We start from the raw sequence: 47,875 nt of genomic DNA, 5'->3' as shown, positions 1-47,875 counted from the left end.
CCCGCCGCCCCCCCCCACCCCACCCCCCCCCCCCCCCCCCCCCCCCCCCCCCCCCCCCCCCCCCCCCCCCCCCCCCCCCCCCCCCTCTCTTCCGCCGGAAGAGGGAGAGACCGCGTTTCTCTCATTCATTCGAGGCCTGCCCGCCCATGACAGCGCCAACCGCCATCCTGCAGGCCGAGGGGCTCACGAAGGAGTTCCTCGGCTTCGTCGCAGTCAAGAACGTCAATCTCTCGGTGAAGCCGGGCTCGATCCACGCGCTGATCGGACCCAACGGCGCCGGCAAGACCACCGTCTTCAACCTGCTGACCAAGTTCCTCACCCCGACCAGCGGGCGCATCGTCTTCGAGGGGACCGACGTCACCGGCGAGCAGCCCGCCGCGGTCGCCCGGCGCGGGCTGGTGCGCTCCTTCCAGATCTCGGCGACCTTCCCGCATCTGACCGTGCTGGAGAACATCCGGGTCGCGCTGCAGCGCCGGGCCGGGCTGGCGACGCAGTTCTGGCGCTCGGACAAGACGCTGCGCCAGCTCGACGGCCGGGCGCGCGAGCTGATCGCCGACTTCAACCTCGACGTCTATGCGGACGCCCCGGCGGTGGACCTCAGCTACGGGCGCAAGCGCGCCCTGGAGATCGCCACCACGCTGGCGCTGGAGCCCAAGATGCTGCTGCTCGACGAGCCGATGGCCGGCATGGGCCACGAGGACATCGACCGGGTGGTGGCGCTGATCCGCAAGGCCGCGGTCGGCCGCACCATCCTGATGGTGGAGCACAATCTCTCGGTCGTGTCGAACCTGTGCGACACCATCACGGTGCTGCAGCGGGGCGAGATCATCGCGGAGGGCGACTACGCCAAGGTTTCGCAGGACCCCAAGGTCCGCGAAGCCTATATGGGCATGGAGGAGGCCTGAGATGCTGGCCCCCAACCCCATCCTGGAGATCCGCGACCTCGAAGCCTGGTACGGCGAGAGCCACGTGCTCCACGGCGTGTCGCTCGACGTGCGCGAAGGCGAGACGGTGACGATCATCGGCCGCAACGGCGCGGGCAAGACGACGACGCTGCGCTCCATCGTCGGCATCGTGCGCAAGCGCAAGGGCGTGGTCCGGCTGCGCGGGCAGGACCTGCTGGCCCTGGCGCCCCACAAGGTCGCGCGCTGCGGCATCGGCTACGTGCCGGAGGAGCGCGGCATCTTCGCCAGCCTGTCGGTGGACGAGAACCTCGCGCTGCCGCCCCGCATCGCGGAAGGCGGCATGCCGACCTCCGAAATCTACCGGCTGTTTCCCAATCTGGAGGAGCGGCGCAGCAGCCCGGGCACCAAGCTGTCGGGCGGCGAGCAGCAGATGCTGGCCATCGCCCGCATCCTGCGCACCGGCGCGCGGGTGCTGCTGCTCGACGAGCCGACCGAGGGGCTCGCGCCCGTGATCGTGCAGCGCATCGGCGAGCTCATCCGCACGCTGAAGACGCAGGGCTTCACCATCATCCTGGTCGAGCAGAACTTCCGCTTCGCCGCCAAGCTGGCCGACCGCTTCTTCGTCATGGAGGACGGCAAGGTGGTCGACCGCTTCGCCACGACCGAACTGAGCGCCCGCATGGGCTCGCTGCACGAATATCTGGGGGTCTGAGGCGATGTCGACCATCTTCGGGGTGCCGACCGTCGCGCTCTACGGGCAGCTGCTGATCGGGCTGATCAACGGCTCGTTCTACGCCCTCCTGTCGCTCGGGCTGGCCGTGATCTTCGGCATGCTGCACGTCATCAACTTCGCCCATGGGGCGCTCTACATGCTGGGCGCGTTCACGGCGTGGCTGGCCCTGACCAAGTTCGGCGTCAACTACTGGGCCGCTTTGGCGCTGGTGCCGATCGCGGTCGGGCTCTTCGGGGTGATCATCGAGCGCACGACGCTGCGGCGGCTGGCGGGGCTCGACCCGCTCTACGGCCTGTTGCTGACCTTCGGGCTTTCGCTGGTGATCGAGGGCCTGTTCCGCCACTGGTACGGCTCCTCGGGCCAGCCCTACGCGCCGCCGCCGGAGCTGCAGGGCGGCGTCAATCTGGGCTTCATGTTCCTGCCGATCTATCGCGGCTGGGTGGTGGTGGCCTCGGTGGTGATCTGCTTCGCCACCTGGTTCATCATCGAACGGACCCGCCTCGGCGCCTATCTGCGCGCCGCGACCGAGAACCCGGCGCTGGTGCAGGCCTTCGGCATCAACGTGCCGCTGCTGGTGACGCTGACCTATGCGGGCGGCGTGGCGCTGGCGGGCTTCGCCGGCGTGCTGGCGGCGCCGATCTACCAAGTGAGCCCGCTGATGGGCTCGAACCTCATCATCGTGGTGTTCGCCGTCGTGGTGGTCGGCGGGATGGGGTCCATCATGGGCGCGATCGTGACCGGCTACATGCTGGGCGTGCTCGAAGGACTGACCAAGGTGTTCTATCCTCAGGCCTCCGCCATCGTGATCTTCGTCGTGATGGCGATCGTGCTGCTGGTGCGCCCGGCGGGCCTCTTCGGACGAGGAGAGTGACATGACTGCGACGACAGCCCCGGCCGGCGCGCCCGGCCTTCGCTCCTCCTCCGAGACCTGGGGCCGCATGGCGGCGATCGGGCTGGTCGTGCTGCTGCTGGCGGCGCCGTTCGGGATCTACCCCGTCTTCCTGATGAAGCTGATGTGCTTCGCGCTGTTCGCGGCCGCCTTCAACCTGCTGATCGGCTATGTGGGCCTGCTGTCCTTCGGGCATGCGGCCTTCTTCGGCACGGGCGCCTATATCTCGGCCCACGCCGCGAAGGTCTGGCAGCTCGACCCGCTGCTGTGCGTCGTCCTGGGCGGCCTGGCGGGCGGCGCCCTGGGGGTCGTGGTCGGCTACCTGGCGATCAAGCGCAAGGGCATCTATTTCTCCATGATCACCCTGGCGCTGAGCCAGATGGTGTTCTTCATCGCCCTGCAGGCCCCGTTCACGGGCGGCGAGGACGGCATCCAGGGCATCCCGCGCGGGCGCCTGTTCGGCCTGATCGACTTGAACCAGCCGATGAACATGTACGGCTTCGTGCTGGTGATCTTCCTGTTCGGGATGTTCGCGCTGTGGCGCATCGTGCACTCGCCCTTCGGGCAGATCCTGAAGGCCATCCGCGAGCACGAGCCGCGCGCCATCTCGCTGGGCTACGACGTGAACCGCTACAAGCTGATCGCCTTCGTGATCTCGGCGGCGCTCGCGGGCGTGGCCGGCGGAGCCAAGACGCTGGTGTTCCAGCTCGCGTCGCTCACCGACATCACCTGGCAGATGTCGGGCGAGGTCGTGCTCATCACGCTGCTCGGCGGCATCGGAACGATGCTGGGCCCGGTCGTGGGCGCGCTGATCGTGGTGTCGCTCGAGAACTACCTGGCGGCCCTGGACTTCCCGGTCACGGTGCTGATAGGCGCGATCTTCGTCGCCTGCGTGCTGCTGTTCCGCCGCGGCGTGGTCGGCGAGATCGAGCACGCGCTCGGCCGGCGCGGCTGAGCGATTCGCCCGCGGGCCGGACCGCCCGGCCCGGCCTGTCGACGCTCCTGGCCGCCTCTGCCCGCGCGGCGCCGTCGCGCGCGGCCCTGATTTCAGCCTGCCATGCAACCTCCATCGCGGACCCGGTCGCGCTCGAACCGGGTTGGACGCGTATTTACAACTTTCAGTTGCTGCATTGATGTAAAATCCACCGGAAGGTGCATAATAAAGTTTTGTTAAGTTCCGGACAGTAATTGTTGAGAACGACCCAGGAGGGCGACTTGGTTGATCTCGCGATTGGCGGTTCGGTGAGCCGCGACGAAATTTTCGACCTTTGCAACAAGGTCAAGGACGCGTTCGGAGCGGGAAAGCCGGTCAGGCTCGACGGCTCCCAGGCTGATGGGCTCACCCCCATCCTGGCCCAGGTCATCCTGGCGGCCGGCAAGGCGGCGAGCGAGGGCGGCCAGTCCTTTACACTCGTTTCACCGAGTGCGGCCATGATCGACGCTTTCCAAGGTTTCGGCCTCTTCGCCGACCTGATGACCATTCCGATGGAGTAGACGGTGCGCATCCTGGCCATTGACGATACGAGAACACTTCGCGAGCTCCTCTGCCGGACGCTGCGCGGCGCATCCTACGACGTCGTGGAGGCGGAGAACGGCGAGGAGGGCCTGGTGCGGTTCGCCGACCACCGTCCCGACATCGTGATCACCGACCTCAACATGCCCGTCCTGGACGGCATCGAGTTCACCCGCGCGGTGCGCTCGCGCGCCGACGGCGGCGTCGTGCCGATCATCATCCTGACGACGGAGAGCGGCGCCGAGATCAAGGCCGAGGGCCGCAAGGCCGGCGCGACGGCCTGGATGGTCAAGCCGTTCGACCCGCAGCGCCTCCTCGACATGCTCACTCGTTTCAAGAAGTAGAACGCGCCATGGATGCTCTTGCCGAGATCCGCAGCATTTATTTCGACGAGTGCGATGAATTCATCGGGCTTCTCGAAGGGCATCTGGCCGCCATTTCGGAAGGGCGCGCGACCCCCGACGACATCCACGGCGCCTTCCGGGCCGTTCATTCGATCAAGGGCGGGGCCGGCGCCTTCGCGCTGACCGAACTGGTCGAGTTCGCGCACATGTTCGAGGCCTGCCTCGACGCGCTGCGCTCCGGCAAGGTCGCGGTCGAAGACGCCCCGATCGACATGCTCCTGCAGGCCGGCGACGTCCTCAACGAGCAGATCGGCGCGGCCCGCGACGGCCGCTCGAGCCCGGTCGGACCGGACCTCGTGGCCGCCCTGCAGGCGATGGCCGGCGGCAAGACCGTGGCGCCCAAGCCCGGCGACGAGATCTTCTTCGACCAGGAGCCCGCGCCCGCCGCCGAACCCGCCGCTCCGGCCGTGGCCGAAGAGCCCGCCAGCGCCACGCGCCGGGTCACCATCCGTCTGCGGCCCGACACGGACTTCTTCCGGCGGGCCATCGACCCGCGAATGATCTTCGACGCGCTGCGCCATCTTGGCCCGATCGAGGTCACCTGCGACACCTCCCGGGTTCCGTCCATCGCGACCCTCGACCCGGCCGAGTGCTGGATGTCGTGGGAGATCGAGTTGGAGACCGCCAGCTCGGACGAGCACATCGTCGAGGCGCTGGAATCCTTCCTGGCCGACGAGGAGTTCAGCGTAGGCGGCGAGCCGCCCGAGGCCGCTCCGGCCGAGATCGCTCCGCCTCCCGCCGAGAGCGCGGCCGCGACGAGCGAGCCCGCCGCCCCGGCCCCGGCCCAGCCCGAAGCGGCGCTTGAGGCGGTCCATGGCGACGGCGCGCCCTCCGCGCCCGGGTCCGCTCCGGCGGCGCTGCAGGCGGTGCAGCGCCGGCCCTCCGGCGGCACCATCCGGGTGGATCTGGAGCGCATCGACCGCCTGATGAATCTCGTCGGCGAGATCGTGATCACGCAGTCCATGCTGTCGGAACGCGCCGGCGTGCTGGCCAAGCGCGAAGCCGCCTCCTTCGTCGACGCCCTGTTCAGCCTCGCCCGCCAGACGCGCGAGCTGCAGGACAACGTCATGGCGGTGCGCGCCCAGCCGGTGAAGGTAGTGTTCCAGCGACTGCCGCGCCTCGTGCGCGAGCTGGAGCGCGCGCTCGGCAAGAAGGCGCATCTCGTGCTGGCCGGCGAGGATACGGAGGTCGACAAGACCATCGTGGAGGAGCTCGCCGACCCGCTGATCCACATGCTGCGCAACTCGATGGACCACGGCCTGGAGCCGCCCGAGGAGCGCATCGCCGCCGGCAAGGCGCCGGACGGCACCATCCGGGTCTCGGCCGAGCATCGCGGCTCGCGCATCCTGATCTGCGTCACCGACGACGGGCGCGGCATCAACCGCGAGAAGCTCATCGCCAAGGCCAAGGCGCGCGGGCTGCTGGCGCCCGACGCCGAGCCGACGCCGGAGGAAGCCGACAACCTGATCTTCCACCCCGGCCTGTCCACGGCCCAGCAGGTGACCGACGTCTCCGGGCGCGGCGTCGGCATGGACGTGGTGAGGCGAAACGTCGAGGCGCTGGGCGGGCGCATCACCGTGGAATCGACCCCCGGCCGCGGCTGCAAGTTCACCCTCGGCCTGCCGCTCACGCTGGCGGTGCTGGACGGGATGATCGTGCGGGCCGGGACCGAGCGCTTCGTCTTCCCGCTCTCCTCGATCGTCGAGACCATGCAGCTCGACCCGGGAAGCGTGGAGCCCCTGCCGGGCGGACGCGACATCCTGCAGCTGCGGGGTGAGATCGCGCCGCTGCTCAAGCTGCGCAAGCTGCTCGGCATCCGGGCGATCGGGCACGAGCCGATCGTGGTCATCGTGGAGACGGACACCGTCCCCCGCCTGGCGATCGCGGTCGACGAGATCGTGGGCCAGCAGCAGGTGGTGGTGAAGAACCTCGAATCCTCGTTCCGGCGGGTCGAAGGCGTCTCGGCCGCGACCATCCTGGGCGACGGGCTCGTGGCGCTGATCCTGGACGTCGACGCCCTTCCGGCCCTGTCGCAGTCGGGGCGCAAGCTCCCGATGGCCAATGAGAGCCTCAGCGTCGCCGTCTAGGCTGCGCTCCCGTTCCGGCGCGGCCCCGAAGGCGGCGCCAAGCCCTTCCGGCGCCCCCGCGCCCTCATCCTTCTCGCACGAGGTCTCGACCGTGCACGGTCTTGCGACAGACGATTCCGACTACGCCCTTTCGGACAGGGATTTCGAGCTGATCGCCGGCATTGCGCGCGACCAGGCCGGGATCGTCATCCGGGCCCACAAGTCGGCGATGATCCGCGGGCGGCTGATGCGCCGGCTGCGGGCGCTCCAGCTTCGCTCGGTGGCGGAGTATTGCGAGCTGCTGCGCAGCCCCGACGGGGGGCGCGAACTGCCCAGCCTGCTCAACGTGCTGACCACCAACCACACGGCGTTCTTCCGCGAGCGGCACCATCTCGACCATCTTCGGAGCGACGCCCTGCCGGAGACCTATTCGCGCGCGCTGAAACACAACTCCCGCGTGCGAATTTGGTCGTCTGCTTCATCTACGGGTGAAGAGCCCTACTCGATCGCCGCCATGGTGCATGCGTCGCAGCCGCCCAAGAGCCTCGACCTGCGCATCCTGGCCACCGACATCGACACCGACGTCCTCGACCGCGCGGAGCGGGCGGAATACAGCCGCGAGGTGGTGGAGCGCGCCCCGGCGGACCTGAAGCCGCTGCTGCAGATCGAGCCGACCGGCGCCAGCGACATGGTGCGGGTGGGCGCGGCGCTCAGGCGCTACCTGACCTTCCGGCAGCTCAACCTCGTCCAGGAATGGCCGATGCGCGGGCCGTTCGACATCATGTTCTGCCGCAACGTGATGATCTATTTCGACGCGCCGACCAAGAAGAGCATCGTGGACCGCGCCGTCGACCTGCTGCGGCCGGGCGGCTGGCTCTATCTCGGCCACTCCGAATCCCTGTCCCCTCCCCATCCGGCTTTCGAGCTGATCGGGCGAACCATTTACCGGAGGCGCTGATGGCCATGACAGGCGCCCATGCGCCCCCGACAGCGCGCCGCTCCTTCCAGGACGCCAGCGGCGCCACCATCGTCTCGGTCGCGCCGGGCGACCACTACGTCACGGACGACAAGAACCAGATCATCGTCACCCTGCTGGGCTCCTGCGTGGCGGCCTGCGTCCGCGACACCATCACGGGCGTGGGCGGGGTCAACCACTTCCTGCTGCCCTCCAGCGACCAGCACGACCTGGCCCAGGGCAGCGACGAGGCGATGCGCTTCGGCGACTACGCCATGGAGCAGCTGCTCAACAGCATCTACCGGCGCGGCGGCCAGCGCGGCCGGCTCGAGGTGAAGATCTTCGGCGGGGCGCGCGTGCTCGGCGGCAGCAGCATGCTCAAGATCGGCGAGCAGAACATCGCCTTCGTCGAGCGCTTCCTGAAGACGGAAGGCATCCCGATCGTGGCGCGCTCGGTGGGCGGCACCGTCCCGCGGCGCATCCGCTACCAGCCGGCGAGCGGCCGGGCCTGGGTGCAGGAGCTCGACAAGACGAGCGCCGTCAGCGTCACCCAGCAGGAAGAGAACTACAGGCGCACCTTCGTCCGGCAGCAACCCGCAGGCGACGTGGAGTTTTTCTGATGATCCGCAGCACCCGTCCCTACCGCGTGTTCGTCATCGACGATTCCCGCACCATCCGGCGCCTGATCGGGGCCATCGTCGACGAAACCGAGGGGCTCGTCCTGGCCGGCTCCGCCGAGAGCGCCGAGGAAGCCTGGGACGTGCTGCGCCAGCCCAGCATCGAGGTCGACGTGGTGTCGCTCGACATCGAGCTGCCCGGCATGAACGGCATCGATTTCCTCAAGCAGCTGATGGCCTCGCGGCCCCTGCCGGTGCTGGTGGTGTCGGGCCACACGGATTCGGCGGCCGACCTGACGCTGACCGCGCTCGAGAACGGCGCGATCGACTGCATCCAGAAGCCGGACGGCAAGCCGAACGAAATCGACCGCTTCCTGCGCGACACCGCCGACGGGCTGCTGCGCGCCGCCGGCAGCAAGCTGCGGCCCCGCCACCCCGGCCTCGGCGCGCCGACGGGCCCGACGCTCGTCAGCCCCGCCGCGAGCCCGCGTCCCACGCCGGCGCTCAGCGCCTCCCAGGCCTCGGGCTTCGACGGCGAGAGCATCATCTGCATCGGCGCCTCGACGGGCGGCGTGCCGGCCGTCTGCAAGGTTGTGGAGGGCCTGCGGGGCGTGAACTGCCCCATCGTGGTCGTCCAGCACATGCCGCCGAGCTTCACGCCGCGGCTGGCCACCCGGCTCGCCCAGACGACCGGGCTGCCCTCCTTCGAGGCGCAGGACGGCGGGCGCCTCGCGCCCCGCACCGTCTGGGTCGCGCCCGGCGGGCGCCACCTGCACATCGTCCGCAAGGCGGGCGGCTATGTGGCGCGCCTCAGCGACGAGAACCCGGTTTCGGGCCACAAGCCCTCCATCGACGTGATGTTCCGCTCCGCCGCCCACGAGGCGGGCCCGAACGCCAGCGCCGCGCTGCTGACCGGCATGGGCCGGGACGGCGCCGACGGCCTGCTGGCCATGCGCAAGGCCGGGGCGCACACGATCGCCCAGGACGAAGCCACCTGCGTGGTCTACGGCATGCCCAAATCGGCCGTCGCGCTCGGCGCCGTCGACCAGGTGCTGCCGCTCGACCGCATCGCCGACCACATCCTCTCCGGCGCACCCCGGCCCCGGTCTTCACGCCTGATGGGAGCCTGAGATGGCCGACCTGAAAACCAAGAAGGTGCTGGTCGTCGACGACCAGAAGAGCATGCGCGGCCTCGTCCGCTTCGCCCTGATCCAGATGGGCATGGAGACGGTCGACGGCGCGGAGAGCGGCGAGGAGGCCATCAAGAAGCTCAGCACCACCCGCTACGACCTGATCATCACCGACCTGCACATGGACGGCATCTCGGGCCTCGGCCTGCTGAAGGCCATCCGGTCGCACCCCGTCCTGCGCGGCACGCCGGTGATCATGGCGACGAGCGAGACGTCCTCCGACACGGTGCGCCAGGCCAAGAACCTGAACGTCGACGCCTTCATCCTGAAGCCCGTGGAGCCCAACGCGCTGCAGTCGCGGGTCAAGGCCGTGCTGAAGGTGGCCTGACGCGGGCCGCCGAGGCCCTCACGACAAAAGCCCGCCGGTCGTCCCGGCGGGTTTTTTTCGTGGCGCTCGGCCGCGTCAGGCGGCGACGGCCTCGACCGCCCGGCCCATGGCGCTCAACAGGGCGTCGGCCGTGAAGGGCTTGATGATCGAGGGCGGCGCGTTGGGCCTGTCGAGCTTGGCCTTCTGGGCCAGGTCCTGCGTGGTCATCAGCAGGAACGGGATGCCGCACCATTCGGGCCGGCCGTCCATGATGAGCTTCAGGTCGGCCCCGCTCATCGGGGTCATGCCGTAGTCGGAGATGACGAGCCCGTAAGCCCGCTGGCTCAGCTTGCGGATGGCCTCCGGGCCGCTGGCCGCGCCCTCGACGTCGTGCACCCCGTGGGCGTTCAGGAGCGTGCGGACGATGCGGATGATGGCGTAGGTGTCATCCACGACCAGCACGGGCTGGGTGCGATCAAAGCTCATCCGAAACCCCGTTGGCGTGAGCGCTCATGGCGTCGCGGCGGCCCTTCGCCTCCTTGCAGAGCAAGGCCAGGTGACGGACCAGCTCCAGCGCGGTCGCGTTGTCCTGGTCCTTGACGCCGGCCCGCACCACGGAGGCGATGGCCTCGACATGGCGGCGGATCACGACGAGCGGCACGTCCAGCTCGTCGCCGGCGAGGAGTTCGCACAGGCCCGTCGCCATCCGGGCCGCGACCGTGTAGCCGAATTGCTTGGACTGGCCACGCAGGTCCTGGGCGGCGAGCGCCATGGCCTTGATGGCGTCGGGGCCCTGGTCGCTGGCCTCGAAGGCCTCGAGGGCGCCCTGCACGGCCGAGAGCGTCGTCTTCATCCACTCGGCGTAGCTGGGCGCCAGCGCCTCCACGGCGCGCTCGGCGCGCGCGATCATGTCGGCGTCGATCTGCGGGGCGGCGATGGCCTTGACCAGCGCCTTCTCCCTCAGTCTCGGCTTGGGATGCAGCACCGTATGGTCGGCGTGCTCCTCCTTACTGTCGAGGTGGGGGGCGGTCGCGAGGGGCGAGATCTCAACCATGGGAATGGCTCACTAGGACCGGCTTCGGCGGAAAGACCTCGCCCTCTTCGCCCTTGCGGCGCTCGGGGCCGGTGTATTCGCCGGCCTTGGTGCGGCGGCGGTCGGGCCCGAAAAAGCTCGAGGTCTTGATGAAGGCGCGGGGGTGGGCGACGACGCCGAGGATGCGCTGGTGCAGCGCGGTGGCGGAGAGCGGCTTGACGAGGAACTCGGTGACTCCGGCGTCGCGCGCCTCCAGCACGCGGTGGCGCTCCGAATGGACCGACACCATGATGATCGGCACGAACGGGTTCACGCTGTTGTCGGAGCAGCGCATCAGCTTGGTCATGTCGATGCCGTTGATGAGCGGCATCTCCCAGTCGGTGAACACGATGTCCGGGTAGTGCGAGGCGAACGCGTCAAGCGCGGAGGCGCCGTCCTCGGCCTCGAACACCTCGCGCGCCCCGAAGCCGTGCAGAAGCGTCTTCAGGATCCGGCGCATATAGGTGTTGTCGTCGACGACGAGAAAACGAAGACGCTGATATTCGACGCGGAACATGGGGACCGGGGTCGGGTTTCCAGAACCCGAATACTACCTCCGGCTGCGTTAATTTTTTCCTGCACTTACCAGTTGTAAAGCTTGTCCGTTCGGGCCGGGCCTGGACCGTCACTCGAGGACGACGTCCTCCTCGTTGCCCGATTTGGCGATGATGATCTCGCCCTTCTCGGCCATCAGCTTGGCGGTCGAGATGATCTTCTGCTGCGCCTCGTCGACCTCCTTGAGGCGGATCGGCCCGAGGCCCGCCATTTCGTCGTTGAAGATCGCGGCGGCGCGGGCCGTCATCTTGGTCGTGAAGAAGCTCTTGGTGGCTTCGCTGGCGCCCTTGAGGGCCTTGGCGAGGTCCGCCTTGTCGATGCCGCGCACCAGGACCTGGGCGGAGTTCGGATCGAGCTTGGTGATGTCCTCGAAGGTGAACATCAGGGCGCGGATCTTCTCGGCCGCCTTGTAGGCGTTACGCTCCAGCGCCTCCATGAACTTCGCCTCGTTCGACCGATCGAAGGAGTTGAAGATCTCGGCCAGGAGGTCGTGCGCGTCGCGGCGGCTCGTCTGCGACAGGTTGGCGATGAAGTTGGTGCGCAGGCTGTCCTCGACCTGGTCGAGCGTGTCCTTCGACACGGTGTCGAGCTGCAGGATGCGCAGCATCACGTCCGTGGCGAAATCCTCCGGCAGCATCGCCAGCACCTTGGCCGAATGCTCCGGCTTGATGCGCGACAGGATCAGCGACACGGTCTGGGGGTGCTCGGTCTTGAGGTAGTTGGCGAGCAGGTGGTCCTGGACGTTGGACAGGCGCTGCCAGATCGTGCGGCCGGCGGGGCCGCGGATCTCGTCCATGATCGGGCCGACGCGGTCCTTCGGCAGCAGCTTGAGCAGCAGGTCGTGCGTGCGCTCATAGTCGCCCACGACCGTCAGGCGGTTGGCCTGTCCGGCCAGCTCGGCCAGCACCTGCTCGACCACCTGGGCCGGAACGGTGCCGAGCGTCGACATGGCCAGCGACACCTTGCGCAGCTCGTCGTCGTCGAGCGATTCCCACAGCGCGCTGCCGTGGTCGTCGCCCAGCACGAGCAGGAGGATGGCGGCGCGCTCCAGCCCCGTCAGTTGTTGCAGCGACTTTGATTCGGCCTGAGCCATCGGCGCCCCCGTCGAGGCCGGCTGCGCGGGCCCGCGCGCGAATCAGCCGGCCAGTCGAACCTCACCCCGGATGCCGCGCCGGCCGGGCCGCGTCAATGCGTCCCGCGCCGCGCGGGCCACGCGGCTGGGGACGGACCAAGGCGCTCCGCCTCGAGAAGATGAATTCCGTCATCCCTCGATCCATCCGATGTTGCGGCGGAGCCTGACGCGCGCCAAGCTCCGCGCCGATTCGGGGCGCGGGGCGGATGGACGTTCTTTTCGTACACAACAACTTTCCCGGCCAGTACCGGCACATCGCCCGCAGCCTGCACGAAGCGGGCGGCTGCCGCCTGTTCGCCATCGGGGCCAAGACGGCGCCGGGAATGCCGGAGGTGTCGATGGCCCGCTACGCCGTGGCGCCGGCCCAGGATCCGGCTGCGGTGCATCCCTTCGCGCGGCGCTTCAACACGGAGATGCGCCGGGCGGAGGCGGTCATCGACGCCGGCCTGAAGGTGAAGGGCGTGGGCTTCGATCCGCAGGTGGTGCTGGTTCATCCGGGCTGGGGCGAGAACGTCCCGCTGCGCAGCCTTTTCCCGCGCGCCCGGATCGTCGCCTATTGCGAATTCTTCTACGGAGGGGCCGACTCCGACGTCGGGTTCGACCCGGAGTTCTCCAAGCCGAAGGCGACGGACTGGGGCCGGCTGTCGGCCTGGAACGCGGCCTCGCTGATCGCGCTGGCGGACGCGCAGGCCGCCGTGTCGCCCACCGCGTGGCAGAAGAGCCGGTATCCGGAGATCTTCCAGCCGCTGATCCACGCCGTGCACGACGGCGTCGACACCGACGCCATCCGGCCGCGCCCCGCCGCGCCCTGGCGCCACGGCGACATCGCGATCGAGCCGGGCGAGGAGATCCTGACCTATGTGGCGCGCAACCTGGAGCCCTATCGGGGCTACCACGTGTTCATGCGCGCCCTGCCCCGCATCCTGCGCGCGCGCCCGAAGGCGCGCGTCGTCATCGTCGGCGGGGACGGCGTGTCATACGGGGCTCGGCCGCGCGAGGGGACGTGGAAGCAGATCTTCCTCGACGAGGTGAAAGGCGAGCTCGACCTCTCCCGGGTCCACTTCGCCGGCCTCCTGCCCTACGAGGCCTATCTGGGCCTGCTGAACCACTCCCGGGCGCATGTCTACCTGACCTATCCGTTCGTGCTCTCCTGGTCGGCGCTGGAGGCGATGGCGTCGGGCTGCCTCGTCGTCGGATCGGACACGAGCCCGGTGAGCGAGGCGATCCGGCACGGCCAGAACGGGCTGCTTGTCCCGTTCTTCGATCGCGACGCGCTGGTGGAGACGGTGGTCTCGGCGCTGGCGGAGCCCGACCGCTACGCCGAGCTGCGGCGGGAGGCGCGCCGCACGATCGTGGAGAACTACGACCTGAAGCGGGTCTGCCTGCCGCGCCAGCTCGCCATCCTCAAAGGCTAGACGTCACGCGTTACGACCGTGCTTGCGGCTGACGCGGGCGATCTGCCGCCACCGGCTGGATCGCGGCTGCGCGCGCGGCCCCGACCGGCTGGCCGCTTCAGCCTCCTCCCCGAACGGCCTCTCGCTCAGCCACCAGCACCACCGGTTGCCGTAGCGGATGCTGACGAATTGCGGGGCCTGCGACAGGCTGGAGGACAGCGAGGCGCGCGTCCCGGTGCGCCCCCCGAAGGCGGGCACCAGCCTGATCAGCTCGTCGATCGGCATCGGTTCGCCCCGGGCCTCCAGCACGCGCTGGGCCGCTTCGGCCTGCGTGACGCGGATCGCGAGGTCGATGGCCGAGCCCCTGGGCAAGGGGTCGACGACGATCGGGTCCGAGCCGGACGCCGCCTCCATGCTGCGCATGGCGGCCTGGAGGGCGAGCATGGTTCGGTAGTCCGCGCTTTGCGACTTCAGTCGCGTATGAAGCTCTTCCCACAGAGCCCTGAGCGTCTCCAGAGACGTCTCGACCATGTACTGCCCCCTTGCGAGTGCGACCTGTTGATCGGCGCATTCGCGCGCAGACGTTCTTCTCTTCTACACACTTGTGTCGTTACCAACTCGTTAATCAAAATCGGGCGATTGCAAGACGAAGTTGAGAAAGCCAGACTTGGATCGCAGGCGGCTTATGAAGGATTTTGCTTAAGTTCTCTAGATATCATGACGTTCCGACCTTAGTCGTGTCGGGCTAGGTCCTGTGGATAGAGCTGCGGCCAGTGGAGGGGTAGCCGCTCCGACTCGGTCGACACGGTTGGCTCACCGCGCCGTTCGGCGTATCCGGGCGCCGATTCCCCAGCGTCCAGCTGCGGAGATTGGACGTCGGACGCCGAGAGTTGTAGTTGTCTGGCCAACCGAGGGATGCATCTGATGACCGCCACCACCGCCATGATCACGCCCGCCATTCTCTGCGGCGGCTCTGGCACGCGGCTTTGGCCGGCCTCCCGCAGGACCATGCCCAAGCAGTTCATCCCGCTGACCGGGCCGGTGTCGATGTTCCAGGAGACCGTGCGGCGCGTCTCCGACGCGACCATCTTCGACCGCCCGATCGTGGTCACCAGCGAGGAGTTCCGCTTCGTCGTGGCCGAGCAGCTGCGCGAGATCGGCGTCGAGGCCGATATCGTGCTGGAGCCCGAGGGCCGCGATTCCGGCCCCGCCGTGGCGGTCGCGGCGGCGCTGGCCGGGCAGCGCAGCCCCGAGCGCCTCGTGCTCGTCCTGCCGTCCGACCACCACATCCCCGACGCGGTCGATTTCGGCGAGTGCTGCCGCCAGGCTTCGCCCGCCGCCCTCAACGGCTTCATCATGACGCTCGGCGTCTCCCCCACCGCCCCGGCGACGGGCTTCGGCTACATCCAGCCGGGCGCGGCGACCGGCCACGGCGAGGCGCTCGCGGTCGCGGCCTTCGTGGAGAAGCCCGACGCCAAGACGGCCGAGCGCTACGTCGCCGACGGTTTCCTGTGGAACAGCGGCAACTTCCTGTTCCGCAGCGACGTGATGCTGGACGAGCTGTCCGACTTCGCGCCGGAGATGCGCCGGGCGGCCGAGGCGGCCGTGGCGCACGCGGTCCAGGACCTCGATTTCCTGCGGCTCAGCGCGGAGCACTTCGCCAAGGCCCCGAAGCTCTCCATCGACTACGCGGTGCTGGAGCACACCCGCAAGGCCGGCGTCCTGCCGGTGTCGTTCCACTGGTCGGACCTCGGGGAGTGGGACGCGGTGCTGGCGAACTCGCCGCAGGACGAGCTCGGAAACTCCGCCGTCGGCCCCGTCCATCTGCGCGACACCCGCAACAGCCTCGTGCACAGCGACGGCATGCTGACCGCGGTGCTCGGACTGGAGAACGTCGTCGTCGTCACCACCAAGGACGCGGTGCTGGTGACCAACCGCGCCTCCTCGCCGGACGTGAAGGGCCTCGTGGAGGCGCTCAAGGCCGAGGGACGCGCCGAGGCCACCGACCACCTGCGCATGCACCGGCCCTGGGGCTGGTACCAGCGCGTCGACATCGGTCCGCGCTTCCAGGTGAAGCGCATCATGGTCCTGCCCGGCGCGAAGCTGTCGCTGCAGAAGCACTTCCACCGGGCCGAGCACTGGGTGGTGGTGCGCGGCACCGCCGAGGTGACCTGCGACGACAGCGTGAAGCTGCTGCAGGAGAACGAGTCCGTCTACCTGCCGCTGGGCTGCGTGCACCGCCTCGCCAACCCCGGCAAGATCCCGCTGGAGATCATCGAGGTCCAGGTCGGCAGCTATACGGGCGAGGACGACATCGTCCGCATCACCGACGTCTACGGCCGCTGAAGGGCGCGAGCGCGCCCTCCAGGCCTGAGATCCGCGCGGGCCGCGCCGTCAGGCCGCCCAGTCGCCGCGGCGCATCAGCGGCTCCGCCGAGCCGTCGGCCCTGAAGCCGTCCACGTCGACCTCGCCCGAACCGATCATCCAGTCGATGTGGATGAGGCTCTCGTTGGCGCCGCGGGCGGCGAGCTCGTCCTTGGGCATGTCGACGCCGCCCCGGATGCACTTGCTGTAGGACTGGCCGAGCGCGATGTGGCTGGCGGCGTTCTCGTCGAAGAGCGTGTTGTAGAACAAGAGCCCGCTCTGCGAGATCGGCGACGAGTAGGGCACGAGCGCCACCTCGCCCAGCCGCCGCGAGCCTTCGTCGGTCTCCAGCACCTTGCGCAGCACCTCCTCGCCGGAGCTGGCGCGCGCCTCCACGATGGCGCCGTTCTCGAACCGCACCTCGATGCCCTGGATCAGGGTGCCGTTGTAGGAGAGCGGCTTCGTGCTGCGGACATGGCCGTCCACCCGCGCCTTGTGGGGCGTGGTGAACACCTCTTCGGTGGGGATGTTGGCGTTGCAGGTTCGGCCGTTCTGGGCGACCGTCGAGCCGCCGTTCCACTCGTGGTCGTCGGCGAGGCCGACCGTCAGGTCGGTGCCGGGGCCGCGGAACCGCAGCGCCGAGAACCGGCGGGCGTTGAGGAGCGCGGTCCGGGCCTGGAGGCCGCGATTGTGCGCCTCCCAGGCCGCCACCGGATCGGGCCCGTCCACCCGCGACGCGGCGAAGATCGCGTGCCAGAGGCGGGCGACCGCGATGTCCTCCGGATCGTCCGGGAACATCGCCTTCGCCCAGGACGGGCTGGCGTAGCTGACGATGGTCCAGTTGGTCTTGAAGCCCGCGATCATCTCCAGGGCCGGCATATAGGCCCGCGAGCGCGCCCGGTTGGCGCGGGAGACGTGGTCGGGGTCCTGCCCGGCCAGCAAGGACGGGTTCTCGCCCGCGATGGCGAGGCGGGCCGCGCCGTTGCGGAAGGCCGCCGCCATGCCGTCATAGAGCCAGCCGCTGGCGACGTCGAAGGCCCCGTCGGCCCCGAATCGGTAGCGCGCCAGCGTGGTCTCCTCGTCGGAGAACAGCGTCGTCACCAGCGAGGCGCCCGCCTTGTAGGCGTGCTCGGTGATCCGCCGCACCAGCGGCAGCGCCTCGACAGGGGCGGTCATGACGAGTTCCTGCCCGGGGGCGAGGCCGAGGCCGACCTTCACGGCGACCTCGCCCAGGCGATCGAGCTTGACGTCGTGCGCAAGCGCGACTGGCGGAACGGCGTGGGTGGTCATGGTCTCATCTCCGGAGGGCGCGAAGCGGGTGCTGACGCGAGCATCCCGGAAAGCGAGCGCCGGCTCAACCCCTCACGCCTCCCCGCGCGGCGCCCGGCCGAGAACGCCGCGCTGGGGATCGTATCCGCGCACCGCCAGCCCGAAGGCGGCGAGGCCGAACAGCAGCGTGAGCGCCGCCGACACGGGCTCGATCCGCCCGTATAGGGCGAAACGGATCATCTCCACCACATGGGTGAACGGGTTGATCCTGGCGGCCAGCGCGATCCAGTCGGAGCCGCTCTCGCGCACCTTCCAGAGCGGGTAAAGCGCCGTCGAGAAGAAGAAGGCCGGGAAAATGACGAAGTTCATCGTGCCGGCGAAGTTCTCCAGGCGCTTGACGTAGACGGAGAGCAGCAGCCCGATGGCGGCGAGCGTGAAGCCCCCCAACGCCAGGGCGGGGAGCGCCGTCAGCCATCCCCAGGGCGGCAGGTCCACGTCGAAGAGGCGGGCGACCGCCAGGAAGGCGTAGACCTGCACGACGCCGAGCAGGGTCCCGGCCAGGAGCTTGCAGAGCAGCAGCCACCAGCGCGGCAGCGGGGCCGTGAGCAGCAGCCGCAGCGTGCCTACTTCGCGGTCGAAGACGAGCGCCAGCGAGGACTGCATGCCCTGGAACAGCAGCACCATCCCGATCAGGCCCGGCGCCATGTAGACGTCGTAGGTGACGTAGTTCTCGTAGGGCGGCGTGATGGAGACGCCGAGCACGTTCTGGAAGCCGGCCGAGAACACCACCAGCCACAGCGTCGGCCGCACCACCGCCGAGGCCAGCCGCCCGGTCTGGCGCAGGAAGCGCACGACCTCGCGCGTGGCGATCGCGACCAGAGCCCGCCAGGCGTGGGCGGCGAGCGGGACCCGCCTCGCGCCGGTCACGCCGCCCTCCCGGCGGGCGCTTCGTTCGTCGCGGGCCCGCTCGTCATGGCCAGGAACGCGGCCTCCAGCGACGCGCCGCCGTGGCGGGCGACGATGTCGGCGGGGGTCCCGTCGTCGAGCACGCGGCCGCGGTGCAGGACCACCACCCGGTCGGCGTCCTCCACCTCCGAGACGATGTGGGTCGCCCACAGGACGCCCAGCCCGCGCTCGCGGGTGAGGCGGGCGACATGGTCCACCAGGTCGCGCCGGCTCGCCGGGTCGAGGCCCTGGGTGGGCTCGTCGAGCAGGAGCAGAGCGGGGTCGGTCATCAGCGCGCGGGCGAGCTCGATCTTGCGGCGGGTACCCCCCGACAGGGCGCGGACGCGCTCGCGGCGCGCGCCCGCCTGGCCGAACAGCGCGAGCGCCTCGCCGATGGCCTGCCTGGCGGCGCGCGGCGCCATGCCGTGCAGCCCGGCGTGATAGGACAGGTTCTGCTCGACCGTGAGGTCGAGATCCAGCGCGGATTGCTGGAACACGACGCCCAGGCGCGCCAGCGCGGCCGTCGGGTCGGCGGAGAGGTCGGCGCCCAGCACCGACACGGTCCCGCCGTCGGGCACGAAAAGGCCGGTCAGGATCTGGAACAGGGTGCTTTTGCCGGCGCCGTTGGGACCCAGCAGCGCGGTGAACTCGCCGGCGCGCAAGGACAGGGAGACGTCGGCCAGCGCCTTGACCTTTCCGTAGCTCTTGGCGAGCCCGGCCAGGACCACGACCGGGTCGGGATCGCCCTCGGGGCGGGGCGGCGGGGCGGGAGCGGTCATGCGAGGGTCATCCGGCGAGCGGCCGGCACTGTGGCGCGCCCCGCGCCGGCCCGCAACAGCGGGCGGCGACCCGGCGCCTCAGCCGGCGAGCGCGTCGGCCCAGTAGCGGCGGCTGCGGGGGTTCACGGGGTCGCCGGCCGCCCGGCAGCGCGCCTCGACGGCGGCCAGGAACGCGCGGGCGTCGTCCTCGCCCGCGAGCAGCCGCAGGCTGGAGACGATGCGGGTGATCCGCAGGTGGTTGTGGTCGTAACCCGTCAGCCAGTGGTCCTGCGTCTCGTAGAAGCGGCGCATCAGGGCCGCCCCCGCCCGCAGATGGGACAGCGCGGCCTCGTCCGCCCGGATCGCGGCGATCTGCGCGGCGTCCAGGACGGGCGAGGAGGGCTGGGCCATGCTGGCCGTCGGCAGCGGGAAGAGCCACTGGATGTAGTCGTGCGAGGCCTCCAGGCCGGCCGGGCCCATGGCCAGCACGTCCGCCACGGTCCGGCCGCGCGCGTCCCGGCCCGATCCGGACAAAAATTCATGCAGTCGTCCCGGCATGGCGTCCTCCCCTGAGCGCTCCGACAACGCGCCGGCCGCCGGTTTGGCTGCGGGCTGGCGCCGGCGCGTCGTCAGCCTTACGGTGCCGCGGATCATGACCGAGCCTGCCGCCCATTCCCATCCGCACGACCGCCACGGGCGTCACGACCACGCGCATCACGACCATGCGGCCCATGCCGACCACGGCCACGCGGCCCATGCCGGCCACGGCCATCACCACCATGCGCCGAAGGATTTCGGCCGCGCCTTCGCGGTCGGGACGGTGCTCAACGCGGCCTTCGTGGCGGTGGAGATCGGCTACGGGCTCGCGTCCAACTCCCTCGCGCTGGTTGCGGACGGGCTGCACAATCTCGCCGATGTGGGCGGGCTGGCGATCGCCTGGGCCGGCATGGCGCTGGCGCGTCGCCGGCCGACGCCGACCCGCACCTATGGCTATCGCCGGGCCTCGATCCTGTGCGCGCTGATCAACGCCGCGTTCCTGCTGCTCGCCGTCGGGGCGATCGCCTATGAGGCGCTGATGCGCGTCTGGCACCCGCAGCCGCTCGCCGCCACGACCGTGATGGTGGTGTCGGGGATCGGCATCCTGGTGAACGGCGCGACCGCGCTCCTCTTCTTGGGCGGCTCGCACGACATCAACATCCGCGGGGCCTTCCTGCACATGGCGGGCGACGCCGGCGTGTCGCTCGGCGTCGTCGTCAGCGCCTTCCTGATCGGGCTCACGGGCTGGTTGTGGATCGATCCGGCCGCGAGCCTGGCGATCGCGGCGATCATCCTGTTCAGCAGCTGGGACGTGGCGCGGCAGGCCGTCAATCTGGCGATGGACGCGGTGCCGGAGACCGTCGACAGGCGGGCCGTGGAGGCGTTTCTCGGCGCGCTTCCGGGCGTCGGGGAGGTCCATGACGTCCATATCTGGGCCATGAGCACCACCGAGACGGCGCTGACGGCGCATCTGGTCCGCCCCGGGGCCGGACTCGACGACGCGCTGCTGACGCAGGCCTCGACGGCGCTGCGCGAGCGCTTCGGCATCGCCCACGTGACCTTGCAGATCGAGGCGGGCGATCCGGCCCATCCCTGCCGCTTCGCGCCCGACGAGGTGGTGTGATGGCGGCGGACGCGCCCGCCTATCTGGACGCCGAAGCCGTCCACCGCCTCGCGCCCTTCGGGCCGCTGGTGGAGGCCCTGCGCGAGGCCCATTTGCGGCCGCCGCCCGCGGCGGAGCGGCTGCTGATGAGCCAGCCGAACGGCGCCGGCCAGGACGACCACTTCCTGGTGTGGCCGGCGTGGCGGCCCGGCGCGGCCTTCGGGGCGAAGCTGGTTTCGGTGTTCCCGGGCAACGCCGCGCAGGGCCGGCCCGCGATCGACGGAATCTATGCGCTGTTCGACGGGCGGGACGGCTCGCCCGCCTGCATCATCGACGGACCGGCGCTCACCTTCCGCAAGACCGCCGCCGATTCGGCGCTCGCGGCGTCGCTGCTGGCGCGTCCCGACGCGCGGCGGCTCGCGATGCTGGGGGCCGGCGGGCAGGCGATCTGGCAGGCGCGGGCGCTGGCGGCGGTGCGCCCACTGGCGGAAGCGGCGATCTGGAACCGCACGCCGGACAAGGCCGAACGGCTCGCGGCGTCGCTGCGCCGGGAAGGCCTTGCGGCGACCGCGACGGACGACCCCCGCGCGGCGGTGGAGGGGGCCGACATCGTGTCCTGCGTCACAAGCGCGACCGAACCGGTGCTGCAGGGCGCGTGGCTTTCGCCCGGCGCCCATGTCGACCTCGTGGGATCCTACACGCCCGCCATGCGCGAGGCCGACGACGAGGCGGTGGCGCGCGCGCGGGTCTTCGTCGACACGCGGCGCTTCACCCTGGCGGACTGCGGCGACATCGCGCAGCCCCTCGCGTCGGGGGCGATCGCGCCCTCGCATGTGCTGGGCGACCTGTTCGAACTCGCGCAAGGGGCCGTCCCGGGCCGCCTCGCGCCGCACGACGTGACGCTGTTCAAGAACGCCGGCGGCGGCCACCTCGACCTGATCTGCGCCGAGTTCCTGTTCGCGCGGCTCCGGGCGGAGCGGCTGGACCCGCCCGGCTGATCGGCGCCGTCCTCAGCGCCCGCGGCCGCGGGCGTGCAGGCGGCGGACGGTGTCCATCCACGGGTCGTCCTGGCCTTCCTGGTCGCGCCGGCGGTTATACTCCGGGTCGCGCTCCTCTTCGGTCAGGCGCCGAGGCCGCACGGCGACGGTGCGGATGCCGCGCGTCTCGCGGTCCTCGGCGCCGAAGCCGGCTTGGCCGGCGCTCGAGCGGCCGGAATCGTCGCGGAAGAAGCGGGCCTCGCGGCCGTAGTCCTCCCCATAGGCGTCATAGCCTTCCTGGCCGCCGCCGCGCGGCTCCCGGCCCTCCTCCTGCTCGCCCGGGACCTGGCCGGCGGAGCCGAAGCTGGCGCGCACGTCGTCCTCGTCACGGAACCGGAAGCGGCCGTCCTCCCGGTCGCGGCGCTCGAACTGGTCGAGATCCGCGCCGTTGTCGTCGCGGGTGCGGAAGTCGTCCCATTGCCGGCGGTCGCGCCGGTCCGCGTCGCGCTCAAAACGGCGCATGCGGCTTTCGAGTTCGCGGCGCTCGTCCTCGGTGAGCCGGGCGGAGGGCTGGCCGGAGGACTGGCCTGCCGAACCGCGCCGCGCGCGGCTGGACGGCGTCCCTGACCGGTCGGGCCGGGCCGGGTAGGAGATGCGGCCCAGGGCTTCCTCGGCCCCCGGCGCATGCTCCTCGACGAGGTCGCCCAGCGCCACCATGCCGACGAGCCGGCGGCTGCGGTCGAGCACCGGGACGCGCCGCACCTGCAGGTGCTCCATGATGTCGACGACGTGGCTGACGTCCTCATCCTCGAAGCAGCAATGCGGCTCGTCGGTCATGATCTCGAAGACGGGCGTCACATTGGGGTCGCGGCCGGCGGCGGTCGCCCGGACGGTGATGTCGCGATCGGTGATCACGCCCACCACCTGCCCCCGGTGCACCACCGGAAGGGACCCGACGTTGAGGTCGTCCATGATGCGGGCGGCCTCGCGCAGGCTCCGCTCCGGAGCGATCGCGGCGGCGTCGCGGGTCATCACCTCGGAAATGCGCATGGCTGGTCCCTCGCTGGCGTGACGATGCGCGCCCGATGGGGCGCGCGCTGCGGCGTCAACGCGGGAACGGCGGGGGAGTTCGCGCCTCGCCCGTCAGGGGCGGCCGGACGCGTGGGCGGCGTTGGCGGCGAACTGGACGGCCGGGGCGCCGAATACGATCAGGCAGGGCCCGGAGGGCGGGTCCGCCGCGATCAGGGCGGGCAGGTCCGCGACGGCGCAGGACTGCACGCGCTGCTCCGGCGTCGTGGCGCGCTCGATTAGCAGGGTCGCAGTCCCGGGCGGCAGTCCGTCGGCCAGCAGCCGTTCGACGAGCGCCGGGGCGGTGCGCACGCCCATATAGACCACCGTGGCGGCCCGGGGGTCGGCCAAAGCCCGCCAGTCGAGGTCGGCGGGCAGCCGCCCGTCCTGCCCGTGGGCGGTGACGAATTGCAGCCGCCGGGCGGCGCTGCGCTCGGTGAGCGAGACGCCGAGGCTCGCCGCCGCGCCGAAAGCGGCCGTGATGCCGGGCACCACTTCGGCCGGCACGCCCGCCGCCCGGCAGGCGTCGAGCTCCTCGGTGAGACGGCCGAACACGCCGGGGTCGCCCCCCTTGAGGCGCACCACGCGCTTGCCCGACGAGGCGAGCGCCACCAGCATGGCGGTGATCTCATCCTGAGCGCAGGAGGGCCGGTGGCCGCGCTTGCCGACGCCGATGCGCTCGGCTTCCCGGCGCGCCAGATCAAGGATGCGGGCGTCGACGAGGTCGTCATACAGCACCACGTCGGCCGACTGCAGGGCCCGCACCGCCTTCAGGGTAAGCAGCTCAGGATCGCCCGGCCCGGCCCCGACGAAGACGGCCGAGCCGACCCGCGGCGCGCCGCCGGCCTCGATGCCCTCCAGCACGCGCATCATGGCGTCGCGGTCGATGGCGGTGGGCGCCTCGTTCGGGTCGGCCAGCGCGCGGTCGGTGAAGCGCTCCCAGAAGGCGCGGCGCAGGCGGAAGGGCAGAGCCCTGTCCTGCACGAAGGGGCGCCAGGCTTTGGCGGCCTCGGCCCAGGCCTTGAGGCCGTCGGGCAGCAGCGCCTCGATGCGGGCCCGGACGGCCTGGCCGAACACCGGCGCGGCGCCGTCGGTGGAGATGCCGATCACCAGCGGCGAGCGGTTGACGATGGACCCGAACTGGAAGTCGCAGAAGGCCGGCTTGTCGACGACGTTCACGGCGACGCCCGCCAGCCGCCCCGCGCAGCGGAACGCCTGGGCCTCGGCCTCGGTCTCCACGTCGGCGATGGCGAGCGCCGCGCCCCGCAGGACGTCGGGCGTCCAGGGGCGGCCCATCAGCACGATGCGCCCGGGGTGGTCGCGCCCGGCGATCTGCGCCAGCGCCTCGCCCGGACGCGCGGCGTAAACCTCGACCGCCGCGCCGGCGGCGGCCAGGAGCTCGGCCTTCCAGGCGACGCCGTCGCTCTCGCCGGCCAGCACGACCCTGCGCCCCTCCAGCTTGTGGAACAGCGGAAGGGCTGCGAGGGGGGCGATGCGGGCGGGCGCGGTGGGCGTCGGCCGACGCGGACGCGCGGTCATGGTCTCACTCTCCGGCGAGCGCCACATGCCGTGTGTCTTCGGTGACGAGGCGCTTCAGTTCGGGGATGCAGGAGCCACAATTCGTGCCCGCCTTCAAGCTCGCTCCGATGGCGGCCGCATCGCGGCAGCCGTTCCGGATCGCGGCGCGGATGCGGTTCGCCCCCACGCCGAAGCAGGCGCAGACGGTCGGGCCCTCGTCCGAGCCCGCCGGCGCGGCTGCGCCGGAGAGCGCAGCCAGGCGGTCGCGCCGGTCCAGCCGCGGCTTGCGCCAGAGTTCCAGCAGTCCCGACCAGCCGGGCTCTTCGCCGTCCCGCTCCAGATAGGCCACCGCGGCGAGGCGGTCGTGCGCGAAGCATGCGAGCCGCGAGACCGACGCCGCGGCGTCCAGATAGCGCGCGGTCTCGGCGTCCGGGAACGCGGCCGCGAGGGCCTCCCCGACGCGCTCCGCCGGAAGGTCGCCGGCGATGCGGGCGGCGAACCCTCCCTCGATCGCGGCCCAGGCCCAGAACGCCTCCCGCGGCAGGGGGAAGCGCCTGCGCGACAGCACGAAGCCTGTCAGGGGCGCGGCGACGGGCTCGACCCGGCAGGGCGTCGCCTTGGAATCCGGCTGGCCCGAGACGGGGTCCGTGACCGCGTGCACGAGCGAGCCGACGCGGGCGTCGGAGGCGGTTTCGCCGTTCCAGTGGATGGGGGCGAAGACGCCGCCCGGCGCCTGCGAGGCCGTGACGGCGACCCGCAGGGTCGCGGCGCCATGGGCCGAGGTCACGCGGGCGAGGCCGCCATCGACGAGGCCGAACCGGGCGGCGTCGCGCGGGTGCGCCTCCAGGGTCGGCTCCGGCCGGTGCGCTCCGAGGCGCGGCGACAGTCCCGTGCGCGTCATCGTATGCCACTGGTCGCGGACGCGGCCCGTGTTGAGGACGAGCGGATAGTCGGACGTCGTCGCGGGCGCGCTGGCAGCCCCGACGGCGACGAAGCGGGCGCGGCCGTCCGGCGTGAAGAACCGGCCATCGCCGAAGAGCCGGGCCGCGCCGCCGGACGCGGAGGACGAGCCCGCAGCCTCGCCCTCTCCCTCGCGGGAAGGACGCGCGGCGGCGGGCATGGGCCATTGCGTGGGCCGCAGGCCGTCATAGGCGGGGCCGGTCAACGCCGCCAATCCGCCGATGTCGAAGTCGCGGGCGCCGTCGTTCTCGTGGGCCGAGAGGGCGGCGTGCTCGCGGAAGATGGCGGCGGGGCCGTCATACGCGAAGGCGTCGCCCCAGCCCAGGCGCTCGGCGACCTGGCTCAGCGCCCACCAGTCTGGCTTCGCCTCGCCGGGCAGCGGCAGGAAGGCCCGCTGGCGCGAGATGCGGCGCTCGGAATTGGTGACCGTGCCGTCCTTTTCGCCCCAGGCGGCGGCCGGCAGCAGCACATGGGCGACGCCGGACGTGGTGTCGGTGGAGGCGACGTTCTCCGACACGACCAAGAGGTCGAGGCGCGACAGCGCGGCCCGCATTGCGTCGGCGCGGGGGAGGCTGACGGCCGGGTTCGTGCCCATCACCCAGAGCGCCTTGACGGCGCCCCGCTCGACGGCCTCGAAAAGCTGGACGGCCTTGAGGCCCTCCCGGGTCGCCATCCGGGGCGCGCCCCAGAACGCGCCGACGCGGGCGACCTCCTCGGGCGAGAACCCCATATGGGCGGCGAGCTGATTGGCGAGGCCGCCGACCTCGCGCCCGCCCATGGCGTTGGGCTGGCCCGTCAGCGAGAACGGCCCCATGCCCTCGCGCCCGATCCGCCCCGTGGCCAAATGACAGTTCAGGATGGCGTTGACCTTGTCGACGCCCTGCGCGGCCTGGTTGACGCCCTGGGAGTAGAGGGTGACCACCCGCTCGGTCCCGGCCCACAGCGCATAGAAGCGCGCGAGATCGGCGGCAGGAACGCCGGTGCGCGCGGCGGCGGTCTCCAGGTCCGGCGCGAGGATGCGGGCGGCGGCGAGCGCCTCGTCGAAGCCGGCCGTGTGGGCGTCGACATAGGCGCGGTCGATCCGCGACTGGTCGGCCAGGTGGACGAGCAGGCCGGCGAAGAGCGTCGCGTCCTGCCCGTGCCGGACGGGGAGATGCAGGTCGGCCCCCTCCCCGGTCGCCGAGCCGCGCGGGTCGATGACGACGAGCGTCGCGCCGCGCGCCTGGCGGGCGGCCTGCATGCGCTGGTGCAGGATGGGGTGGCACCAGGCGGCGTTGGAGCCGACGAGCACCAGCAGGTCGGCGCGGTCGAGATCCTCATAAGCGCCCGGCACCGTGTCCGAGCCGAAGGCCCGCTTGTGGCCGGCGACCGACGAGGCCATGCACAGGCGCGAATTGGTGTCGACATTGGCCGAGCCGATGAAGCCCTTCATGAGCTTGTTGGCGACGTAATAGTCCTCCGTCAGCAACTGGCCGGAGAGATAGAAGGCGACGCTGTCCGGGCCATGCCGGCGAATGGCCGTCGCGAAGCCTTCGGCGACGCGGTCAAGCGCCGCGTCCCAGCGGGCGCGGCGAAGCGCGCCGCGGCCGTCGCGCATCATGGGATGGAGCAGGCGGGTCTCGAGGCCGAGCGTCTCGCCCAGCGCCGACCCCTTGGAGCAAAGCCGCCCGAAATTCGCCGGATGCTCCGGATCGCCCGCGATGCCGGCGCCGCCCCGCCCGTCCGGCGTGGCGAGAACCCCGCAGCCGACGCCGCAATAGGGGCAGGTTGTGCGGGTGGCGGTCATGGCGTTGAGCCCAGGACGGCGGCTGACCTTCCGCGCGCACCCCGAAAAAGCGTCGAAGACCGCTCCAACGCCCTCATCCTGAGGAGCATCGCCCTCGGGCGATGCGTCTCGAAGGACGAGGGACTCCACCAGGCTCGATCTTCGAGCGCTCTGGACCCCCTCGTCCTTCGAGACGCCATGCTGACGCATGGCTCCTCAGGATGAGGGGTTTGGAGGATCGCGCTTTCAGCTTCGATGCGCATCAATACACGTCCGCCTGGTAGCGCCCGTCGGCCTTCATGACGGCGATGGCGGCGCGGGCGGCGGCTTCGTCCTGACCCCTGTGGGCGACCAGGATGTCGACGAGCGCGGTTTCGACGTCCTTGGCCATGCGGCTGGCGTCGCCGCAGATGTAGAAATGGGCGCCGCGGTCCAGCCAGTCGGCCAGGTCGGCCCCCTGCTCGCGCATGCGGTCCTGGACGTAGGTCTTGGGGCCGGCGTCGCGGGACCACGCGGTGGAGAGGCGGGTCAGGGCGCCCTTGGCCTGGAACTCCTCCAGTTCCTCCCGGTAGAAGAAATCCGACGCCTCACGCTGGTGGCCGAAGAAGAGCCAGGCGTCTCCCTTGGCGCGCGTCACCAGCCGGTCCTGCAGGAAGGCGCGGAAGGGCGCGATCCCGGTGCCGGGGCCGACCATGATGATGGGCGTCGCCGGGTCCTGGGGCAGGCCGAAGGCGTGGGCCTTCTGGATGTAGATGCGGACGGGGTCGCCCTCCCGCACGCGCTCGCCCAGGAAGGTGGAGGCGACGCCGAAGCGCACGCGCTCCTCGACCTGGTAGCGCACCACGTCCACCGTAAGGCTGACGCGGCCCGGATTGGCGCGGGGCGACGAGGAGATCGAGTAGAGCCGCGGCGCGAGCGGATCGAGCGCCTCGATCAGCCGGTAGGGAGACGGCGCCAGATGCGGGAAGGCGTGGAGCGCGGCCAGCACGTCGTAGCCGTCGGCCCCCTCGCCTTCGGCCATGCGGGACAGCCGCGCCTTCTCGCCGGCGTCGGCGGCTTCCTGCGCCAGCAGCGCGAAGAGCGCGTCGGGCGCCGGCGAGAGCGCCTTCACGTGGGTGAGCCAGTCGCCCAGGCTGCGCGTCTGCCCTTCGGCGCTGATCGGCTCGCCCAGCGGGATGCCGAGATGGCGCCCGATGCTCTTCACCAGGGCGACCGGGTTGTTCGGGTAGATGCCGAAGGCGTCGCCGGGCTCGTAGGCGACGCCGGCGCGGCTGAGGTCGAACTCGATATGGTGGGTCTCCTTGGCGGAGCCCTCCCGGTTGAGGCGGCGGCGGGACAGGAACACGGCGGGAGCCGGCGCATCGCGCGAATAGCCGCGCGGCTCCTCGGCCGGGGCCTTGGCGCCCGCAATGGCCGCCGGAGCCGCGACGGCCGGAGCGTCGCCAAGCTCCTCCGCCAGCTTCTTCAGCATGCGGTTCGTTTCCTTGCCGCCGGGGGCGCAGAGGTTCAGCCGCTTCTCGGCGCCGTCGGCCAGGGCCTTGGCGTAGGTTTCGCAGACATAGCCGCACTGGCCGCAATCCTGCTGCGCCATGGCGGCCATCATGCGCCGGGCCAGAGGCTTGCCTTCGGCGAGCTTCATGCGATCGCCGATTGGCAGCGTCTGGTCGTGCCAGGGCGCGCCGTCGTCCTCCTCGGCGGCAGGCGGGCCCTGCAGCAGGCTCGCGCCCTCGGCGGCCGAGAGCGCGGTCGGACCGCCGTCGAGCGACAGGAGGCCCGCGAAGAAGCCATTCAGCCAGGAGCGCTGCTCGGGCGAAAACGGCGCGCTGTCGGGCAGGACCGGGGCCGGGAAGGAGGCGGGCATGGTGATGCTCATGATCGGCTCCAGGGCGAACCAACAGCTCCAAACCCCTCATCCTGAGGAGCAGGCCAGCTGGGGCCTGCCTCTCGAAGGACGAGGGACTCCAGCCCGGCGGCATGATCGAGCGCTCTGGAACCCCTCGTCCTTCGAGACGCGCCCTGCGGGCGCTCCTCAGGATGAGGGAGGTTGAGGATGGCGGGCCCGTAGAGATCGCTCATGCGGCGCCTCCCTGCGCGAAGGCGGCGAGCGCCTCCGGCTCGTGGCGGCGGGTGAAGGTCTGGAAGCTTTCGGCCGGGTCGGCGCGATGCTCCGTCCAGGCGCGCAGCAGGCGCTCCACGGCAGCGGGCGCGTCCGTCGCCTTCACGTCGCGCAGGACCTCGCGGCCGATGGCGCCGGTTTCGCCGAAGCCGCCGCCGACCACGAGGTGGTAGCCATCCACCGTGTCGCCGTCCTCGTTGACGGGGACTCGGGCGCCGATGAGGCCGATGTCGCCGATATAGTGCTGAGCGCAGGAGTGATGGCAGCCGGTGACGTGGATGTTGACCGGCTGGTCGAGCCCGATGCGCGCCTCGCACCAGGCCGCGATGTCCTCGGCCGCGCCCTTGGTGTCCGCGCCGGCGAAGCGGCAGCCCTTGCTGCCCGTGCAGGCGACCAGGCCGGCGCGCACGCTCGTCGCCTTCCAGCCGAGTCCGAGCACCTCGATGCGGCGCTTGGCGGCGTCGAGCCGCGCGTCCGGGACGCCGGAGATCAGCAGGTTCTGCCAGACCGTGAGGCGGATGTCGCCGTCGCCCATGTCGCGCGACAGGGCGGCGAGGCCGCGCATCTGCTCGCAGGTCATCTTGCCGACCGGCAGCACCACGCCGAGCCAGTTCAGGCCGGGCTGCGCCTGCGGGTGGGCGCCGATATGGGCCTGCCGGTCCTGCGCCGGCCGGGGCGCCACGAAGGCGGCGTCCACGCGCGGGAGCTGAAGCTGAAGTTCTGATTCAACGGCGGCAAGAAACCGGTCGAAGCCCCACGAATCCAACACGTATTTCAGGCGCGACTTGGCCCGGTTGGTGCGGTCGCCCTCGCGGATGAAGACGCGCACGATGGCGTCGGCCACCCGGGTGGCGTCCTCCGGCTTCACCAGCACGCCCGTGTCGCGGGCGAGATCACGGTGGCCCGTGATGCCGCCCAGGATGAGCCGGAACCAGACGCCGGGCTCGACGCCGGCGCCGTCAAGAACCTGGACCGCCTGGAAGCCGATGTCGTTGGTGTCCTCCAGCGTCGGCACGCGGCCGCCGCCGTCGAAGGAGACGTTGAACTTGCGCGGCAGGCCATAGAGCGACCGGTCGTTGATGATGTGGAAGTGCCACTCGCGGGCATAAGGACGCGTGTCGAGCAGCGCCTGCGGGTCGATGCCCGCCGTCGCGTCGCCCGTGACGTTGCGGATATTGTCGGCGCCGGAGCCCCGCGCCGTGAGGCCGAGGTCGATCAGCCCTTCCACGACGTCGATGGCGCAGCGGGCCGGGATCTCGCGGAACTGGAGGTTGGCGCGCGTGGTGGCGTGCGCGTAGCCGCCGCCGCAGCGCTCGGCGAGGTCGGCGACGCCCTCGAACTGGTGCGCCTTGAGGATGCCGTTGGGGATGCGCAGGCGGCACATGTAGCTGTCCTGCGCGGGGGCGACATAAAACAGGCCGTAGTAGCGCCAGCGGAAGTTGTCGGCGGGCTTGGGGAACTGGTCGGCCTTGGCCTGCTCCTTCAGGCGCGGATAGGCGTCGAAGGGGTGCTCCTCACGCTTCCACTTCTCCTGGTCGACGAGCTTCTTGCCGGATGCGGTCGTGCGGTCCTGGGCCTCCAGGTGGATCGCGTCCGGCCCGTCGTGGCCGGCCTTGGCCGGCGCGGGCGCGCCTGCGCCTCCGAGCGGCGCAAGGCCTTTGGACGCCCGCGACGCCTGGACGCCGGAGACGAAGCCTTCGAGATAGCGCTTCTGGTCGGGAGTGAAATCATCGCCCATGGGGGACCTCAGGCGGCTTTCGGGAGGGGGACGGCCTCGGCGCAGAAGGCGCGGCCGAAGACGAGCGAATGGCGAATGGCGGCGACGTTTTCGCCCGAGCGGATGAGGTCGCGGTACCAAAGCGCGTCCGTGGCGTCGCCGACCAGCACGGCCCCGACGACGGCTGGGCCCTTCAGCACGAGGCGGCGATAGACGCCGGCGGCCGCGTCCGTGAACACGAGGTCCTGCGTCCCCTCCCCGCCCGAGAAGTCGCCGGCCGAGAACACAGGGACGCCCGAAACCTTGAGGTTGGTGGACAGCACCGAGCCGCCATAGGCCGCCCATGCGTCGCCTGCCAGGCGGCGCGCCAGCGCAGCCGCCATCTCGTAGCCGGGCTCCACGAGGCCGTAGCAGGCGCCGCGATGCTCCGCGCATTCGCCGATGGCGTGGATGGCGGGGTCGGATGCGATCAGCCCGTCATTGACCAGCACGCCGCGGTTCACCTCCAGCCCCGCCGCGCGGGCGAGGTCGGCGTTGGGGCGCACGCCCACGGCGCAGACCACGAGGTCGGCTGGCAGCGCGCGCCCGTCCGTCAGTTCGACGCCCTCGGCGCGCTCGCTCCCCAGCACCCGGGCGGTGTCGGCCTGCAGCACGATCTCGACGCCGTTGCGCCGCATGGCGTCGGCCAGCAAGGCAGCGGCGGGCGCGTCGAGCTGGCGCTCCATCAGCCGGTCCATGATGTGGATGAGGGTGACGGGCACGCCCGCCTTGGCGAGGCCGTAGGCCGCTTCCAGCCCGAGCAGCCCGCCGCCGATCACCACCGAGCGGCAGCCCCGCCGGGCGGCGGCCCGCATGGCGTCCACGTCTGCGACGTCGCGGAAGGTGATCACGCCGGGCAGGTCCATGCCGGGCTTGGGCAGGCGGATCGGGCGGGAGCCGGTCGCCAGCACGAGCTTGCCGTAGGGCAGCATACGGCCGTCGCTGAGCGCGACCGTCTTCGCCTCCCGGTTGATCGCCGTCACGGCGCGGCCGAACAGGGTGCTGACGCCCTTGGCGCGCCACCAGGCGGCGGGCTTCAGCTCCAGGTCCGCATCGGCGATCTCGTCGGCCAGCAGGGACGACAGCAGCACGCGGTTATAGGCCGGACGCGGCTCCTCGCCGACGACCAGGATGGAGTAGCGGCCCAGCGCGCGGGCGGAGAGCTCCTCCACGAAGCGGGCCGCCGCCATGCCGGCGCCGACGACGACGAGGGGCTCGCTCATGAGACGGCTCCCACGACATGGGAAGCGCTCGATGCGCCCCCTCTCCCCGGCGCGGGGAGAGGGTTGGGGTGAGGGCCGGCCGCGGCTCCCCTCATCCGACCTCGCTGCGCTCGGCCACCTTCTCCCCGTACCGGGGAGAAGGGTTCGGGCGGCGCCTGCGGTGGCAAGAGGACGGTCGCGAAAGAGGCTCCCAACATGGCGGAAGCGTGCGATGCGCCCCCTCTCCCCGGCACGGGGAGAGGGCTGGGGTGAGGGCCCGCCGCGGCTCCCCTCATCCGACCTCGCTGCGCTCGGCCACCTTCTCCCCGTGCCGGGGAGAAGGGTTCGGGCGGCGCCTGCGGTGGCAAGAGGACGGTCGCGAAAGAGGCTCCCAACATGGTCGAAGCGTGCGATGCGCCCCCTCTCCCCGGCGCGGGGAGAGGGCTGGGGTGAGGGCCGGCCGCGGTTCCCCTCATCCGACCTCGCTGCGCTCGGCCACCTTCTCCCCGTACCGGGGAGAAGGGTTCGGGCGGCGCCTTGGCGAAAACAGCCATCGCGGTCACGCGGCTTCCACGAAGCGGTGGCGCTCGTAGAGGAAGCGCAGCACGGCTTCGCGGGCTTTCAGGTAGGTGGGATGCGCCGCCATCTCGAGCCGCTTGCGCGGGCGGGGCAGCTCCACGGTGAGCACTTCGCCGATGCGGGCGGAGGGGCCGTTGGTCATCATCACGATGCGGTCGGAGAGCAGCACGGCCTCGTCCACGTCGTGGGTGATCATGATAACCGTGTTGCCCAGCGAGGCGTGGATCTGCATCAGCGAGTCCTGCAGATGCGCGCGCGTCAGCGCGTCCAGGGCGCCGAAGGGCTCATCCAGCAGCAGCACCTTCGGCTCCATCGCGAGCGCGCGGGCGATGCCGACGCGCTGCTTCATGCCGCCGGAGATCTCGGAGGGCCGCTTGTCCTTGGCGTGCGCCATCTGGACGAGTTCGAGATTGTGCATCGTCCAGTCATGCCGCTCGGCGCGGCTCTTGGCGGAGCCGAACACCTTGTCCACGCCGAGACGAACATTGGCGTAGACGCTGAGCCAGGGCAGCAGCGAGTGGTTCTGGAACACCACGGCGCGGTCCGGGCCGGGGCTGTTGACTTCGCGGTCCTCCAGCAGCACCGCGCCGGTCGAGACCTGCGTGAGCCCGGCCACGAGGTTCAGCAAAGTGGACTTGCCGCAGCCGGAATGGCCGATGATCGACACGAACTCGTTGCGGTCGATCGTCAGGCTGACGTCCTTCAGCACCTCGGAGGTGACGCCCGCGCGGGTGAAGCTTTTACCGACGTGGTCGAGCTTGAGGTAGGGCTTCTCGGATGAGGTCATGGCGGCGGCTCCTCAGCTGGCGGACGTGCCGCGGGTGACGAGGGCGCCGAGCCCGCCGACGAGCCGGTCCAGCGCGAAGCCGACCAGGCCGATATAGGCGAGCGCGACGATGATGTCGGGCAGGCGGGACGAGTTCCAGGCGTCCCAGATGAAGAAGCCGATGCCGACCCCGCCGGTGAGCATCTCGGCCGCCACGATGGCGAGCCAGGACAGGCCGACGCCGATGCGCAGGCCCGTGAAGATGTACGGGGCGGCGGACGGCAGCATGATCGTCCAGAAGAACTCGAAGGAGTTCAGCCGCAGCACGGCGGCGACGTTGCGGTAGTCCACCGGGATGTTGCGGATGCCGACCGCGGTGTTGATGATGATCGGCCAGATCGCCGTGATGAAGATCACGAAAATCGCCGAGGGCCGGCTGTCGCGGAACGCCGCGAGCGCGATCGGCAGCCAGGCGAGCGGCGGCACCGTGCGCAGCACCTGGAAGATCGGGTCGAGGCCGCGCATCGCCCATTCGGACTGGCCGATCAGCGCGCCCATCAGGATGCCGGCGATCGCCGCCAGCCCGAAGCCGATCGCGACGCGCTGGAGCGAGACGAGCACCCGCCAGCCGAGGCCGATGTCCTGGCTGCCGAGATCGAAAAATGGCGACACGATGAGGTCGCGCGCTTCCGTCCAGATCACGGACGGGGCCGGCAGCGTGGCGCCGGGACGATCGCACAGGATCTGCCAGACCAGCAGGAGGACGGCGAGCGTCACCAGCGGCGGGACGACGTTGAAGCCGAACCAGCGCAGGACCGGACGAACCCGATCGGGAAGGCTCTTGCCGCGGGGCGCCAGGGCCACCACGGCGGCGGCCGCCGCCGGCTTGGCGCTGGACGCGGCCGCCTGCGCGGCGGCGTCGGATTTGAGCAGTGCGAGACCCATGGTCGGTGCTCCTTCGTGATCCTCGGTGCGCCACCCTGCCCCTCATCCTGAGGAGCGGGCCCGCTGGGGCCCGCGTCTCGAAGGATGGGGGGCGTTGTAGGGTGGCGTGGTCGGTTCGCCCCTCAGGCCACGCGCTTAATGCCGAGGCTGGCGAGGTAGGCGGACGGGTTCTCGGGGTCGAAAACCTTGCCGTCGAAGAAGGTCTCCTTGCCGCGCGAGGCGCTGGCCGGGATGTCGGCGGCGGCGGCGCCGAGCGCCTTGGCGGCGTCGCGCCACAGGTCTTCGCGGTTCACCTTGTCGACCATGGCCTTGATGTCGGTGGTGGGCTCGAACTTGCCCCACCGGACGTTCTCGGCGAGGAACCAGGCGTCATGCGACTTGAAGGGGTACGACGCGTGGCCGGCCCAGAACTTCATGTAGAGGTCGGTGCCCTTGGCCGAGCGGCCATTGCCGTAGTTGACGTCGCCCTTGAGCCGGCCGAGCACGTCGGCGGGCGGCACGTTGAACCACTGCCGGCGGCCGAGGATCTGCGACAGCTCATCCTTGTTGGCCATGGCCTCGCACCACTGCTGGGCCTCCATGACGGCCATGAGCAGCGCGCGGGTCGCGCGGGGGTTCTTCTCGACCCAGTCGGCGCGCATGCCAAGCGCCTTTTCGGGGTGGCCTTTCCAGAGCTCTCCGGTGGTCGCCGCCGTGAAGCCGATGCCCTGGTTGACGAGTTGCTCATTCCACGGCTCGCCCACGCAGAAGGCGTCCATGTTGCCGACCTTCATGTTGGCCACCATCTGGGGCGGCGGCACCACGATGGTGGAGACGTCCTTGTCGGGATCGACGCCGCCGGCCGCGAGCCAGTAGCGGATCCAGAGATCATGGGTGCCGCCCGGGAAGGTCATGGCGACCTTCACGTCCTTGCCCTCGGCCTTTTTCTTCTCGAAGGCGGCCTTGAGCGGCGAGGCGTCGAGGCCGACCTTAAGGTCCTTGTACTCGTTGGAGACGGACAGGCCCTGGCAATCGAGGTTGAGCCTCGCCAGGATCACCATCGGCACCGGGACGTTGTTCTGCGTCACCTTGCCGGCCGACATCAGGTAGGGCAGCGGCGTCAGGATATGCGCGCCGTCGATGCCGTTGGCGGCGCCGCCGAGCACGAGGTTGTCGCGCGTCGCGCCCCAGGAGGCCTGCTTGGCGACGTCCACGTCGGGCATGCCGTGCTTGGCGAAGAGGCCCTTCTCCTTGGCGACGATCAGCGGCGCGGCGTCCGTGAGCGCGATGTAGCCGAGCTTGGCGCCGGTGACTTCCGGGCCCGTCCCCTGCGCGAAGGCGCCGCCCGGGAAGCTCGCGCCGACGGCGCTCAGCAGGGCGGAGGCGCCCAGCGCGCTTCCGCCGCGCAGCAGCAGGGCGCGACGGCTGAGGCCGGCGTGGGTCTGATCGGGGGTCTTGCGCTCGGTCATGCTCGGCTCCGCTGAAACGAAAAGCGCCGCTGACGAGCCCTCCCCTCGAAGCCGGGGAAGGCTGGTCAGCGGCGCTGCTGGGCGGCCCGCAAGGGCCTCTGATCAAACCGACGGCGTTGGCGGCTTTGAGTTTATGAATACAAGCGGCGTGCCAAGTGGCGCCCGCGGGGTGAAAGCGTCGTTGTCACAGGGACTTGATGAGGCGAGTTGCGCTTCATGAGAAGATTCACCGAGGCGCTACCGCTGCCTCGATGGGCACGCATCCGCTGAATTGTTGTGCACTGCAATATTGCAGGGCGCGTCCTACTCCCCGGGGGAGAAGGGAAGCGCGTCTGCGACTGCTCACCCCGCCATTGCGGCTGCGAACAGGTCCGGCCGGTAGGTCGCCAACGCGGCGTCCCGCGTTTCCGGCCCGTCCGCCAGCTGCCCGGCCTCCGCCATGCGGTCGATGAGCCAGGCGGCGTGAGCCGGGTCGGGCGCGAGCGTTTCCGGTCCAAGCCGGATGTAGTCGGGAGCAGGATGGGGATCGGCGCCGGGCGAGGTGACCAGCGATCCGCGCAGGATGGCGAGCAGCAATTCCTCGGAGGCGCCGAACAGGCCGGTGTCGGCCAGCATGGCGGCGGCCGGTCGCTTCGAATCCGGCTGGGTCAGCCACTGGGCGCTGCGCCGCACCGCGCGGATCAGCCGGGCGGTCGGCCCGGCGTTCCGGGCCTGCCACTCGGCGCGCAGCGCCAGCACCTTCTCGGGCGCGTCGGGGACGATGTCGCAGCCCAGATGCAGCATGACGGCGTGGCCGGACGCCACCGCGATGCTGTTCCAGGGCGCTCCCACGCAGAAACCCTCCAGTTGCCCATTTTTCAGGCTCTCCGCCATGAAGGGCGGAGGCAGCACGACGAGGTTGACGTCCTGGTCAGGATCGACGCCGCCCGAACGCAGCCAGAGCCGCAGCTGGTAGTGGTGCGTCGAGAACGGAAACACATGGCCGAGCGTGATCTGCGGCAGACCGTTGCGCAGCCGGCCGCGCGCGATGCGCCCCAGCGCCGCCGCCGTGGCGGCGGGGTCCGCGGGATCGCCGTCCAGCACGTCCTCCATCTCGGCCCGCAGCGAGGTCGAGATCGTGATGGCGTTGCCGTTCAGGTTAAGCGCGACGGGCGCGACCAGCGCCGACTTCACCTGCCCCAGCCCCAGGCTCGCCGCGATGGCCGAGGGCGCCAGCATGTGGGCGGCGTCGAGGATCCCGAGATTGAGCTTGTCGCGGATATTGGCCCAGGACACCTCCGGGACGAGTTCGAGCTCCAGGCCTTCGGCGGCCGCGAAGCCGAACCGCTCGGCCGCGAGCAGCAAGGTCGCGTCCACCAGCGGGATGTAGCCGATGCGCAGGCGCGCGCTCATCGCAGCAGCTCCGCCGCCGTGACGACAGACTGGGCGATCTCGGCGACCTTTTTCTTCTCGTTCATCGCGGTCTTGCGCAGCAGCGCGTAGGCCTCCTCCTCGGTGACGCCCTTGGCCTTCATCAGGATGCCCTTGGCGCGGTCGATCACCTTGCGGTCGGCCAGCTGCGACTTCGCCTGCTCCAGCTCGTCCTTGAGGCGGGCGAAGGCGTTGAAGCGGCTGATGCACATGTCGAGGATGGGCTTCACCCGGTCCTTGCGCAGCCCGTCCACCACATAGGCCGAGACGCCGGCGTCGATGGCGGCGTTGATCATGGAGGTGTCGGACTGGTCGACGAACATGGCGACCGGCCGGGGCACGGCGCGGCTCACCTGGAACATCTGCTCCAGCACGTCGCGGCTCGGGCTCTCCAGGTCGATGACGATGATGTCGGGCTCGGCCGCCACGATCCGGTCCATGATCCGGTCCGTGCCCTCCAGATGGATCACATCCGAAAAGCCCGCCTCATGGAGGCCCTCCGCCAGGATGGCGCGCCGGACGGGGCTCTGGTCGATGATGACGATCCGGGTGGGCTTGGGCATGGATGAACGGCGTTCCGCAACTCTGGGGCGGTTCTCGCAAGGTTGGCGCCAGCTCCGGGGGCCGCGTCCCGCGACGGCTGCGCGCATGACGGGCCGAGTCCCTTCTTTCGCCGCGATCCCATAGTCTTGCAGGCGCGACTCTGATCGAGTCGGCGCGGACCCCGGCGGTCCGCCCTCTTCGCATCGCGGCTAGGATCCGGCTTGACGCCTCCGCCCTCCCCCAGACGCCCCGTTGGGCGCAGGCTCGCGGCCTTCATGGGCGCGACCGCGCTCGCGCTCGCCGGCTGCCTGCCCATCGAGAAGCCGGACGCCTCGATCGCGCCGCCTTCGAACTTCAAGGCCGCGAAGGGCTCGCCCGGCGGGGCGCCGGCGAACGTCGCGTGGTGGCGCGCGTTCCGCTCGCCGGAGCTGACGCGCATCATGGAGGCGGTCGAGACCGACAATTTCGACATCGGCGCCGCGGCCTATCGGATCGTGCAGGCGGACGCGCAGGCGCGCATCGCCGGAGCGGCGCTGCTGCCCACGCTCGACGGCGCGGCCAATGCGAGCCGGATCCGTTCGGCGGGGTCGGGCGGCGGACGCGGAACGGAGCGCAACCTGTTCGCGACGAGCCTCAGCGCCAGCTACGAGATCGACTTCTGGGGCAAGAACCGGGCGGCGCTGACCGCGGCCCAGAACGCCGCGCAGGCGTCGCGCTTCGATCGCGACACGGTGGCGCTGTCCACCCTGGCGACCACGGCCACCACCTATTTCAATCTTCTCGGCGCGCAGGACAGGCTGCGCATCGCGCGCGACAACCTAGCCAGCGCCAGCCGGGTGCTGGCGCTCATCCGCGAGCGGGTCGCCGTCGGCACCGCGACCTCGCTGGACGAGGCCCAGCAGGCGACCGTGGTGGCGCAGCTGCGCGCCGCGATCCCGCCGCTGGAGCAGCAGATCGAGCAGGACGCGTCGACGCTGGCCGTGCTGCTGGGGCGCGCGCCCGAGCGCGTCGCCATCAAGGGAGGCGGCGTCGCCCGCGTGGCGTTCCCGCGCATCGATCCCGGCCTGCCCTCCGAGCTGCTGGCGCGCCGCCCGGACGTGCGGTCGGCCGAGGAGCAGCTCGCCGCCGCCAGCGCCGACGTCACCGTCGCACGGGCGCAGTTCTACCCGTCGATCCAGCTCACCGGACAGGGCGGCTTCGAGAGCCTGGCGCTGAAGAGCCTGTTCGGCCCCGGCGCGGGATTCTATACGCTGGCGGCCGGCCTCGCCCAGCCGATCTTCAGCGGCGGCCGCCTGGAGGGCCAGCTGCAGCAGGCGCAGGGCCGCCAAAGCGAGCTCCTGGAGCTCTATCGCAAGTCCATCGTGTCGGCCTTCGCGGATGTGGAGCGCGCGCTCGTGGCCGTGCGCCAGCTCGCCCGGCAGGAGCAGCTCGAGGCGCAGGCCGTCGAGAGCTCGCGCAAGGCCTACCAGATCTCCGAGCAGCGCCTGCGCGAGGGCACGGTCGACATCGTCACCGTGCTGAACACGCAGTCGAGCCTGTTCCAGAGCCTGGATGCGCTGGCCCAGGTCAGGATCGCGCGGCTGCAGGCGATCGTGGCCCTGTACCAGGCGCTGGGCGGGGGCTGGGACCTTGCGCCACGGCGAAGCCGCAGCGTCGACACCATGTGATGGGATAAGACTGTCCAATTGAGTTAGGACTGGTCGGGGGGAGCGCGCGCGCCGCCCCGGAGGGATCGTGAATGAGCAGGGTGTGGCGGGTCGTCGTCCCGCTGACGATGCTGACCGTCATCGGGGCGCTGATCGGCCCGATGGCGGTCGACCGCTTCTGGCCGGGCCAGCAGGAGGGCGTGGCCGAGCGCGGCGCGCCGGGCGGCGGTCGCCGGCGCCGCGGCGGGCCGGAGGGCGGCGCGGGCCAGCCGCCCGCGGCCGTGATCGCTACGCCGGCGCGGCTCGCCGACGTGCCGGTCTACATCGACAGCGTCGGGACGGCGCGGCCGCTCAACACCGTCACGCTGCGCCCGCAAGTGGACGGCCAGCTGATCCGGATCCAGTTCCAGGAGGGGCAGTCGGTCCGGAAGGGCGACGTCCTCGCCCTGATCGACCCGACGCCCTACCAGGCCCAGCTCGACCAGGCGACGGCCAAGAAGGCGCAGGACGCCGCCCTGCTCGACAACGCCAGGCGGGACCTGGAGCGATATATCCGCCTGTCCGAGACGAACGCCGTCACCAAGCAGCAGGCCGACACGCAGCGCTCGACCGTGGCGCAGCTGGAGGCGCAGCTGAAATCGGACCAGGCCGCCATCGACAGCGCCCGCGCCACGCTCGCCTACACGACGATCGTCTCCCCGATCGACGGGCGAACCGGCATCCGCAACGTCGACGAGGGCAACATCGTCAAGCAGTCGGACGCGCTCGGCATCGTGACGATCTCGCAGATCCAGCCCATCTCGGTGCTGTTCAACGTGCCCCAGCAGCAGCTGGCGCGCATCATCAAGGCCAGCGCCGCGGGTCCGGTCCGGGTCGACGCCATGGACCCGGGCGGCAAGGGCGCGGTGGACACGGGCGCCCTCCAGGTGGTCGACAACCAGGTCGACGTGGCCACCGGCACGGTGCGGCTGAAGGCCGAGTTTCCGAACGCCTCGCTCGGCCTGTGGCCCGGCGCCTTCGTCAATGTCCGGCTGCTGGTCGAGACGTTGCGGCAGGCCGTCGTGACCCCGACCGCGGCGGTCCAGCGCGGCCCGAAGGGCGCGTTCGTCTATGTGGTCACGGCGGAGGACACGGTGGCGGTGCGGGAGGTCGCGGTCGGCCAGCAGGACGACGTCCAGTCGGTCATCGCCTCCGGCCTTCAGGCCGGAGAGCGGGTGGTGACGACCGGCTTCGCCCGGCTGGCGGACGGCGCGCGGGTGAGCGTGACGGCGCCGGAGGGAACGGCGCCCGCGCCCTCGGCCGAGATCCACCAGGACGTCCGCGGCCGCGTCCCGAGGCCCGGCCAGGAGGGCGGCGAGGGCCGGCGCAGGCGCGACGGCGCCCCGGCGGCGGGCGCCGGCGCTTCCGGCGAGCCCGGAGCGCGCCCGCGGCGCGAGGCGGCGGGCCAGCCGCCCGCCGGCAGGGCGGCGACGCCATGAGCGACGCCGAGAGCGCAAGCCGCCCCGGTCCTGCGGCCGTCCGATGAGCATCTCCACGCCCTTCATCCGCCGGCCGATCGCCACCTCGCTGCTGGGGCTGGCGGTGCTGCTCGGCGGCGTGCTGGGCTACCGGAGCCTGCCGGTGTCGTCGCTGCCGCAGGTCGACTTCCCGACCATCCAGGTCACCACGCAGGCGCCGGGCGCGAACCCCGAGACCGTGGCGGCGCTGGTCACGGCGCCGCTGGAGCGCCAGATGGGCCAGATCCCGTCGCTGACCACGATGACGTCGTCTTCGGCCTTCGGCATCAGCCAGGTGACGCTGCAATTCGGCCTCGACCGCGACATCGACGCCGCCGCCCAGGACGTGCAGGCGGCCATCAACGCCGCCGCCTCGACCCTGCCCAAGACGCTGCCCTACCCGCCGACCTACTCGAAGGTGAACCCGGCGGACGCGCCCATCCTGACATTGGCGCTGCGGTCCCCGACCTATGAGGTGCGCCAGCTCAGCGATATGGCGGACACGCTGCTGGCGCAGCGGCTGAGCGAGGTCACGGGCGTCGGGCATGTCTCGGTGCAGGGCGGCGTCCGGCCCGCCATCCGCATCCAGGCCGACCTGCAGCGGCTGGCCTCCTACGCCATCGGGATGGACGACCTGCGCACCGCCATCGTCAACGCCAACGTGGCCGGCCCGAAAGGGTCGCTCGACGGCGCGCACCAGTCCTACACCCTGGCGGCGAACGACCAGATCACCAGCGCCGACGCCTACAAGAGCGTGGTCGTGGCCTATCGCAACAGCGCGCCCGTGCTGCTCAGCGACGTGGCCGACGTGGTGGACGGGCTGGAGAACGCCAAGGTGGCGGGCTGGTACGAGGGCCAGCCGGCGCTGATCATCGACATCCAGCGCCAGCCCGGCGCCAATGTGGTGGAGACTGTCCGGCGGCTGCAGCGCGAGCTGCCGCGCCTGCAGCGGACCCTGCCGGCCGACGTCACGCTCACGGTCGTGCACGACCGCACGGGCACGATCCGGGCGTCGATCGCGGACGTGCAGTTCACCCTGGCGCTGAGCGTCGGGCTCGTGGTGCTGGTGGTGCTCCTGTTCCTGCGCACCGTGCGGGCCACCCTCATCGCGGGCGTCGCCTTGCCGCTGTCGCTGATCGCGACCTTCGGGGTGATGTGGTTCGCGGGCTTCAGCCTGGACAACCTCTCGCTGATGGCGCTGACCATCGGCACGGGCTTCGTGGTCGACGACGCGATCGTGATGATCGAGAACATCGTGCGCCACATCGAGAGGGGCGAGAACCCGCTGCAGGCCGCGCTGGACGGCGCGCGGGAGATCGGCTTCACGGTGGTGTCGCTGACGCTGTCGCTGGTCGCGGTGTTCATCCCGCTGCTGTTCATGACCGGGCTCGTGGGCCGCATGTTCCGGGAGTTCGCCCTGACGCTCACCATCGCGGTGGTGGCCTCCGCGATCGTCTCGCTGACGCTCACGCCCATGATGTGCGCCCTGATCCTGAAGGGCCGGACCGCGCCGGACGAGCCGCCCGCAGGCGGGGTCCGCGCGCGCCCCTTCGCGGTCTTCGGCCGCCTCTTCGACGCGATCGCCGACGCCTATGCGGCGAGCCTGGGCTGGGCCGTGCGGCACGGCGCCGTGATGCTGGCCATCACCTTCGGCACGCTGGCGGCGACGGTGTGGCTCTATGCGGCGATGCCGAAGGGGTTCCTGCCGCCGCAGGACACCGGGCTCCTGACCGCCGTCACGCAGGGCGAGCCGACGGCGTCCTTCGCGGCGATCTCGCGCGCCCAGGTCGCGATGGCGGACGCCATCCGGCGCGATCCGGACGTCACCGGCGTGGCGGCCATCGCAGGCGTCGGCCCGACGAACCTGGCGCCCAACACGGGCCGCCTCACCATCACGCTGAAGCCGCGGACGCAGCGCGCGTCCTCCGCCGAGGAGGTGATCGCCCGGCTGCGCGAGCGCACCGCGGGCGTCCCGGGCGTGCGCGCCACCTTCCAGATGGTGCAGGACATCCAGATCACGACGCGCTCCAGCCGCGCCGCCTACCAGTACACGCTGACCGGGGCGGACGGCGCGGAGGTGACGGGCTGGGCCGCCCGGCTGGCGAGGCGGATCGCCGCCGAGCCCGGCCTGCGCGACGTCGGCACGGAGGGGGGCGACGGCGGCGGGCAGATCTTCGTCGACGTCGACCGCGACATGGCGGCGCGCCTCGGCGTCTCCATGCAGACGATCAACGACACGCTGAACAGCGCCTTCGGGCAGCGGCAGATCTCCACCATCTACGCCCAGGCGAACCAGTATCGCGTCATCCTGGAGGCGCAGCCGCGCTACCAGCAGGACAGCGCCTCGCTGGGACGGCTCTACCTCTCGTCCGCCGCCGGCGCGCAGGTGCCGCTCACGGCCGTGGCGACGATCCGGCATCGGACGGCGCCGCTGGTGATCCAGCATGACGAGCAGTTCCCGGCCGAGACCATCAGCTTCGATCTCGCCCCTGGGGCGTCGCTCGGCGACGCCGTCGCGGCGATCTCGCGGGCGGAGGCGGAGATCGGCATGCCGGACACGGTGACCGGCCGCTACTCGGGCGAGGCGGCGGAGTTCGCCCGCTCGCTGGCCGGGCAGCCCTGGCTGATCCTGGCCGCCGTGGTGACGATCTACATCGTGCTCGGCGTGCTCTACGAGAGCGCGATCCATCCGCTCACGATCCTGTCCACGCTGCCCTCGGCCGGCGTCGGCGCGCTGCTGGCGCTGATCCTCACGGGGCGGGACCTGTCGCTGGTGGCGCTGATCGGGATCGTGCTCTTGATGGGCATCGTCAAGAAGAACGCCATCATGATGATCGACTTCGCGCTCGACGCGGAGCGCACCGAAGGCTTGTCGCCCCGCGAAGCCATCGTGAAGGCCTGCCGGCTGCGCTTCCGGCCGATCATGATGACGACTCTGGCGGCGCTGCTGGGCGCCCTGCCGCTGGCGCTCGAGGACGGCGTCGGCTCGGAGCTGCGCAACCCGCTCGGCATCAGCATCGTGGGCGGGCTCCTGCTGAGCCAGCTCATCACGCTCTACACCACGCCGGTGATCTACCTGGCGCTGGAGAACCTGCGCCTGCGGCTCGGCGGGGCGCCGCTGGCGAGCCTGCGCGAGGAGGCCGCGCCCGCCCCGTCCCCGGCCCTTCCGGGCGAACGCCCATGAGCGGCTTCAGCATCTCGGGCCCGTTCATCCGCCGCCCCGTCGGGACGACACTGATGGCGCTCGGGCTGCTGCTGGCCGGCCTCGTGGCCTACAGGTTCCTGCCCGTGGCGAGCCTGCCGACGGTGGACCTTCCCACCATCCGGGTCTCGACCAGCCGGCCCGGCGCGGATCCGGCCACCATGGCGGCGACCGTGGCGGCGCCGCTCGAACGGCGCCTGGGCGAGATCGCGGGCGTCACCGAGATCACGTCGCGCAGCTCGCTGGGCACGAGCACCATCTCGGTGCAGTTCGACGCCGGCCGCAGCATCGATGGGGCGGCCCGCGACGTGCAGGCGGCGCTCAACGCCGCCGCGACCGACCTTCCTGGCGACCTGCCGACGCTTCCCACCTTCCGCAAGGCCAACCCCGCGGCGGCGCCGATCCTGATCCTGGCGCTCACCTCCGACACCGTGGCTCCGAGCGCGATCTATGACGCGGCCGACAGCGTCATCGCCCAGCGCATCGCGCAGGTGGAGGGCGTGGCGGACGTGTCGGTGGCGGGGGCCGAGCAGCCCGCCATCCGGGTGCGGATCGATCCCACGCGCCTCTCGGCCATGGGCGTCTCCATGGAGACGGTGCGCAGCGCCATCGCCGCCGCCAACGCGCTCGCGCCGATCGGCTCGATCGACGGCGAGGACCGGATGCTGTCGATCGCCACCAACGCGCAGATGCGGACGGCCGCCGAGGCCGGCCGCCTGCTGGTGAAGACCAGCAACGGGGTCGGCGTCCGGCTGGCCGACATCGCGGCGGTCGAGCCCGGCGTGCGCAACCGGCGCTCGGCCGCGTCGTTCAACGGCCAGCCGGCCGTGCTGATCACCATCACCAAGCAGGGCGACGCCAACGTCATCGCCACGGTGGACCAGATCAAGGCGCTGCTGCCGCAGCTCGGCCGGTGGATCCCGGCGGGCGTCAAGATCGACATCCTGACCGACCGCACCGTCACCATCCGGGCCAGCGTGGCGGACATGCAGTGGACTTTGGCCGCCACGGTCGGGCTGGTCATGCTGGTCGTCTTCGCGTTCCTGCTGCGGCTCACCCCGACGCTGGCGGCGGGCGTGACGGTGCCGCTGTCCCTGGCCGGCGCCTGCGCGGCCATGTGGGCCGCGGGTTTCTCGCTCGACAACATCTCGCTCATGGCGCTCGCCGTGTCGGTCGGCTTCGTCGTCGACGACGCCATCGTGATGATCGAGAACATCGACCGGAACCGCGCGGCCGGGATGAGCGCCATGCGGGCCGCCATCGAGGGCGCGCGGCAGATCGGCTTCACGGTGATGGCGATCAGCGTGTCGCTGCTCGCCGCCTTCCTGCCGCTGTTCATGATGGGCGGCGTGCTGGGCAAGCTCTTCCGGGAGTTCTCGCTGACGCTGGCCTTCACCATCGTGATCTCGACTCTGGTGTCGCTGACCGTCACGCCGATGATCTGCGCCCGCACCCGCTCGGCTCCCACGGGCGCCCAGACGGGACTCCTCGACCGGATGGTCGAGCGCGTCCTGGCCGCGATGGTGCGGGTCTACGCCGTGACGCTGGCGATCGTCCTGCGCCAGAGGCTGCTCGCCGTGCTGGTGCTGCTGGCCACCATCGCGGCCTCGGTCAACCTCTTCATCAAGACGCCGAAAGGCTTCTTCCCGCAGGACGATACGGGCCTTCTCTTCGGTTTCACCGAAGCTTCGACGGACATCTCCTTCCCGGCCATGCAGGAGCTGCAGGAGCGGGCGGCGGCGATCGTGCAGGCCGATCCGGCCGTGGCCGGCGTCGGCTCGTCGGTGGGCGCGAGCGGCTGGTCCGGCTCGGTGAACCAGGGCCAGCTCTATGTCAGCCTGAAGCCCATCGACCAGCGCGGCGGGCTGGCCACCGCTCTCGTGATCGACCGCATCCGCAAGGCGCTCGCCGGGGTCGCGGGCATCCGGGTCTATCTGTTCGGCGCGCAGGACGTGCGGGTGGGCGGCCGGCAGGGCGCCTCGCCGAACCAGTTCACGCTGTGGGATCCGGACTATGACGAGCTCGTGGCCTGGGCGCCGAAGGTGCTGGAGGAGATCAAGAAGGTCGAGGGCCTCGTCGACGTCACGTCGGACCGGCAGCCCAACGGCCTGCAGGCGACGGTCGCGATCGACCGGCCGACGGCGTCGCGCCTCGGCGTCAAGATCCAGGACATCGACAACGCGCTGAACAACGCCTTCGCGCAGCGCCAGATCTCGACCATCTACACGCAGCGCAACCAGTACCGGATCGTCATGGAGGTGGACCAGCGGTTCCAGCGCGACCCGGGGGACCTGTCCTCCATCCATGTGACGGGCGCGGGCGGCGTGCAGCTGCCGCTCTCGGCCGTGGCCTCGGTGGAGCGCACGCTGGCGCCGCTGGTGGTGAACCACCAGGGCCAGTTCCCGGCGGCGACGATCAGCTTCGACATGGCGCCGGGCGTGCTGGCCGCGGACGCGCAGCGGCGCATCCTGGAGGCCGTCGCCGCGATGCACCTGCCGGACGCGCTGCATGCGGAGTTCGCCGGCGACGCCAAGGCCTTCTCCGACAGCGCCGCGTCGCAGCCGCTGCTGCTCCTGTCGGCGCTCATCGCCGTCTATCTGGTGCTGGGGATCCTGTACGAGGACCTGGCGCACCCGCTGACCATCCTGTCGACCCTGCCGTCGGCGGCGCTGGGGGCGCTGCTGGCGCTCAAGCTGACCGGGATGGAGCTCTCGGTGATCGCCTTCATCGGCGTCATCCTGCTCATCGGGATCGTCAAGAAGAACGGCATCATGCTGGTCGACTTCGCCCTGGAAGGGGAGCGCTCGCGGGGGCTGTCGCCGAGGGACGCCATCCACGAGGCCTGCCTGGAGCGGTTCAGGCCCATCCTGATGACGACGCTGGCGGCGCTGCTCGGGGCCCTGCCGCTGATCGTCGCGACCGGGCCGGGCTCCGAGCTGCGCCGGCCGCTCGGCGTCACCATCGCGGGCGGGCTGATCGTGTCGCAGCTCCTCACCCTCTACACGACGCCGGTGATCTACCTGCTGATGGACAAGCTCCACCGCCGACGGCGGCGGCCCGCGCCGACCGCGCCCGTCGGGCCGCCGCGGCCGGAAGGCGCGCCGGTCTAGCGGGCCGGGAGCCCGATCCGGCGCAGGATGGCGCGTTCGCCCGCCGACAGGGCGTCGTAGACCAGCACGGCCATGAGGCCGACGACGAGGCCGCCCTGGACCACGAAGGCGGTGTTGTCGGAGAGCAGGCCGGCGATGATGACTTCGCCAAGCCCCTTGGCGGCCACCGTGGACCCGATCGTGGCCGTCCCGATCGCGATGACGGTGGAGAGGCGCACGCCCTCGAAGATCTGCGGCGCAGCGAGCGGCAGCTCGACCTGCCAGAGGCGCTGCAGCGGGCTCATGCCGGCGCCCCGCGCGGCGTCGATCACCGCAGCGGGCGTCTGCTGCAGCCCGCCGATGGTGTTCTCGAAAATGGGCAGCAGCCCGTAGACGAAGAGGGCGATCAGGGTCGGCGCCTCGCCGAAGCCGACGAGCGGCACCGCGACGGCCAGCACGGCGACGGGCGGGAAGGTCTGGCCGATATTCACGATGGCCCGCGACAGGGGCATGAACTCCGCCCCGATCCGACGCGTGACGAGCACGCCGAGGCTCACGGCCACCACGGCGCTGGCGGCCGTCGCCAGCGCGACCAGCCGCAGATGGGCCAGCGCCAGCGCCAGCAGGCTGGCCTGGTTGTAGATCGCCGGCGCGCCGTCATGCGTGAGCGGCGCGAAGACCG

The 47,875-nt window shown here is 71.0% G+C and carries 40 protein-coding genes (1 of these 40 only partly in view); 19 read left to right on the top strand and 21 right to left on the bottom strand.

The genetic code is table 11. From position 1 onward, the window contains the following. Positions 1–146 precede the first annotated feature (146 nt). The 11 genes from ACYVO7_RS08310 to ACYVO7_RS08260 all read left to right on the top strand — a co-directional run bounded on the left by ACYVO7_RS08310 (position 147) and on the right by ACYVO7_RS08260 (position 9,600). Positions 147–905: an ABC transporter ATP-binding protein gene (locus tag ACYVO7_RS08310; RefSeq protein ID WP_460449358.1), complete on the top strand. Its 759-nt coding sequence runs from the start codon at positions 147–149 to the stop codon at positions 903–905. A 1-nt stretch (position 906) separates the two neighbouring features. Continuing rightward, positions 907–1,617 carry an ABC transporter ATP-binding protein gene (locus ACYVO7_RS08305; RefSeq protein ID WP_460449357.1) on the top strand — a complete coding sequence of 237 codons (711 nt, stop codon included), beginning with the start codon at positions 907–909 and terminating at the stop codon, positions 1,615–1,617. A gap of 4 nt (positions 1,618–1,621) precedes the next feature. Beyond that, the gene (locus ACYVO7_RS08300) at positions 1,622–2,509 is read left to right on the top strand and encodes a branched-chain amino acid ABC transporter permease (RefSeq protein ID WP_460449356.1); all 888 of its coding nucleotides are present in this window, start codon (positions 1,622–1,624) and stop codon (positions 2,507–2,509) included. A 1-nt stretch (position 2,510) separates the two neighbouring features. Continuing rightward, positions 2,511–3,482, top strand: a complete 972-nt coding sequence (locus ACYVO7_RS08295) for a branched-chain amino acid ABC transporter permease (RefSeq protein ID WP_460449355.1) — start codon at positions 2,511–2,513, stop codon at positions 3,480–3,482. A gap of 260 nt (positions 3,483–3,742) precedes the next feature. Then, the gene (locus tag ACYVO7_RS08290) at positions 3,743–4,021 is read left to right on the top strand and encodes an STAS domain-containing protein (RefSeq protein ID WP_460449354.1); all 279 of its coding nucleotides are present in this window, start codon (positions 3,743–3,745) and stop codon (positions 4,019–4,021) included. Positions 4,022–4,024: 3 nt separating this feature from the next. Then, the gene (locus tag ACYVO7_RS08285) at positions 4,025–4,384 is read left to right on the top strand and encodes a response regulator (protein WP_406856766.1); all 360 of its coding nucleotides are present in this window, start codon (positions 4,025–4,027) and stop codon (positions 4,382–4,384) included. 8 nt (positions 4,385–4,392) lie between these two features. Next, entirely contained in the window at positions 4,393–6,531 is a 2,139-nt protein-coding gene (locus ACYVO7_RS08280; protein ID WP_460449353.1) for a chemotaxis protein CheA, read from the top strand. A gap of 91 nt (positions 6,532–6,622) precedes the next feature. Beyond that, complete coding sequence (locus ACYVO7_RS08275; RefSeq protein ID WP_460449352.1) at positions 6,623–7,468, top strand: CheR family methyltransferase; 846 nt, start codon at positions 6,623–6,625, stop codon at positions 7,466–7,468. Continuing rightward, positions 7,468–8,085, top strand: a complete 618-nt coding sequence (locus ACYVO7_RS08270; RefSeq protein WP_460449351.1) for a chemoreceptor glutamine deamidase CheD — start codon at positions 7,468–7,470, stop codon at positions 8,083–8,085. Before ACYVO7_RS08275 ends, ACYVO7_RS08270 begins: the two co-directional genes overlap by 1 nt. Further along, positions 8,085–9,212, top strand: a complete 1,128-nt coding sequence (gene cheB / locus ACYVO7_RS08265) for a chemotaxis-specific protein-glutamate methyltransferase CheB (protein WP_460449350.1) — start codon at positions 8,085–8,087, stop codon at positions 9,210–9,212. Before ACYVO7_RS08270 ends, cheB begins: the two co-directional genes overlap by 1 nt. A 1-nt stretch (position 9,213) precedes the next feature. Beyond that, a complete protein-coding gene (locus ACYVO7_RS08260; RefSeq protein WP_460449349.1) occupies positions 9,214–9,600 on the top strand; it encodes a response regulator in 387 nt (128 codons plus the stop codon). A gap of 75 nt (positions 9,601–9,675) precedes the next feature. Here ACYVO7_RS08260 and ACYVO7_RS08255 read toward each other — a convergent pair whose 3' ends face one another. The 4 genes from ACYVO7_RS08255 to fliG all read right to left on the bottom strand — a co-directional run bounded on the left by ACYVO7_RS08255 (position 9,676) and on the right by fliG (position 12,299). After that, complete coding sequence (locus ACYVO7_RS08255) at positions 9,676–10,065, bottom strand: response regulator (protein ID WP_460449348.1); 390 nt, start codon at positions 10,063–10,065, stop codon at positions 9,676–9,678. After that, complete coding sequence (locus tag ACYVO7_RS08250) at positions 10,055–10,633, bottom strand: hypothetical protein (RefSeq protein WP_460449347.1); 579 nt, start codon at positions 10,631–10,633, stop codon at positions 10,055–10,057. The genes ACYVO7_RS08255 and ACYVO7_RS08250 overlap by 11 nt, the downstream gene beginning before the upstream one ends. Then, positions 10,626–11,168 carry a response regulator gene (locus ACYVO7_RS08245; protein ID WP_460449346.1) on the bottom strand — a complete coding sequence of 181 codons (543 nt, stop codon included), beginning with the start codon at positions 11,166–11,168 and terminating at the stop codon, positions 10,626–10,628. Before ACYVO7_RS08245 ends, ACYVO7_RS08250 begins: the two co-directional genes overlap by 8 nt. A 108-nt stretch (positions 11,169–11,276) precedes the next feature. After that, entirely contained in the window at positions 11,277–12,299 is a 1,023-nt protein-coding gene (fliG, locus tag ACYVO7_RS08240; RefSeq protein ID WP_460449345.1) for a flagellar motor switch protein FliG, read from the bottom strand. Between the two features lie 245 nt (positions 12,300–12,544). On the opposite strand from fliG, the gene ACYVO7_RS08235 reads away from it, so the two are divergent. Next, positions 12,545–13,753 carry a glycosyltransferase gene (locus tag ACYVO7_RS08235; RefSeq protein ID WP_460449344.1) on the top strand — a complete coding sequence of 403 codons (1,209 nt, stop codon included), beginning with the start codon at positions 12,545–12,547 and terminating at the stop codon, positions 13,751–13,753. A gap of 3 nt (positions 13,754–13,756) precedes the next feature. Here the strand turns inward: ACYVO7_RS08235 and ACYVO7_RS08230 are convergent, their stop codons facing one another. Next, positions 13,757–14,263 carry a hypothetical protein gene (locus ACYVO7_RS08230; protein WP_460449343.1) on the bottom strand — a complete coding sequence of 169 codons (507 nt, stop codon included), beginning with the start codon at positions 14,261–14,263 and terminating at the stop codon, positions 13,757–13,759. A gap of 393 nt (positions 14,264–14,656) precedes the next feature. Between ACYVO7_RS08230 and ACYVO7_RS08225 the strand changes: the two genes are divergently transcribed. Further along, positions 14,657–16,078: a mannose-1-phosphate guanylyltransferase/mannose-6-phosphate isomerase gene (locus ACYVO7_RS08225; protein WP_460449342.1), complete on the top strand. Its 1,422-nt coding sequence runs from the start codon at positions 14,657–14,659 to the stop codon at positions 16,076–16,078. A 48-nt stretch (positions 16,079–16,126) separates the two neighbouring features. On the opposite strand, the gene ACYVO7_RS08220 is transcribed toward ACYVO7_RS08225, so the two are convergent. From ACYVO7_RS08220 to ACYVO7_RS08205, 4 genes are all read right to left on the bottom strand, one after another. Then, positions 16,127–17,386 (bottom strand): aminopeptidase, encoded by a 1,260-nt coding sequence (locus tag ACYVO7_RS08220; RefSeq protein WP_460449341.1) that lies wholly within the window; start codon positions 17,384–17,386, stop codon positions 16,127–16,129. Positions 17,387–17,458: 72 nt separating this feature from the next. After that, the gene (locus ACYVO7_RS08215; protein WP_460449340.1) at positions 17,459–18,292 is read right to left on the bottom strand and encodes an ABC transporter permease; all 834 of its coding nucleotides are present in this window, start codon (positions 18,290–18,292) and stop codon (positions 17,459–17,461) included. Next, entirely contained in the window at positions 18,289–19,089 is an 801-nt protein-coding gene (locus ACYVO7_RS08210) for an ABC transporter ATP-binding protein (protein ID WP_460449339.1), read from the bottom strand. Before ACYVO7_RS08210 ends, ACYVO7_RS08215 begins: the two co-directional genes overlap by 4 nt. A gap of 78 nt (positions 19,090–19,167) precedes the next feature. Further along, positions 19,168–19,626 (bottom strand): opioid growth factor receptor-related protein, encoded by a 459-nt coding sequence (locus tag ACYVO7_RS08205; protein ID WP_460449338.1) that lies wholly within the window; start codon positions 19,624–19,626, stop codon positions 19,168–19,170. A 94-nt stretch (positions 19,627–19,720) separates the two neighbouring features. On the opposite strand from ACYVO7_RS08205, the gene ACYVO7_RS08200 reads away from it, so the two are divergent. Both ACYVO7_RS08200 and lhpI read left to right on the top strand, forming a co-directional pair. Continuing rightward, positions 19,721–20,728, top strand: coding sequence for a cation diffusion facilitator family transporter (locus ACYVO7_RS08200; protein ID WP_460449337.1), 1,008 nt, complete (start codon positions 19,721–19,723; stop codon positions 20,726–20,728). Further along, entirely contained in the window at positions 20,728–21,705 is a 978-nt protein-coding gene (gene lhpI, locus ACYVO7_RS08195; protein ID WP_460449336.1) for a bifunctional Delta(1)-pyrroline-2-carboxylate/Delta(1)-piperideine-2-carboxylate reductase, read from the top strand. Before ACYVO7_RS08200 ends, lhpI begins: the two co-directional genes overlap by 1 nt. A 12-nt stretch (positions 21,706–21,717) precedes the next feature. Here lhpI and ACYVO7_RS08190 read toward each other — a convergent pair whose 3' ends face one another. From ACYVO7_RS08190 to ACYVO7_RS08140, 11 genes are all read right to left on the bottom strand, one after another. Next, positions 21,718–22,734, bottom strand: coding sequence for a CBS domain-containing protein (locus tag ACYVO7_RS08190; RefSeq protein ID WP_460449335.1), 1,017 nt, complete (start codon positions 22,732–22,734; stop codon positions 21,718–21,720). Between the two features lie 93 nt (positions 22,735–22,827). Next, positions 22,828–24,291 (bottom strand): siroheme synthase CysG, encoded by a 1,464-nt coding sequence (gene cysG, locus ACYVO7_RS08185; protein ID WP_460449334.1) that lies wholly within the window; start codon positions 24,289–24,291, stop codon positions 22,828–22,830. A gap of 4 nt (positions 24,292–24,295) precedes the next feature. Beyond that, positions 24,296–27,016 (bottom strand): nitrate reductase, encoded by a 2,721-nt coding sequence (locus ACYVO7_RS08180; protein ID WP_460449333.1) that lies wholly within the window; start codon positions 27,014–27,016, stop codon positions 24,296–24,298. Between the two features lie 241 nt (positions 27,017–27,257). Continuing rightward, entirely contained in the window at positions 27,258–28,868 is a 1,611-nt protein-coding gene (locus ACYVO7_RS08175) for a sulfite reductase subunit alpha (RefSeq protein WP_460449332.1), read from the bottom strand. A gap of 199 nt (positions 28,869–29,067) precedes the next feature. Next, a complete protein-coding gene (locus ACYVO7_RS08170) occupies positions 29,068–30,849 on the bottom strand; it encodes a NirA family protein (protein ID WP_460449331.1) in 1,782 nt (593 codons plus the stop codon). An 8-nt stretch (positions 30,850–30,857) separates the two neighbouring features. Further along, positions 30,858–32,090 (bottom strand): NAD(P)/FAD-dependent oxidoreductase, encoded by a 1,233-nt coding sequence (locus ACYVO7_RS08165; RefSeq protein WP_460449330.1) that lies wholly within the window; start codon positions 32,088–32,090, stop codon positions 30,858–30,860. Between the two features lie 538 nt (positions 32,091–32,628). Next, the gene (locus ACYVO7_RS08160; protein ID WP_460449329.1) at positions 32,629–33,435 is read right to left on the bottom strand and encodes an ABC transporter ATP-binding protein; all 807 of its coding nucleotides are present in this window, start codon (positions 33,433–33,435) and stop codon (positions 32,629–32,631) included. A 12-nt stretch (positions 33,436–33,447) separates the two neighbouring features. Then, positions 33,448–34,359, bottom strand: coding sequence for a nitrate ABC transporter permease (ntrB, locus tag ACYVO7_RS08155; RefSeq protein ID WP_460449328.1), 912 nt, complete (start codon positions 34,357–34,359; stop codon positions 33,448–33,450). 122 nt (positions 34,360–34,481) lie between these two features. Continuing rightward, positions 34,482–35,807: a CmpA/NrtA family ABC transporter substrate-binding protein gene (locus ACYVO7_RS08150; protein ID WP_460449327.1), complete on the bottom strand. Its 1,326-nt coding sequence runs from the start codon at positions 35,805–35,807 to the stop codon at positions 34,482–34,484. Between the two features lie 342 nt (positions 35,808–36,149). Then, a complete protein-coding gene (locus tag ACYVO7_RS08145) occupies positions 36,150–37,199 on the bottom strand; it encodes a CmpA/NrtA family ABC transporter substrate-binding protein (protein WP_460449326.1) in 1,050 nt (349 codons plus the stop codon). Then, positions 37,196–37,780, bottom strand: a complete 585-nt coding sequence (locus tag ACYVO7_RS08140; protein WP_460449325.1) for an ANTAR domain-containing response regulator — start codon at positions 37,778–37,780, stop codon at positions 37,196–37,198. Before ACYVO7_RS08140 ends, ACYVO7_RS08145 begins: the two co-directional genes overlap by 4 nt. 255 nt (positions 37,781–38,035) lie before the next feature. On the opposite strand from ACYVO7_RS08140, the gene ACYVO7_RS08135 reads away from it, so the two are divergent. The 4 genes from ACYVO7_RS08135 (at position 38,036) to ACYVO7_RS08120 (ending at position 47,214) form a co-directional block, all read left to right on the top strand. After that, positions 38,036–39,427 (top strand): efflux transporter outer membrane subunit, encoded by a 1,392-nt coding sequence (locus ACYVO7_RS08135; RefSeq protein WP_460449324.1) that lies wholly within the window; start codon positions 38,036–38,038, stop codon positions 39,425–39,427. Positions 39,428–39,498: 71 nt separating this feature from the next. Continuing rightward, on the top strand, positions 39,499–40,884 hold the full coding sequence (locus ACYVO7_RS08130; protein WP_460449323.1) for an efflux RND transporter periplasmic adaptor subunit: 1,386 nt from the start codon (positions 39,499–39,501) through the stop codon (positions 40,882–40,884). A gap of 43 nt (positions 40,885–40,927) precedes the next feature. Further along, positions 40,928–44,086 carry an efflux RND transporter permease subunit gene (locus ACYVO7_RS08125; protein ID WP_460449322.1) on the top strand — a complete coding sequence of 1,053 codons (3,159 nt, stop codon included), beginning with the start codon at positions 40,928–40,930 and terminating at the stop codon, positions 44,084–44,086. Further along, on the top strand, positions 44,083–47,214 hold the full coding sequence (locus ACYVO7_RS08120) for an efflux RND transporter permease subunit (protein WP_460449321.1): 3,132 nt from the start codon (positions 44,083–44,085) through the stop codon (positions 47,212–47,214). Before ACYVO7_RS08125 ends, ACYVO7_RS08120 begins: the two co-directional genes overlap by 4 nt. Here ACYVO7_RS08120 and ACYVO7_RS08115 read toward each other — a convergent pair. Then, positions 47,211–47,875, bottom strand: partial view of an ABC transporter permease gene (locus tag ACYVO7_RS08115; protein WP_460449582.1) — the 3' portion only. 76 nt of this gene lie beyond the right edge of the window; 665 of the gene's 741 nt are visible here — the last part of the coding sequence; the start codon falls outside the window, past its right edge; it ends in the stop codon at positions 47,211–47,213. The genes ACYVO7_RS08120 and ACYVO7_RS08115 overlap by 4 nt on opposite strands.

The sequence above is a fragment of the Alsobacter sp. SYSU BS001988 genome (assembly GCF_054796215.1).
This window is presented reverse-complemented; position numbering and strand designations above follow the sequence as displayed.

Coding starts and splice junctions, on each gene's coding strand:
- ACYVO7_RS08310 (WP_460449358.1), top strand. CDS start 147: ATGACAGCGCCAACCGCCATCCTGCAGGCCGAGGGGCTCACGAAGGAG.
- ACYVO7_RS08305 (WP_460449357.1), top strand. CDS start 907: ATGCTGGCCCCCAACCCCATCCTGGAGATCCGCGACCTCGAAGCCTGG.
- ACYVO7_RS08300 (WP_460449356.1), top strand. CDS start 1,622: ATGTCGACCATCTTCGGGGTGCCGACCGTCGCGCTCTACGGGCAGCTG.
- ACYVO7_RS08295 (WP_460449355.1), top strand. CDS start 2,511: ATGACTGCGACGACAGCCCCGGCCGGCGCGCCCGGCCTTCGCTCCTCC.
- ACYVO7_RS08280 (WP_460449353.1), top strand. CDS start 4,393: ATGGATGCTCTTGCCGAGATCCGCAGCATTTATTTCGACGAGTGCGAT.
- ACYVO7_RS08270 (WP_460449351.1), top strand. CDS start 7,468: ATGGCCATGACAGGCGCCCATGCGCCCCCGACAGCGCGCCGCTCCTTC.
- cheB (WP_460449350.1), top strand. CDS start 8,085: ATGATCCGCAGCACCCGTCCCTACCGCGTGTTCGTCATCGACGATTCC.
- ACYVO7_RS08260 (WP_460449349.1), top strand. CDS start 9,214: ATGGCCGACCTGAAAACCAAGAAGGTGCTGGTCGTCGACGACCAGAAG.
- ACYVO7_RS08255 (WP_460449348.1), bottom strand. CDS start 10,065: ATGAGCTTTGATCGCACCCAGCCCGTGCTGGTCGTGGATGACACCTAC.
- ACYVO7_RS08250 (WP_460449347.1), bottom strand. CDS start 10,633: ATGGTTGAGATCTCGCCCCTCGCGACCGCCCCCCACCTCGACAGTAAG.
- ACYVO7_RS08245 (WP_460449346.1), bottom strand. CDS start 11,168: ATGTTCCGCGTCGAATATCAGCGTCTTCGTTTTCTCGTCGTCGACGAC.
- fliG (WP_460449345.1), bottom strand. CDS start 12,299: ATGGCTCAGGCCGAATCAAAGTCGCTGCAACAACTGACGGGGCTGGAG.
- ACYVO7_RS08235 (WP_460449344.1), top strand. CDS start 12,545: ATGGACGTTCTTTTCGTACACAACAACTTTCCCGGCCAGTACCGGCAC.
- ACYVO7_RS08230 (WP_460449343.1), bottom strand. CDS start 14,263: ATGGTCGAGACGTCTCTGGAGACGCTCAGGGCTCTGTGGGAAGAGCTT.
- ACYVO7_RS08225 (WP_460449342.1), top strand. CDS start 14,657: ATGACCGCCACCACCGCCATGATCACGCCCGCCATTCTCTGCGGCGGC.
- ACYVO7_RS08220 (WP_460449341.1), bottom strand. CDS start 17,386: ATGACCACCCACGCCGTTCCGCCAGTCGCGCTTGCGCACGACGTCAAG.
- ACYVO7_RS08210 (WP_460449339.1), bottom strand. CDS start 19,089: ATGACCGCTCCCGCCCCGCCGCCCCGCCCCGAGGGCGATCCCGACCCG.
- ACYVO7_RS08205 (WP_460449338.1), bottom strand. CDS start 19,626: ATGCCGGGACGACTGCATGAATTTTTGTCCGGATCGGGCCGGGACGCG.
- ACYVO7_RS08200 (WP_460449337.1), top strand. CDS start 19,721: ATGACCGAGCCTGCCGCCCATTCCCATCCGCACGACCGCCACGGGCGT.
- lhpI (WP_460449336.1), top strand. CDS start 20,728: ATGGCGGCGGACGCGCCCGCCTATCTGGACGCCGAAGCCGTCCACCGC.
- ACYVO7_RS08190 (WP_460449335.1), bottom strand. CDS start 22,734: ATGCGCATTTCCGAGGTGATGACCCGCGACGCCGCCGCGATCGCTCCG.
- cysG (WP_460449334.1), bottom strand. CDS start 24,291: ATGACCGCGCGTCCGCGTCGGCCGACGCCCACCGCGCCCGCCCGCATC.
- ACYVO7_RS08180 (WP_460449333.1), bottom strand. CDS start 27,016: ATGACCGCCACCCGCACAACCTGCCCCTATTGCGGCGTCGGCTGCGGG.
- ACYVO7_RS08175 (WP_460449332.1), bottom strand. CDS start 28,868: ATGAGCATCACCATGCCCGCCTCCTTCCCGGCCCCGGTCCTGCCCGAC.
- ACYVO7_RS08170 (WP_460449331.1), bottom strand. CDS start 30,849: ATGGGCGATGATTTCACTCCCGACCAGAAGCGCTATCTCGAAGGCTTC.
- ACYVO7_RS08165 (WP_460449330.1), bottom strand. CDS start 32,090: ATGAGCGAGCCCCTCGTCGTCGTCGGCGCCGGCATGGCGGCGGCCCGC.
- ACYVO7_RS08160 (WP_460449329.1), bottom strand. CDS start 33,435: ATGACCTCATCCGAGAAGCCCTACCTCAAGCTCGACCACGTCGGTAAA.
- ntrB (WP_460449328.1), bottom strand. CDS start 34,359: ATGGGTCTCGCACTGCTCAAATCCGACGCCGCCGCGCAGGCGGCCGCG.
- ACYVO7_RS08150 (WP_460449327.1), bottom strand. CDS start 35,807: ATGACCGAGCGCAAGACCCCCGATCAGACCCACGCCGGCCTCAGCCGT.
- ACYVO7_RS08145 (WP_460449326.1), bottom strand. CDS start 37,199: ATGAGCGCGCGCCTGCGCATCGGCTACATCCCGCTGGTGGACGCGACC.
- ACYVO7_RS08140 (WP_460449325.1), bottom strand. CDS start 37,780: ATGCCCAAGCCCACCCGGATCGTCATCATCGACCAGAGCCCCGTCCGG.
- ACYVO7_RS08135 (WP_460449324.1), top strand. CDS start 38,036: ATGGGCGCGACCGCGCTCGCGCTCGCCGGCTGCCTGCCCATCGAGAAG.
- ACYVO7_RS08130 (WP_460449323.1), top strand. CDS start 39,499: ATGAGCAGGGTGTGGCGGGTCGTCGTCCCGCTGACGATGCTGACCGTC.
- ACYVO7_RS08125 (WP_460449322.1), top strand. CDS start 40,928: ATGAGCATCTCCACGCCCTTCATCCGCCGGCCGATCGCCACCTCGCTG.
- ACYVO7_RS08120 (WP_460449321.1), top strand. CDS start 44,083: ATGAGCGGCTTCAGCATCTCGGGCCCGTTCATCCGCCGCCCCGTCGGG.